Raw genomic sequence first — 57,671 nt, 5'->3', positions numbered from 1 at the left:
TAATAATATCACTATCAGCCTGATTAAATTCCCCTGCCATCATTTTTTTCTTCCAAATATAAAATTTGGTGTCTGTCGCATTAATCCATTTAGGAAATAAATAACCATACCAGTATCTCTCATTGGGGCTCATTTGCTCCAATTCCAGTCTTTTGGCTTCCTCTGATGGTAATGATTGTATTGCTAACCAGACTTTGGCATCTGTAATTACCTCTAACAGGAAAGCGATTACTATCGGCTTAGATGCTAGTGTACCCAGCTTAATATTTCTGATCCAACGATACACATCTCTTAACCTTCTTGTTAGGTTTGGATCTATGCCAGAGGATTGCTCAATCAGCAATTTTAGTTTATCCTTAATTTCTTTGGCTTGCAAGCTATATCCTATTGTCAAATACTAACATTTTTACCAAGACATAACATCCCTTTTGGGCAGTAAAAAAATTTGTTAAAAACATGATGTTAATTTTTCTAAAGTTTTTCTAAAGTTTTTTGACTTTTTTTCACAATTGATTGCTAACAACACTGCTAACAATACTGCAAAAATCAGCGTTTCTTGATTTTCATCTGAGATTGGTCTTCATTGATCATTTTAGTAAATAATCTTTACAATTTACAAAACTTGATCTCATATCTCATAATCTGTAGTCAAAAATAGTTTTTAGTGGTAGGGTGCGTCAGATATCAACAATCTGTTTATTTGCAGTTATGCAGTCTGACGCACCCTACCAATGTGCTAGTTACAAGTTATCGAATTTGACAATTATTTTACTTAATTACCATGTCACAACCCACTATAGAGTCCATTTTACAGGAAAAACGCCTGTTTCATCCTCACAGTGATTTTTCCCAATCTGCCCATATCTCTAGTTTAGAAGACTATCAGCGAATTTACGAGGAAGCTAAGGCAGATCCCCAAGCATTTTGGGCAAAGTTAGCTGAAACTGAGTTAGATTGGTTTGCACCTTGGGATAAGGTTTTAGATTGGCAAGCTCCTTTTGCTAAATGGTTTGTTAATGGCAAGATTAATATTTCTTACAACTGTCTTGATAGACATTTAAATAATTGGCGCAAAAATAAAGCGGCTTTAATTTGGGAAGGAGAACCTGGAGATTCTCGTACTTTGACATACTCCCAACTATATCGAGAAGTTTGTCAATTTGCTAATGTTTTAAAGCAGTTAGGAGTGAAAAAGGGTGATCGGGTAGGTATTTATATGCCGATGATTCCTGAAGCTGCTATTGCTATGTTAGCTTGTGCTAGAATAGGTGCACCCCATAGTGTTGTTTTTGGGGGATTTAGTGCGGAAGCATTGCGCGATCGCCTCAATGATGCAGCAGCTAAGGTAGTAGTTACAGCCGATGGTGGTTGGCGTAAGGATGCCATTGTACCGCTTAAAGAACAAGTAGATAAAGCCTTGGCGGATGATGCTGTACCTTCTGTAACTGATGTACTGGTAGTACAACGCACAAAACAAAAAATTTCTATGTCAGTAGGTCGAGATCATTGGTGGCATGATTTACAGCAAGGCGTATCTGCCCATTGTCCGGCAGAACCAATGGATAGTGAAGATATGTTGTTTGTCCTTTATACTTCCGGTAGTACGGGAAAACCGAAAGGAGTAGTGCATACAACAGGAGGTTATAACTTATACTCTCATATTACTACAAAATGGATTTTTGATCTGAAAGATACGGATGTATATTGGTGTACGGCCGATGTAGGTTGGATTACGGGACATAGTTATATAGTTTATGGACCATTATCCAACGGTGCAACCACTGTCATGTATGAAGGTGCGCCTCGTGCTTCTAATTTGGGTTGTTTTTGGGATGTGATTGAAAAGTATGGAGTAAATATTTTTTATACTGCTCCCACCGCCATCCGCGCTTTTATTAAAATGGGCGAACATCATCCTAAATCAAGAAATCTCTCCTCTTTGCGATTATTGGGGACTGTAGGTGAACCTATCAATCCTGAAGCGTGGATGTGGTATCATAAAATCATTGGTGGTGAACGCTGTCCCATTGTGGATACTTGGTGGCAAACGGAAACTGGTGGTATTATGATTACACCTTTACCTGGTGCGATCGCTACTAAACCGGGATCAGCCACCAAACCATTTCCTGGCATTATTGCGGATGTAGTGGATTTAGAAGGTAACACAGTTCCCGAAAATGAAGGTGGTTATTTAGCCATTCGTCATCCTTGGCCGGGGATGATGCGGACAGTATATGGAGATCCTGAACGCTTCCGTAGAACCTACTGGGAACATATTCCACCACAAAATGGTAACTATACATATTTTGCTGGTGATGGTGCGCGAAAAGATGAAGATGGTTATTTTTGGGTAATGGGACGGGTAGATGATGTGTTAAATGTTTCTGGACATCGTTTAGGAACTATGGAGGTAGAATCTGCTTTGGTATCCCATCCGGCGGTTGCAGAAGCGGCAGTTGTCGGTAAACCTGACGATTTGAAAGGTGAGGAAGTAGTAGCTTTTGTGACATTGGAAGGCAGTTTTCAACCTAGTGAAGAACTTAGTAAAGAGTTGAAAAAGCACGTTGTCAGTGAAATTGGAGCGATCGCTCGTCCAGGAGAAATTAGATTTACTGATGCTTTACCTAAGACTAGATCAGGTAAGATTATGCGGCGGTTATTACGGAATCTGGCAGCAGGTCAGGAGGTATCAGGAGATACTTCGACTTTGGAAGATCGCAGTGTGTTGGATAAGTTACGGGAAGGTGCTTAATAGCTTAATATAATTGGTTAATATAAATGGGGTGGGCTTTCAAGTCCACCTTTCTTATTACTTAAATATGGAATAGCGCATAAGATTTATTAAATTACAGCAGTTTCCGTTATTATGAGGTACAGATATTCATGATAAAACCCTTGTAACACAGGCATCTTGCTGTGTTCCTAGTGTACCTCATGTAGATGGAATGTGCTGTATTATTGGCATGATGATTTAGATTTAGCAGAATCTGAACTTTATGATCATAGTATTCTTGTTAAATGCAATGCTAATCTAAATATAGAAATATAAATGTAGAAGATATAAACATGGAACAACTATGAAATAGGACAAACTCTTAACTTTTATACTTTATACTCCAGAAGATACCATTTTACAAAAACTTATCTGGTATCCCATGACGCAAAAACAATCTTATCAACAATGGCGAGATATTTTAGGTATATTAAAACTACAACAATCAGAACTTGATTTTATCTATCTTCAAAAATGGGCTAATACTTTACAACTTTCCGTATAATTAGAATAAGCATTTAAAGAATCTATTTAACGTAATTTATTAGATTCATAGGGTGAGTTATCGGTAGCGTAACACACCCTACTATATTCTAGTTTCTTTTAGCTGTTGACTTGGCAGCTTTTGCGGCTTTTTTCGCAGCTTTTTCTGCTTCTATTGCTTTTAGTCTTTCCTGTTCTTTCTCTTCTTCTATCTTCTGCAAATAATAGTGATAATCTCCTAAATATACTCGAAAATCACCATCTCTAATTTCTACTATTTTATTCGCAACTTGAGAGATAAAATAACGATCATGGGAAACTACAATGGCTGTACCATCGTAATTTTTCAATGCTTCTTCTAACATTTCTTTGGCAGGAATGTCTAAGTGGTTTGTTGGCTCATCTAGTATAATTAGATTTGCAGGAGTTAGTAACATTTTGGCTAAAGCTAACCGCGCTTTTTCCCCACCACTTAAAGATTTAACTTGCTTAAATACCGTATCTCCTGAAAATAGGAATTTACCTAACAAGGTACGCACTTCTTCGTTTTTCCAGTCTGGTACTTCATCATGAATGGTTTCCATGACAGTTTTGTTTAAATCTAAGGCTTCTGCTTGATTTTGCTCAAAATATCCAGGAATGACGTTATGATCGCCTAGTTTAACCGTTCCTTCGCTGGCTGGTTCAATCCCCATGATAATTTTTAACAATGTGGATTTTCCTGCTCCGTTTGGACCTAAGAAAGCGATTCTATCCCCTCTTTCAATTAATAGGTTTGCAGCTAGGAAGAGTATTTTATCTCCATAGATGTGAGTTAAATCTTTAATTTCTACTACTTCTCTACCACTGCGGGGTGCATCAGGGAAATGGAAGCGTAATGTTCTAACTCCGGCGGTAGGTGCTTCAATTCTTTCAATTTTTTCTAGTTGCTTTTCTCTACTTTTGGCTTGGGTACTGCGAGTTGCACTGGCTCTAAATCTATCTACAAATGCCTGTTGTTTATCTAATTCTTTTTGTTGCCTTTCAAAAGCGTTCATTTGTGCTGCTTCATTTTCGGCTTTTTGTTGCAGATATGCAGAATAGTTACCTAAGTAGGTGGTGGAAACACCGCGTTCAGTTTCTACTATTTGGGTACAAAGACGATCTAAAAATTCTCGGTCATGGGAGACTATGACCATTGGTGTGGTCAGTTTTTTCAGATAGTTCTCTAACCATTCAATGGTTTCTAAGTCTAAGTGGTTGGTAGGTTCGTCCAGTAGTAATAAATCTGGTTCTTGGAGTAATATCTTACCTAAACTCATCCGCATTTGCCAACCACCAGAAAAGGCGCTTACTAAGCGATCGCCGTCTTCTATCTGAAAACCCATTTCTGGTAATATTTTACCAATGCGAGCATCTAAACCATATCCATCCAAGGCTTCAAACTGACGTTGTAATTTATCTAGTTTGTGAATCAGCTTGTCTAATTCCTCTAAACTAGCTGTTTCCATTTCTCGTTGTACTTCAGCCAATGCTAATTGTACTGCATTAGCTTCTTTAAATACCTTCCAAAACTCTTCCGTGACAGTTCTTGTAGGATCTACATCAAACTCTTGGTTTAAATAAGCGATATGAAAACTAGCAGGGCGGATAATTTCTCCTGCGGTGGGTTCAATTTCCCCAGAAATGATCTTTAATTGGGTAGATTTTCCTGCACCGTTAACACCGACTAAACCGATGCGATCGCCACTTTTGACTTCCCAGTTAATATCTTTCAGAACTTCGCCAGTAGGATAAATTTTACTTATATGTTCTAATCTCAGCATGAACTGTCTCGTAGGTAAGGGTTGGGTATTTCATCAAGCATTATCAATACTGTATTTTATCTTAACAAAATTTAACTACAAAGTTGCAAAATTTTATATTTGCATTTGAGGATTTTTGATGGGCGAGTTCACAAGTTCAGGATTTATGTTATATAATGCTGGATACATTTTTAAGCGCAATACGAAAAAACTGATGGTGTATAGTAGGGACAATTCATGAATTGTACCTACAGGGCTTTAGTGATTATGCACATTTAATTACCATAAGGTGTATCTTAAATAAGACTATGGGATCGCTCTTCTTTACTCTTACATCTCCAACAGCGATACTTTCTGTAGTCTTAGTTAACGTATTTACCCCTGAGGAAGCGTAACTTAACTTTTTATACCTATTGTTGCCAGTAGTTTTAACCCATAGAACGCATGAAAGCATATAAATTTATACAAATCAAACTGTTTTATCAGAAAATAGCAATTAAATAGAAATTTAGTATGTATTTATACGATTTTTAAAATCACTAGTAGTTATACTCGTATTTAGGTTCTACCTGGGAATTGATGAAGTGGCAAAAGTCCACTTCATTTTTATGGAAATTGATTCAGAGTAGGTGAAGATTTAGATTTTTGAATAGACATCTCCAATAATTAATTAAAATTATATGTATAGTAGATTAGGTTTCTAGTCAGATTTGTGAATCTAATCATTAACTAATTCATCTCGCCATTTTCCGCGTTTTTCCCGTTGTTCAAGATGTTCTTCTGTTCTTTGAGGCGATCGCTTTAATAACCAACTTTCCCAGAGAATAGGTTTTTGTTGTTCTAAATGATTAATAAATTGCATAATTGATAAATCAGCTTTCAGAGGTGTTTTTAGGTTAAATTGGATATGGGAGAAAAATTGATCATTATTTTTGATTAAGCGATCGCTCATATTTTTTCCTAACAATAATAATATTTTATTGATCATCATTCCTATAATACCCTGGCGTTTTTTCACCATCACTAAACTTTGTCCTTGAGTATTTCCTCCAGCTAACATTCTTGTTGCAAAAATAATATGTAGCTGAAAAGAATTAACCACAAAAGAAACTATAGCAGTTGTTCCATACCAATAACAAACACTATAATTTAAAGAACCTTTGAAAAACTTCCGGCAGAATTTCCACCACAAAGACTTATGATGAACATTAACAAGATCGCTGATATTACTCATATTACTAACATTACTGAAAACAATAGCATTCTCATTAAGTTCTTGTTTCGCCAAAACTAAACTTAATGGTAAATTATAAACACTATGAAAATGCTGAATATCAATAGCATTAATTAATAATACATGAGGATGAGAATTAATATTAAATTGCGAACCAAGAGAATAATGAAAATCTTGATTTTCCCACTCTAAAATAAACGGTAAAGGTTGTTGAGGAGTTTCTCCAGTCCATACCCAAATCATCCCGTATGCTTCCGCAGTTGGCCAAGTTTTAGCTTTAATAGCCATAGGTTCATCTAACGCTGGAACATGAACACAAACCCCCTCATTATCAAATTTCCAACCATGTAAAACACAATTTATTTCATTACCTATGACCTTACCCTTAGCCAAATTAGCACCAAGATGGGGACAATAAGCATCCATCACCACTGCTCGTTTATCTTGACCACGATACACAATTAATTCTTTACCATAAATCGTCACAGATTTAACTTCACCAACCTGTAATAATTTTGCAGGTAATACCCAATACCAGCCTTCAATAAACCAGTCTCTATTATTGAAAATCTTGGGTTTACGAACGGGGTTAAAATTATCTATATTTGCGCTCATTTTTCAGGTTTCGCTAACGGTAAAGCGGTTAATATATACCTATCATACATAGCAGAGGAAAACCGTTATTTGTTACACTTTATTAACAGTTAGTAGCGGGGTGTTTTCAAAGTCGGGGGTAAAGAAGAAAAGAAAGGGTAAGGTGGGATCTAAGCTGATGTGCAACTAACAACTAAACTGTATAAAACCTAAAATTACTGTAGTAAAAGCATCTTGCTTGCATCTATTTAGGAATTCCGCAAGTGTAACACTAAAAAATCCGTTGTAGGGTGCGTCAGATATCAACAATTTGGTTATTTACATGATTTATACTGTCTGACGTGGTTGGTGAGCTTGTCAAACCACACCCTACCAATGTGCAAGTTGCGTAAGTCCTGCTATTATCCAAATTAAAAGCACAATAGCTTAGTACCGCAGAGTAAAATCACTAATCTAAAAGTCGTAACAAAGACAGTATAGGCTTTTTAACGAGTAAAACTTGCTTGTGGAGAGAAAAAATCTCAACTACCACTATCTCAAAGAGTGTTTAAATGTGGTAAGCTGTTGTGCCTTTAACTTGAATAATTAATACAAGCAAGATGCTTGTGCTACTGTAAATTCAGGTTTTTTAATTATACAGTGAGTGCTGCACATTAGCTTAGATGCGGTTTTGAGTATGACAGAGATTTAAACGCGGCAACAGATTTAAAAAAAGTGGTCAGTGAGCTTGTCGAACTGCGGTTAAATTAACCGTGTTAGCCTGTGGACTAGATAGTGCCGACACTTCTAGGATAAAGCAGGAAGAAAAAGCGAACCTTTGTTAGCATTAGTTAGCTTTTTTATACCGGACTTTAAATGAAAAACCTTTATTTCTAAAAAAGTGTAAACTGATTGAAAGTAATCAGTAGTTTTCTTGCCAATTTTGCTTATGAATTTGAGAATCTCGGTATTAAAATTTTCCAGTTACATTTTTTCTGGCTACATCCGCCGGACATTTGTAACCATCTTAGCATTAACAATCTTTATTTTTGGATGCCATCCAGAAATTAGTTTAGCATTACAAAAAAACCAGCAAACAGATCAAAACTCTATTCAACCATACTTAGATAGAGTAATTAATCAACTAACAGAATTTAAACTAGATAACGGCTTAAAATTCATCGTGTTAGAAAGACATCAAGCCCCAGTAGTTTCCTTTATTACTTATGCAGATGTGGGTGGAATTGATGAACCCGATGGAAAAACAGGAGTAGCGCATTTTTTAGAACATTTAGCATTTAAAGGAACAAGACGTATTGGTACAACCAACTATCAACAAGAAAAACCATTACTAGAAAAATTGGAGAAATTAGATCAGCAAATTAGAGACATTAAAAACAGTGGTAATAATGATAGAAAAAGTGAATTAGCTGCACTGGAAACCGAATTTAAAAACCTAGAATATCAAGCCCAAAAACTAGTAAAACAAAATGAAATCGGACAAATAGTAGAACAAGCTGGAGGAACGGGTTTAAATGCTACCACATCATCAGAAGCAACTAATTACTTTTACAGTTTTCCCTCCAATAAATTAGAATTGTGGATGTCTTTAGAGTCAGAAAGATTCTTAGAACCTGTATTTAGAGAATTTTACAAAGAAAGGGATGTAATTTTAGAAGAAAGACGGTTAAGAGTAGATAACTCTCCCATTGGAACAATGATTGAAAAGTTCACAGATACTGCTTTTACAGTACATCCTTACAGAAGGCCAGTAATTGGTTATGATCAAGATATTAGAAACCTTTCACCAACGGATGTAGCCAAATTCTTCAAAGCATATTATACACCCAGTAATTTAACAATTGCCATTGTGGGAGATGTGAATCCCACAGAAGTAAAAAGACTAGCACAAATTTATTTTGGACGTTATCCAGCACAACCAAAACCACAACAAAAATTACCTGTTGAACCACCACAAACAGCACTGAGAGAATTTACCTTAGAATTAGTAAGTCAACCTTGGTATTTAGAAGGTTATCATCGGCCAGCAATTAACCATCCTGATAATGTGATTTATAACATTATTGGTAGTTTATTAAGTGATGGTAGAACATCGAGATTATATAAATCTTTGGTGGAAAAACAACAAGTAGCATTAGCAGCAGAAGGTTATAGTGGTTTTCCTGGAGATAAGAACCCCAATTTAATGCTTTTCTATGTGCTTTCTGCACCTAATAAAACTTTGGATGATGTAGCTAAAGCGTTAAATGTGGAACTGGAAAAAATCAAAAACGAACCTGTATCTTTACAGGAATTAGAAAGAGTGAAAACCCAAGCTAAGGTAGCAGTATTAAAAGCACTTGATTCTAATATGGGTATGGCGGAACAATTGGTAGAATATGAGGTTAAAACAGGTTCTTGGCGCAATTTATTTAAGGAATTAGAACAAATTGCGGCGGTAACTCCCCAAGATGTTCAAAGAGTCGCCCAAGCAACTTTTAGACCAGAAAATCGCACGGTTGGGAAGTTATTATCTAAGAAAGGATAATTGATCATGAACCACAAGATCCCGGACTTCTTTGAGAAGTCCGGGATCTGAAGCTAAAATCAAAGAACTAGAAAATATATGGAAAGTAGAAATAAAAAAGTTTACAATTACACTGTGCTTTCACGAAGTTATGCGGTTTTCAAGGTTCGGACGAGGTGTGTAGATGGCGTGATACTAAAATGAATGGATATTATATCATCTAACTTTAACTTGTCAATAGAAACCTGATTATTTTGTTTAAATTCAGTAATCTCCAGAAAATCAAGTCATAATTATCCCTAGTGCTTAACGAACCTGTTACTCCCCTTCCCTTATAGGTTAGGTTTAATAAAGTCAATAAATAAAATTCAGATCCCGGACTTCTTTAAGAAGTCCGGGATCTTGTTGCTAGGATCTTGATGCTAAAAACGCTATAATAAAATCTTTGTTTATATTGAAAACCTAAAATATGCACACAATGAAATTAAAACCTCAAAAATTTCAATTTTCCCAAGTTCAACAATTAGCCATAATTTTGTTAATTGTGGTATCTTGCTTACTGGTAAACTTCAAGATTTCCCTAGCAGCAACCTCCGCTAAACATTACACAGAACTAAAATTTTCTCCCTTACCAGAAATTAAAATCCCCAAATATGAAAGATATACTTTAAAAAATGGTTTAGTTGTCTATTTAATGGAAGATCACGACTTACCATTAATTAGCGGTACTGCTATGATCAAAACTGGTAGTAGATGGGAAGATAGTAATAAAGTCGGTTTAGCTTCTTTAGTAGGAGAAACATTAAGAACTGGAGGTACTAAAAAACATTCTGCTGATGAATTAAACCAGATGTTAGAACAAAAAGCCGCTTCTGTAGAAACAGGTATTGGTGAAGCTGCGGGTAGTGCTAGTTTTGAAAGTTTAACAGAAGATGTGGATCTTGTATTTGATTTATTTGCAGAAATTGTTCAACAACCTATTTTTTCTCAAGAGAAATTAGACTTTGAAAAAAGTCAAATTAAAGGAAGTATTGCTCGTCGTAATGATAGTCCTAATGGTATCGCTAGTCGAGAATTTAGAAAGTTAATTTATGGTAACAATAGTCCATACTCGCGGACTGTGGAATATGCAACATTAGATCAAATTTCCCGTGATGATGTAATTAAATTCTATCAAGAATATTTCCAGCCTAAAAATATGATTTTAGGCATAGTGGGAGACTTTAATAGTGCTAAAATGCGATCGCTCATCGAATCTAAATTTGGCAATTGGCAACCCCAAACTACCGCTAAAACCAATTTACCACCTTTACCAACAGTTACTCAAGCTAATACCAACGGTGTATTTTTTGTCAACCAACCCCAACTTACCCAAAGTAGCGTATTTTTAGGACATTTAGGCGGTAAATTCGATAGTCCAGACTATCCAGCTTTAGATGTAATGAATGGAGTATTAAATGGTTTTGGTGGACGTTTATTCAATGAATTACGTTCTCGTCAAGGTTTAGCATACACCGTATATGGTTTATGGAGTCCACGATTAGACTATCCAGGAATGTTTATTGCAGGTGGACAAACCAGATCAGATGGTACTGTACAGTTTATAAAATCTCTAAAATCAGAAATCACCCGCATTCAAAATCAGAAGATATCTGAAAAAGAGTTAAATTATGCTAAAGAGTCCACTTTAAACTCCTTTGTATTCAATTTTCAAGATCCCAGTCAAACGTTATCCCGACTAATGCGGTATGAATATTATGGTTATCCATCTGACTTTCTTTTCCGCTACGAAAAAGCCATTAAAAATACTACAATTGCAGATGTTCAGAGGGTAGCCAAGAAGTATTTACAACCTAATAAGCTGGTTACTTTAGTTGTAGGTAATGAAACCGCTATTAAACCACCATTAACTCAACTGACATCTAGCATTACCCCTGTAGATATTACTATTCCCGGAGATAAGTGATCAGGGTGTGGGGTGCAGAGTCCGACTGGGAATGAATTCCCAGTCTCATAGCAAAAGTTATCTAAAGATGACTGAAATAAGCAGAACTTTTTTTAAGCTATTTAGTTTACTTTAGTAAACTTTAGCTATTAGCCCGGAAATTCATTTCTGGGCGGGTGCGGAAGCTAAACAAATAAACCCTCCTGACTCCCAACTTACAACTCCGTACTCCGCACCCTTCTGACTCCTGATAAATTACTGAAAATCTTCCTTAATCTTCAACAATAAACCCTTTTCACAGCATAAGCTAACAAATGGGTTAAATCATCAACACAGGACAACCAAAAATGACTAAATTTCTCGACACTGCCATAGAAGCTATTGTATCCCGCGAAATTCTTGATTCTCGTGGAAGACCTACTATCGAGGCAGAAGTACACCTTGCTAACGGCGCTATCGGTTTAGCACAAGTTCCTAGCGGTGCTTCCACAGGTTCTTTTGAAGCCCATGAACTGCGCGATGGTGATAAAAGCCGTTATGGCGGTAAAGGTGTCCTCAAGGCTGTAGCAAATGCTAATAATGTATTATCACCGAAATTATTAGGTTTAGATGTTCTTGACCAAGAATCATTAGATAAATTAATGATTTCTTTGGATGGTTCACCTAATAAAGCTAATTTAGGCGCGAATGCAATCTTAGGAATTTCTCTCGCTGCTGCTAAAGCTGGTGCTGAATCTTTAGGTATTCCTCTTTATCGTTATTTAGGTGGTCCCTTAGCTAACCTATTGCCTGTACCATTAATGAATGTTATTAACGGTGGAGCGCACGCAGCTAATAATGTGGACTTTCAAGAATTTATGATTGTTCCTATCGGCGCACCTTCTTTTAAAGAAGCGTTACGTTGGGGTGCGGAAGTTTTCGCTACATTGAGTAAAGTTCTAGATGATAAGGGTTTACTCACAGGTGTGGGTGATGAAGGCGGTTTTGCTCCCAATTTAGAATCTAACCAACAGGCTTTAGAATTGTTAGTGGATGCGATTAAACAAGCTGGATATAAACCAGGTGCACAAGTAGCTTTGGCTTTAGATGTGGCTGCTAGTGAATTTTACAAAGATGGCCAATATATCTATGATGGTAAACCCCATACTCCAGTACAATTCATTGACTATTTAGCTCAATTGGTTGATCAATATCCTATTGTATCTATTGAAGATGGTTTACATGAGGAAGATTGGACAAATTGGCAGTTATTAACTCAAAAAATAGGATCTAAAGTTCAATTGGTTGGTGATGATTTATTTGTTACCAATGCAACTCGCTTACAAAAAGGTATTGAGTTAAAAGCGGGTAACTCTATTTTGATCAAATTAAACCAAATTGGTTCTTTAACTGAAACCCTAGAAACCATTGACTTAGCTACTCGTAACGGTTTCCGTTCAGTTATTAGTCATCGTTCTGGAGAAACTGAAGATACCACCATTGCAGATTTAGCCGTTGCAACTCGCGCAGGTCAAATTAAAACAGGTTCTTTATGTCGTAGTGAACGAGTGGCAAAATACAATCGTTTACTAAGAATTGAGGATGAGTTAGGCGATCGCGCCATTTATGCTGGTAAAGTTGGTTTAGGACCAAAATAAGAGGGTGCGAAGTGCGGAGTGCGGAGTGAGAATTTTCTCGCTGCTTCCTGCTCCCTGCTCCGTATCTTCACTGTCATCTGTCACCTATTCTTAACTAGCAACTTGGGTTATTACCTAATTTTTAAGATTTTATTAAATGAAAATGTTGGGTTGTGTTCCATTGCTCCGCAACGCTGACGCGAACAACCCAACCTACTGCTAGGGATAAAATCCCACTTTAGGTAATCCTAACGTTTCATCCCAACCCATCATAATATTTAAACATTGTATAGCTTGTCCAGCTTGTCCTTTAATGAGGTTATCTATTGCGGACATAACTATCACTCTTCTAGTACGAGGATCAACTTCTATCCCTATATAACAGTTGTTGCTACCACAAGCCCACTTTGTTTGGGGATAAACTCCACTTTCACAAACCTTTATCCAAGGTGAGTTACGATAAAAAGCCTTATATATGGTAATTAAATCATCTCGTACTAAACCAGGATCTCTCATAGTAGCGTAAACAGTAGATAAAATACCTCTCACCATCGGAATTAAATGTGGTGTGAATTGTACAGTTACTTCGTGTCCTGCTAATTCACTACAAATTTGTTCTATTTCCGGTGTGTGACGATGACGCGCAACATTATAAGCTGCTAAGGAATTATCGGCTTCTGCTAATAATAAATTTACTTTAGCTTGTCTACCTCCCCCAGAAGTGCCTGATTTAGCGTCAATAATGGCCGTTTCTGGTACAATTAAACCTTGTTTAAGTAAAGGAGATAAAGCTAATAAACTGGCCGTAGGATAACAACCAGGACAACCAATAAGATGAGATTCAGCTATGCGATCGCGGTATAATTCTGGTAGACCGTAAACTGCTTGTTCTGCTATGTCTGTATCAGTTCTGGATGTACCATACCAACTAGTATAAGTTGCTAAATTAGTAAAACGATAGTCTGCGCTTAAATCTAAAACTTTACAACCTTTAGCGATTAATTTAGGTGCTATATCACAAGCTAAACCATTAGGTAAAGATAAAAATACTGCTTCACAGCGACTAGCAATAACATCTGTATCTACAGCTTCTATAGGTAAATCAACTATATCAGTTAAATGAGGATAGAGATCATGAAAAGACTTACCGGCGCTACTTTCACCCCCTAAATAAACAACTTCTACTTTTGGATGATCCATTAAAAGACGTATTAATTGTACACCGCCATAACCCGACGCGCCCACAATTCCCACTGCTAAAGGTTTGACATTACCCATAATTTTAAATCCTTATTAATTTTCGGTATTCATTTTCCGTTATCATTATCAACTATGAATAGAGAAAATTGAAAAATTACTAGGGGTAATTCATGAATTACCCCTACATTACTAATATTAATGATCTTAAAAATCAACGATCTGAGAATATATTAATATTGTTGTAATTAAAATAAAATTAGGTAAAAATCAGATGAAAGCACAGGTATTTAGAGGTGTAAATCAATTATCCTACGAAGAGCTTCCTATTCCTACTCTAGAAGCTGATGAAGTTCTCGTACAAGTGCGCGTAGTTGGGTTATGTCAATCTGATATTAAAAAAATTCGCTATCCTTTATATGAACCTCCCCGTATTTTTGGCCATGAAACTGCGGGAACTATCGCCGCAGTGGGTTCTAATGTGCGAAAATGGCAAGTAGGACAAAGAGTGGCTGTAATGCACCATATCCCATGTATGCGTTGTGCTTACTGTCTCAATGATAATTTTTCTATGTGTGATGTTTATAAAAATATTTCCACTACCGCAGGTTTTAACCCTAGTGGGGGAGGTTTTGCGGAATATGTGAAAGTACCCGGCCATATTGTGCAAAATGGCGGTTTAATCCCTATCCCTAATCATATCACTTTTGAAGAAGCTAGTTTTGTTGAACCAACTAATTGCTGTTTAAAAGCTGTCAAAAAAGCGAATATTGTTCCTGGACAGACGGTATTAGTTACCGGTGCAGGTCCAATTGGGTTAATGTTTATTATGCTGGTAAAATATTTTGGTGCAAAAGCGATCGCTACAGATTTAATTCCCTCGCGTATTGAAAAAGCATTAAATGTAGGAGCAGAGGCGGCCTTTGATGCTCGTGATACCGAATTAACCACAAAAATTCACGCATTAACTGATGGCATGGGTGTTGATGTGACGTTATTAGCAGTACCCAGCGATAAAGCCTTTTTCCAAGCCTTAGATTGTACTCGCAAAGGTGGTAAAATTCTGTTTTTCGCGGAATTTCCTGATGAAGTGGAAATACCCATCAATCCTAATATACTCTACCGTCGAGAAATAGATTTAATGGGCAGTTATAGCTCATCCTATCGTTTACAAAGTCTAGCAGCCGATATTGTATTTAATCGTCGAATAGATGTTAATGCTTTAATTAGCGATCGCTATTCTCTTCAAGATTTATCACAAGCTGTAAATCAAGCGATCGCCCCTACCTCGGAAACTTATAAAATCTTAATATATCCCTAGATTAGATTAAATATAGATATAGATCCCCGACTTCTCAAAGAAGTCGGGGATCTGAATATTAATTTTTGTTAAGAAAACCCATTTTGTAGTTGACGCTACAGTTTTTTTTGTTATTGTATATGTGAAAAGCTGATTAACAATCAATTTTCCATCACCCAGCTAGTACCAAGAAGGTGAGATTATGAATATTCAAGAAAGAATTCGTACATCTATGGTAGTGCAACACCAAGACATAAAAAAGCGCGAGCAGTCAATGTTGATGCGTACAGGTCAAGAATTTGGACTCCACAAAGAAATAGCCCAGTATTGGAGTCCCATACAAGGCAAAATAAATCCCAGCATTCAAAGTATTTACGAGTCTAGTCATGTAGCAATGAGCTAAATAGAGGAGTCAGGAGTCAGGAGTCAGGAGTCAGGAGAAAGAATTGATAATTAATGATTTTACCAATCACCTGTCACCTGTCACCTGTCACCTGTAACCCATAACCTGTCACCTAACTATTAACAGTCGTAATACAGGAAGAACTCATAAGGATGTGGACGTAATTGCATTTGCTTAACTTCGTTGGCAATTTTGTAGTCAATCCAATTTCTAATGAAATCTTCAGTAAATACGCCTGTTTCGGTTAAGAACGCATGATCATTTTCTAGTGCTTCTAAAGCTAATTCTAAAGAACCAGGAGTAGAAGGAATTTTAGATAATTCTTCCGGAGACAATTCATAGATATTCTTATCTAAGGGTTCACCAGGATGGATCTTATTCTTGATGCCATCAATACCAGCGCATAACATAGCCGCAAATGCTAAATATGGGTTAGAAGTAGCATCTGGACAGCGGAACTCTAAACGTTTAGCTTTAGGATTATCGCCAGTAAGCGGAATACGTACGGAAGCAGAGCGGTTTCCTTGAGAATAAGCCAAGTTTACGGGAGCTTCATAACCAGGGACAAGGCGTTTGTAAGAATTAGTTGTAGGATTTGTAATACCTAGCAAAGCAGGAGCGTGTTTGAGAATACCACCAATGTAATATAAGCCCATTTCGCTCATGCCAGCATACTTATCACCAGCAAATAAAGGTTGTCCCTTATTCCAAATGGACTGGTGACAGTGCATACCAGAACCATTATCTCCGAAAATGGGTTTAGGCATGAAGGTGACGGTTTTGCCGTATTTTCTCGCTACGTTTTTGATGACATACTTGTAAGTCATTAACCAGTCAGCAGCTTCAATTAGCTTACCAAAGCGGAAACCTAACTCGCACTGGCCACCAGTAGCAACTTCATGGTGTTGTTTTTCAATAGGTACACCACAAGCGGCCATGGTTAACAACATTTCTGTGCGAATATCTTGGAAAGTATCAGTAGGAGGAACAGGGAAATAACCTTCCTTAAAGCGAGTTTTGTAACCTAAGTTACCTTTTTCTTCCTTTCTACCAGTATTCCAACGTCCTTCCACAGAATCTAAGTGATAATAGCCTTCATTGGCGGTTTGATCATAACGCACATCATCAAAGATGAAAAATTCTGCCTCTGGACCAAAGTAAGCTGTATCCCCTAAACCTGTAGAAGCGAGATAGTCTATAGCTTTTTGGGCAATTACACGAGGACAACGATTATACCATTCACCTGTGCGTGGTTCTTTAATGCTACAAATAATACTTAGAGTAGGTTCTTTCATGAAAGGATCGATCCAAGCAGTGTTAGGATCGAGAACCATAGTCATATCAGACTCTTCAATACCCTTCCAACCGCGAATACTAGAACCGTCAAAAGGTACACCACTAGTAAAAGAGCTTTCATCAATTTGATCATAGTACACTGTCAAATGTTGCCATGTACCGGGTGTATCAATGAACTTCAGATCGATCATCTGAATTTTTTCGTCTCTAATTCTTTTTAAGACATCTTGTGCGGTTGCCATGTTTACTCCTTACCTAGCCGAACTAAACTAACACAATTGGTTAAAGGATATTAACCGTTTAACTTTTTCACCAACTCTAAGCTGTGACACACCATCTGAAATATCCTAAATTCTTAACTTACCATAAGTTTGTAATGATTGTTACGAATTACCTGGATTACAGGTTATATTAACTTTTTTTTCAAACTGTATACAACAAGAAAGTTAATCTCACAGTTGTCAACTTTGGCATAAAATCCTTAAGTAGTGATTATGGATAGTGTTGTGCCGTACTCATTTTATGCAAATAGCACAAAAATTTACTGGTACATAACTATAACCAAATTAATATCAAACCATAAATTGCAACGATTGGGAGAAACAAAGAATGCGTGATGCAGTGACAACTTTAATTAAGAATTATGACATTGCTGGGAAATATTTTGACCGTAATGCCATTGATAGTCTTAAATCCTACTTTGAAAGTGGTACAGATAGAATCCAAGCAGCATCAGTTATTAATGCTAATGCAGCCGCTATTGTTAAACAGTCTGGTTCTCAACTGTTTGATGAACTACCAGAATTGATTCGTCCCGGTGGAAATGCTTATACTACCCGCCGCTATGCTGCTTGTTTACGGGATATGGACTATTATTTGCGTTATGCTACTTATGCCCTCGTTGCTGGTAACATGAATATCTTAGATGAGCGTGTACTTGATGGATTAAGAGAAACCTATAATTCTTTAGGTGTACCTATTGGTTCTACAGTGCGTGGTATCCAGATTATGAAGGATATTGCTAAAGAAAAAATTGCTACTGCTGGTATTAGCAATACTGCTTTTGTTGATGAACCTTTTGACTATATCACTCGTGAAATTAGCGAGAAAAATGTTTAATTGGTCTTAGCGTTTAAGCATCAAAGTTTATATTGTACATAAACACAATACGATTTTATGGAACCAATGTAAGTTATAATCGCACTTTGACTTAATTGACAAGGTGCGTTTACTTTTTTTTAATAAGATGTTGTGTATTGAATTTGGAAATGCGAGTTTGACGGCGAAAAAGGTACTCAAATCCTGTTGTTAACAGGATTTGAGTACCTCCAGAGGAAGAATAACTCAATGTGTAGTCAACTCTGCGAGCAGAGTATGGTACACTAATACCTGAAATTTGCCGCTAATGTCATGAATACAATACAGTCATTGTGATCCCATGTAGCGTTAGTAGTCGACTCCATAGCTACCATCACCATCGCTACTTTATCCCTAAAAGCACTAACAATTACGCTTAATGGACAAAGTTAATAGCGATCCCGTTTGTCTATAACTAGCAACTTGGCTTATTACCAATTACCAATTACCAATTACCAATAATTATGCCAGTTACTACCCAGCAGTTAATTCAGTGGAAACAACAAGGCCGTGCTATCGTGGCCTTGACTGCTTGGGATTTTGCGATCGCTCAACTTTTAGATTTGGCCGGTGTAGACTTTATCCTAGTAGGTGATTCTCTCTCAGTAATTTTAGGCTATGACACTACTTTACCTATCACCTTAGATGAAATGATCCACCATGCTAAGGCTGTCCGTCGTGGTGTGAAAAATGCTTTAATTGTGGTTGACCTACCTTTCCTCAGTTATCAAGAAAGTATTGGCCAAGCTATGCACTCTGCTGGCCGTGTTCTCAAGGAAACAGGAGCGCAAGCGGTAAAATTAGAAGGTGGTTATCCCGCTATGGTGAAAACTATTACTCGTTTGGTACAATCGGGTATTCCCGTTATGGGTCATGTAGGTTTAACTCCTCAGTCTATTCATCAGTTGGGTTTACGTCAACAAGGTAAATCTCAGGAGGATGGCGAACGTATTTTACAAGAAGCGATCGCTCTTGAACAAGCTGGTGTTTTTGCCTTAGTTTTAGAACATATTCCCGCAGAATTAGCTAAACATATTACTCAACAACTCCGTATCCCTACTATCGGTATTGGTGCAGGTTCTCATTGTGATGGTCAAGTATTAGTCACTTCTGACGTTTTGGGTCTTTCTCAACGTCAACCACCTTTTGCTAAAGTTTATACTAATTTACGAGAAACTATTACGGAAGCAGTGGCAAATTATGCTCTGGAAGTACGCGAAGGTAAGTTTCCCCATCGTTAGGGTAAACTATTAAGATAATTTGCGACTTGTGGCATTGCTGAACTCAGGTATGAAATTGAGAAATTCAAAATTTGAAGCTTTGCGTCTAACGCACTTTCGTGATTCTCTTCGCTGATACGCGAAATATACGGGAAATAAATATCATACCCTAATTCAGCAACACCCGACTTGTCACTACTTTACCCACTGAAAAATTTCACTCTTAAAATACATCATTAGCCATGTCTTCATCTTCTAATGTAAATGGCTTAAATGTGATTTTTTGTCCATCAGGTCTTAAAATAACCGCTTCATAGGATACAACGCCAGCATTCTTACTATTAATACATTTAGCTGCTTTATTTGATAAGTCTAAAGTTCTTGTTGATATATAAGGACCCCGATCATTAACCCGTACAATTACTGATTTGCCACTGTTTAAATTAGTAACTTTTAAATAAGTGTTAAAGGGTAAACTGCGATGGGCTACAGTTAACTGATCTTGATCATATATCTCACCATTGGCGGTAATTTTTCCGTCAAACTTTGCTCCGTACCAAGATGCTAAACCTCGGAATTTTGTGGATGAAGGTGTTAATCCATACATTGCTATTTGTCCTTCCACGAGGCTTAATGGTTTAGTATTTAAAGCTACTCGAAGGTTATTAGTCCATTCAATAGCTAAAATATCTCCATTGCGATGAAGTTGATTTGATATTTGTGGTTCAATAGCAAATAATAATCTTGTACCGATTAAGATAGATGGAATATTATTGACTAATCCAGGTTTTATTTCTTCTGTGTATAAGTCGGGGATACCAACTAGTTTTTCTAATTTGTTTTTTAAGTATTTAGCTGTAATGTAATCTGGTATTGTAGCGACAAAGGTATTTTTTACCCAAATTTGATATGTATTTTTATCGTCTTTAACTATTAATACTGGCTGATAATTATAACTATCTGTCCTTTCTATAGGGTTATGAATGACGTTAAAGAAATTTTCCAGCGATCGCTGTATGTTAACAGGTGATACATCTAACTTGACTAACTTTGCTGTGCTGAAATTTACTAAACCCATCAAATGAGTATTTTGGTCATCAGCTTGTGACACTATATTTTGTGGTACATTCTTACATAATCTATTTTCTTGCATCCTCAGTTTTGGTGTTACCTTTGCTGAAGATAGACTGGCATTTTCTGGCGCTATTTGATTTTGATAGTTCAAGTTCCAGAAATTATCAAAGCTGATGGTATTTATCAACCTATGAGTAGTTGTTTGAGGAATGAATAAACCTTGCTTGTTAACCTTAACTAAATTTGTGAAATTAGATTTAAATTCTTTAGGAGATAATTTTACTGTTAAACTTTGTGAAGGTTTATTTTCCTGGCTCAAGAGATGATTATACCAGCATATTATCCATAATTCAGTGAATATCATAGTTGATTTATTCTCTTTGGTAGAAGCATTTTGAAGTTTAATTATCTAGGTTGTATTTTGGACTTTGTTTATATGTGGAATTACCGATAAATTTCCTAGATGAATAGGTTGATAGACACAGAAAAATTGAATTTTCTTGTTTGAGAATTATCATTAGAACTATGATAAATTTTCATGTAATTCTTGGTGATTATTATATCCTATACTAGACTAGTATTTTTGATGAATAAAACTTTTAAATATATTTTGGGGTATTCTCAGGATTTTTATTGCTTTTACTTATAATTGACTGCTGCCGATGATATACTTTGATGCGATGTTTGGCCATAGCTGGATGCAGTTTATATCTATATAGTTCCTAGATGATGACAAATTGTAGCCAATACAACAAAAGTTTATTTAAAAATACTGATAATAATTATGTTCACAATATGTCCACAATAGTTATCTAAGACTCCTATTTGATTTCTAAACACAGAGATCCCCGAATTCTTGGAGAATTCGGGGATCTGAAACCCTCAAGGTTTACAAATCAAATATGATTGCTATCTCATAATCAAACAATATCTGATAGAAAAATTTCCCAAACAAAGGTATTGTTGTGAACGTTACTGCCAAATAATTCAACTTGAGTAACTTTCAGTACAGAAAAAATCATCAAGATTACCAACTGTATTCAATGAAGACCGAGTAAACTTAGTTATAGGAATTCACAACCGTGATCAAACAAATAGCGATAATTGGGTTATTAACCCTATTTTTACTATGTGGTACAATTACTGGTAATGCTTTAGCCGAAACCACAACAGCACCTCCAGCACCAGATACAGGAGATATAGCATTTATGCTAATATCTTCAGCACTAGTGTTATTAATGACACCAGGATTAGCGTTTTTCTATGGTGGTTTTGTCAGATCCAGAAATATCCTTAACACTTTGATGATGAGTTTTGTGTTAATGGCTATTGTGGGAGTAACTTGGATATTATGGGGTTACAGTCTGTCTTTTGCGCCAGGAAACCCGATTATTGGTGGCATACAATGGTTATTTGGTAATGTGGGGGTAGAAACTCAAGGCTATTTACCTCCTATGGACTATGAAACAGCTTTAAAAGCTGCGGATCCTAAATACGCTGAACTCACTTCCTATGCTGGCACAATACCTCATCAAGCATACATGATTTATCAAGCCATGTTTGCTATTATTACTCCAGCGTTAATTTCTGGCGCTATTGCCGAAAGAATGAGTTTTCGCGCTTATTGTCTGTTTGTGCTGCTGTGGTCAACTTTTATTTACACACCTTTAGCACACATGGTATGGGCTAAGGGCGGATTTTTGGGATTATATGGTGGTTTAGGCGCGTTAGATTTTGCCGGTGGTACAGTAGTACATATTAGTTCTGGGATATCTGCTTTGGTAGCAGCGATCGTTCTTGGACCTCGTAAAAACCATCCAGATCGTCTTAGTCCTCCCCATAATGTCCCTTTTATCCTTTTAGGTGCTGGTTTATTATGGTTTGGTTGGTTTGGTTTTAATGCTGGTAGTGCCTTAGCTGCTAATACAGTGGCTACAATAGCTTTCGTAAATACTAATACATCCGCAGCCGCAGGGGCATTAATGTGGTTAATTTTAGAAGCCAGCTTACGGAGTAAACCCACAGCCGTAGGTGCTGCTACGGGGGCAGTGGCAGGTCTAGTAGGTATTACCCCCGCAGCAGGTTTTGTAACACCATTGTCGGCAATTTTGATAGGCCTTATTACATCCTTTGTTTGTTTTTATGCGGTAAGTTTGAAACATAAACTACAAGTGGATGACGCTTTAGATACTTACCCTGTTCATGGAGTAGGAGGTACACTGGGAGCGGTGTTAACTGCTATCTTTGCTGACTTAACAGTGAACTCTGGGGGTAAAAATGGTGTATTAAAGGGCAATTTTAGCGAGTTATTTGTAGAATTAGCAGCGATCGCCATAGCTTATGTTATCGCTGGTGCAGGTACTTGGATAATTCTCAAAGTCATTGACAAAACCATTGGTCTAAGAGTACAAGATCAAGCAGAAGATCAAGGTTTAGATATCAGTGAACATGGAGAAGAGGGTTATAATTCAGAATTTGGCGATCGCATTAACCTATCCTAATAGTTTATGGTTAATGGACAATAGGGAATAGGGAATAGGGAATAGGGAATAGGGAATAGGGAATAGGTAACATACCCAGACAAAGATTAATCATGCAATCAATTTTACTGCATGGTGTAGAACAAGTAACCTGGGAAGGGTTAATTAAGCTAATGTGCAGCACTCACTGTATAATTAAAAAACCTGAAGTTACAGTAGCACAAGCATCTTGCTTGTATTAATTATTCAAGTTAAAAGCACAACAGCTTAACAGTAACTGAAAAGCTAACAATTACTTACAATTACCTACTTATTGAATTGGTGTATGATAGACTGATGTGCAGCACTCACTGTATAACTAAAAAACCTAAAATTACTGTAGTGCAAGCATCTTGCTTGCATCTATTATCCAAATTAAAAGCACAAAAGCTTATTTATTTTGCGCATTAGCGAACCAAAGCACTCGCGTTAGACGCAAAGTTTCAAATTTTGAGTTTTTCAATTTCATACCTGAGTTCAGCAACACCGAATTAGGAATAAATAACTCGATATTATGCATTATTTATTGTCAATTGTCAATTAATTAAAATATCTGCGAAAATAGAATAGTAATTTTAGTAATTTTGAGTGGGCAAATTTCAGATGGATACAAAAGCTTTTAAACGTAGTCTTCAACATTCAGCCAATTATAATCGCAAGGGCTTTGGTCATCAAGCGGAAGTTGCCACACAATTGCAGTCTGAATATCAGAGTAACTTAATTCAGGAAATCCGCGATCGCAATTATACTCTAACTAGAGGCGATGTTACTATCCGATTAGCCCAAGCTTTCGGTTTTTGTTGGGGGGTAGAACGTGCAGTAGCAATGGCCTACGAAACCCGACAACATTTTCCTACACAAAACATTTGGATCACCAATGAAATTATTCACAACCCATCAGTGAATAAAAGAATGCAGGAAATGGGAGTGGAATTTATTCCTGTCATGGACAATAAAAAAGACTTTTCTGTAGTTAATCAAAGTGACGTAGTTATTTTACCAGCCTTCGGTGCAAGCGTTGAAGAAATGCAAATTCTTAACGATAAAGGCTGTCAAATAGTAGATACTACTTGTCCTTGGGTATCGAAAGTATGGAACACGGTAGAAAAGCACAAAAAAGGTGATTATACTTCCATAATTCATGGAAAATACAAACATGAAGAAACTGTAGCTACAAGTTCATTTGCAGGTAAATATTTGATTGTGTTGAACTTAAAAGAAGCGGAATATGTGACTAATTACATTCTTAATGGTGGCAACCGGGAAGAATTTTTAGCAAAATTTTCTAAAGCCTGTTCATCAGGTTTTGATCCAGATCGAGACTTAGAAAGAGTTGGTATTGCTAACCAAACTACCATGTTAAAAGGAGAGACAGAACAAATAGGTAAACTCCTAGAAAAAACCATGATGCAGAAATATGGAACTCTGGAATTAAATCAACATTTTAAAAGTTTTAATACCATCTGTGATGCTACTCAAGAAAGACAAGATGCTATGTTAGAATTAGTAGAAGAAAACCTTGACTTAATGGTAGTAATTGGTGGGTTTAATTCGTCCAATACAACACAGTTACAACAAATAGTCTTTGATCGAGGAATACCTTCCTATCATATTGACAGTGTGGAGAGAATAGCATCAATAGATAAAATTGAACACAGAAAATTAACAGGAGAATTAGTAATTACTGAAAATTGGCTACCTTCAGGAAAAATAAAAGTAGGCATTACATCGGGAGCTTCCACACCTGATAAAGTAGTAGAAGATGTCATTGAGAAAATTTTTGCATTGCAAGCAACACCAGCATTAGTTTAATTATTGTCAACAATAAGATCCCGGACTTTTTAAAAAAGTCCGGGATCTAGATCGTTAAGTTATTACAAATTAATTAAGATTATGAGTTCTTTTAATTCTGATAATTTACGTTCCTATAGTCAAGAAGATGTACAGCAAATTCTAAAATTAGCGATCGCCCGTCAAGCAAATGAAAATAACCAGGAATTTTCCTATCAACAAATTTTAGAAATTGCCAGTGAATTACAAATATCACCAGATGCTATTAAACAAGCGGAAACAGACTGGTTGACTCAACAAACCCAAGTAGAACAACGAAAAGCTTTTGATGTTTATCGTCAAAATAAATTTAAAAAACGTTTGGGTAATTATGTCATTATCAATAGTTTCTTATTAATAGCTGACTTTATAGGAGGTTATAATCTTTCTTGGTCAATTTATATTTTACTATTCTCTGCTTTTGTACTGACTATTGATGGGTGGAATAGTTTTATCAATAAAGGAGAAGACTATGAAATGGCTTTTCAAAGATGGCATCGTCAACATCAAATTAAACAAACCATGAACACATTTATTAGTAGATGGTTTAAAATATGATCATCATAGAAGATCCCCGGCTTCTTCAAGATATCGGGGATCTTGTTTTCTGATAGCCTAAAAACACAACTAGATAGATATTGCCATTTGTCACAATATTTGAGAAAATGAAAGAAATATGAAAAATTAGCAATAGAAGTATAACTGTGAAACTAGAAACTCCCACTATGAACTCCCCTGATCACCCAGATACTGATGCACAATTGGAACAGGTAACAGAAAAAACCACTGATAAGAAACAAATGTCTGCATTTGCGGTTTTTAGCACTACCTTTATTACCATCTTCCTGGCGGAAATTGGTGATAAAACTCAACTGGCCACATTATTGATGAGTGCTGAGTCTCATTCACCTTGGTTAGTATTTATTGGGGCGGCAGCGGCATTAATTACTACTAGTTTACTGGGAGTATTACTAGGAAGTTGGATAGGGAGTAAACTCAGTCCCAAAACCGTAGAAAAGTCGTCAGGAGTCTTACTATTATTGATTTCTATGATGTTAGTGTTAGATGTCATCAAGGGTTATTAAGAATATGCAATGGAATCTTTTAGGACTAAGTTTTATTACTGTGTTTCTTTCGGAACTAGGTGATAAAAGCCAATTAGCAGCGATCGCCTTATCGGGACAAGGACAGTCTCGAAAAGCGGTATTTTTTGGCACAGCAGCAGCATTAGTATTAACTAGTTTTTTGGGTGCATTAGCAGGGGGAGCGGTATCAGAAATACTACCGACAAGAATTTTAAAAGCGATCGCTGCTTTAGGGTTTGCTATTTTAGGTATAAGACTACTATTACCAAGTCAAGAAGAGGAATAAAAGAGTAGGTAGTAGGGAGAAAATTGTTTATCCCTACTCCTCGATCTCCTAAAAACCAATTATTAATTTTCTTACCATTTTGTAAAGTTAATTGATATTTGTGGTCAAAGACACAGAATTTGTTAGAAACTGAAAATACCACAAAGCAATTATTCTTATGAATACTATTTCTAACAACTCTAGTAAACAGTCAACATGGCAAACTGCTATTATCTTGACTCTTGGTTTTTGGATCAGCGCTACAATGATACTAGATTGGGTAATAATGCCTAGTCTTTACTTTGCAGGAATGATGAGCACTGCTAGTTTTTCTAGTGCAGGATATGTGATATTTGGCAATATTAACCATTTAGAACTATTAGCGGCAGCCATAGTATTGACAGCAGTTTTAGCTATTAGTAAAATCAAATCCAATTGGCATTTTAGCACGATAATTTTAGCACTGTTATTATTAACAGTAGCCATCCTGGACACTTATTTATTAACACCAAAAATGTGTGCTATGGGTAGTAATTTTACTCTATATGGCGCTGGTGGTGTTCCTGAACAGATGGGGATATTGCATAGCACCTATTTTGTATTAGAAGCGTTAAAAGTATTAGTCAGTGGTTTTCTCTTAAATTGGGCGTGGAAACAACCAGTTTGTGAATAATTTAATTTGTTAACAATGCCAAAAAATTGCAAATTTAACCCCCCATACCATAGATATGAGGGGATTAATCAAAAATTTAACAGAAATTCACAAAACTCAACAAAACTCAACAAAACTCAACAAAACTCAACAAAACTTAATATCCACCTTCTTCCTCATATTCCACTTGTTTTTCCTTAACTTTCTGAGGAATATTCACAGGTTTGGGGACATCATCCCAAACATCACTATCAATATCATCATCATGATAGTCATCTGAGTAAGTTTTTTTAAAAGGTTTAGGTTGATATTTAGGTATTTCCTGATAACTTTCTCTAACCGTTGCATCACTCCAATTATCTTCTTCATCCTCATTTTCATATTGAAGAGCGCGAGCCTGCATCACCTGACGCTTAGGAGGTTCTTCCTCAATATAATCTTCTGTCCACTCTTCTTCCTGTACCACAGGTTGAGGAGTGCGGACTTTGGGTTTAGGAGGTTCTAGAGGTACTCCACTAGGAAGTTGGTTACTAGGTGCTATGGTACGTGGTGCGGAGTAACCATATTCCTCCTCTCCGTCTCGTTCCCAGGGTGCTTTACCAATTCCTAAGCGTTCTAAAACACCTACTGTTAATTGATTAACTCTTTCTTCCGCGCCTTCAAATACTATTAAACGACTAGGTCCGGTACTAACCACTTCATCTATAGAAATTTCATAAGTGCTTAAAAACTGGTCAGGTATTTGGGGTATTCCCAAGGACGCAATAACTATAGATTGTAGTTTACCAGTTTCCCCATTGAATTTAAAGCCTCTGACTTTACCTAGCACTTCCCCAGTTTCCGTGATGACTTCCCAGTTCATCAGGTTGCTGAGGGTATCTATATCCACATCTTCAATGGCATCTTCATTATCTACTAATATTACATCACCAATTTGATTGATGGTGCTAAGGTACATATAACGCGGAAGACTAGATATAGAAAGGAGACTGTCTCGTAAGGCCAAAGCCACAACTTCTCTTTGATCTATATCAACCCATATTTGACTAACGATACCTAATCGCTTACCGTTGTCACGGGTAATTACTTGGGTGTTTAATATATCGGAACGTCTAACTATTTGTTCGGAGGTCATTATATACGGAGTCCTGATCTCGAATCCGGTTTGTCTATACACTATTGTTAACAGAAAATCAAGAATTTGGTCATCAATTGTTGACACTTACTAATTCGTAATTTCCACACCCGTATATGAAGATGCGGATTTTGTCAATAGTTTACTGTCAATTTTTTTGAACAATTCCTGATTTTTTAAATTTTAACCTAATTTGTGAAATTTGATGAAGGGAGGTAAAAATCAATTTTTTAAGCGATCGCATTAAGTATTCATAGTTCATGTCACTGTCCAATCTAACCCTTACATCTGGCTAGACTCAACGACTTTTGGATGCGGATCAATTGGTTTGATAAGAGTTCTTAATTTAAGTTGTACTTTTGAAGGATCAATAGCACGCGGAAATAACTTTGAAGTTTTCACTGGCTGCTCAAGATGCAAAACAACACGCAACTGTTGCGCTCTCAAAACTTCCGTAGCAAAATGACTTTCTGAGGTATTCGATGCGTGAATCCTGGTAGGTAACATAGCTCTTACCTATCAATCTATTTGTGTTCTAACTGAATACCTAAAACCTGTGTATATGCTCCCCTAGCCTGTGTCACCCCAATAGTACGCTGTGCAGATTCTATCATCGGACGACGCAAACTCACCACAATAAACTGAGCTTGTTCAGCTTGTTGTTTAATCATTCTGGCCAATCTTTCCACATTTGCACCATCCAAAAACATATCCACTTCATCAAAAGCATAAAACGGGGAAGGACGATAACGTTGTAGAGAGAAAATAAAACTTAATGCAGTTAAGGATTTTTCTCCCCCAGACATAGAAGCAAGACGTTGTACAGGTTTTCCTTTGGGGTGTGCGACTAGGTTTAAGCCACTATTAAAAGGATCTTCAGGATTTTCTAGTTGTAAATAACCATCACCATCTGATAGAGTAGCGAAGATACTTTGAAAGTTCTCATTCACAGCATCAAAGGCTTCCTTGAATGCGGTTTGACGTAAAGTGGTGAAATTTTCTATTCTTAATAATAATTCAGTTCTTTCTGCTTCTATAGTTGCTAACTTCTCCTGAAGTTCCTGTAAACGACTTTCGACTTTTTCAAAATCAGTGAGTGCTAACATATTCACAGGTTCCATTGCTTGTAATTTCCGAGTGAGACTTTTTAACTCCTTTTGCAATTCTTCCAAGTTAATTTGTGCAGGTACTTCTGGTAAAGGGTTGGGTAAGTCTACAGCTAAAGTTTGTATTTGAGTTTGTAATGTTGTCAAGTCTTCCCGACGTTGTAACTGGGTTTGTTGCAGTTTCTCAATTTCCCATTGTAATTGTTGTTGACGTAAATTGAGCGATCGCAATTCCATTTCCATAGCATCACGTTTTTTCTTCTCTTCCCCTAAATTCTGTTCAATTTCCTTAATTCTGGTTTGAGTGACGGTAATTTGACTACTAATTTCTGTAATTTGACTATTAACTGTAATTTGCTGCTGATGTAAATTTGCTTCTTCTGTTTCATATTCAATAACTCGCTTTTGTGATTCTAGCAATTTTTCCTGTAAACGCTGTTGCTGATTTTCTAAATTTTGTAATCTTTGTTCTGTCTCTCTCACGAGAGTTTCCTGAGTTTGTAATTCTTGTTCTTGAACTTTAATAGTAGCTTGAACTTCTTGCCATTCATTGGAAGTTTGAGAAGATTCTAATTCTGTCAATGTCAATCTTAATTGTTGTAATTCCTGTTCCTTAATAGGTAATTCCTGATCTAAAATTTGTAAACGAGTTTCTGCTTGAGTGCTTTTTTCCCGGTTTTGTGATAATTGGTTTCTTGTATTATGTAATTGTGTAATTAAACCAGCCACATCTTTTTTTAATTGTTCTAGTTGTAATTGTTGTTCTCGCTTTCCTTGACGCGCTTCCGTTAATTCTAAACCTAGTTGCTTACTACGACTAGATAAATTATTAATAGCTTCAAGACAACGATCCAATATTCTATCAATATCTGCTAATCTACTTTTTAAACTGCTAATTTCTGTGGATTCTGTAGCTTCACCTGTACCAAATCTTAACGCCGAACGTTGAGTATTACTACCCCCAGTCATTGCGCCACTGGTTTCTAACAGTTCTCCATCTAAAGTGACGATACGGTATAATCCTAACTGCTTGCGAGCTTGAGCTAAACTTGCAAAAACTACCGTATTTCCAAAAACATAACTAAATACATCTTTATAGCGGCGATCGCATTCTACTAAATTCACGGCATAATTGACAAAACCATCAGCTAATCTTAAAGTAGCATCTTGAGTAAACTTAGGTGCATGAATTTTATTTAAGGGTAAAAAAGTTGCTCTTCCTGCCTTTTTTTGTTTTAATACTTCAATACCAGCCGATGCTACACTATCATCTTCCACCACAATATGACCTAATCTTGCACCTGCGGCAATTTCTAAGGCTAAATGATAACGTGGTTCAACCTTACCTAAATTTACCACTAAACCACATAAACCAGGTAATCCCGATTGTAGAATAACTTTACTAGCTTGTGTTCCTTGAATTTCCTGTTGTGCTTGAGTTTGTGCTTCTAGTTTATCGAGTTGACGTTGTTTATCACGTTGTTCTTGCAAAAGACGTTTTTGGGTATCTTGTTGAATTTGTAATTCTTGCTCTGTAGCTGCTAAATTGTCTGCTAAATTTTGAATAGGTTTATTAGATTCGTTAAAAGCAGATTCTAATTTTGTTAATTCCTGTTGTTTTTCTATTAACTGTGGTTCTAATTCCGCAATTAATTGATTTTGTTCAGCGATAAGTTGTTGTAATTGAGTATTTCTTTCTCTCAGTTGTGCTTGTTCTGTGCGTTGTGGTTCAACAACTTGTAATAAAGATTCAATTTTTCGACTTAATGAACTCTGTTGTTGTACTAAAGCATCCGAATTAGCAGCGATTTCTGTAGCGACTTGACGGGATTTCTCTAAATCTTGTCGTGCTTGATTTCTTTGTTGTTGGAAATTAGCAAGTTGAGAGTTTTCTAAGGTTTGTGCTTGGGTATTTGTGGATAGCGAAGTTTGATATGTGTGAATATCTTCCTGAATTTGTGATAGACGTTTAGCTGTTTCCTGAAGATGAGTGTCTATTTCTGTTTTTTGACGTTGTAATTGTTTATGTTCTGCATCTTCTACAGCTAGACGAGACTGTACAGCTAACAATTCATCTTCTCCTAAAGATTTGACACGGGAGTTAAGTTGATCAAGATTAATATTTGTCTGTTCAATATTTTGATTAACTGTAGTTAATTCCGTGGCAAAATTAGCAAACGCAACATCTCCACTTTGAATATCCGCAGTGAGTTTTTCTTGTTGATGTTGCAGCGATCGCCATGATAACAGAACTTCCCAGGTTTGCTTTGCTTGAAATTCCTGACGTAACTGACGATATTTTTCTGCTTTAAGTTTTTCTTGATAAAGGCGATCGCGTTGTATAGTTAGCTCACCCTCAACAATGCGACAACTATCTTCCTTCTCCTTAACTTCTGTCAAAGTATCCTTAGCCTGATTGATTTTACGATCGAAAGCGGCCACACCTGCCAACTCATCAATAATTTCTCGACGTTCCTTCGCATTCATAGAGATGATACTCGTCACATCTCCTTGCAATACCACATTATAACCTTCTGGATAAACGCGAAGATTTTCCAACTGTTCATGCAATTCTGATAACGTACAAGAAACACCATTAATATAATAGTTAGAAGTATAACTACCCTGGGAATTAACCCGCAACCTCCGAGTTACACTCCATTCAGACGAACTTGGTTTAATGTTATTTCTCTCCTCCTCAACCTTGTCAATTTCCACCACATCGTGACTCTGTGGCTTTGCGTCTCTGCGTGAGATAAAATCCTCATCCGATAAATCAAAAGTTACCGTCACACTAGCTTCAATAGCAGCGCGGGGTTTAGCGGTTTGATTATTATTAACTAAATCTGGCAATCTTTCTGCCCGCATTCCCTTGGAACTAGACAGTCCCAGACAAAATAATAAAGCATCGAGTATGTTTGATTTTCCAGAACCGTTAGGTCCAGATATGACCGTACAACCCGGTAGTAAAGGGACAGCAGTTGTACCACCGAAGGATTTAAAGTTAGTCAGTTCAACGCGCTTAATATGCACCATTATGCGTTGTGAGGCTCTCTGTTAATGATAGTATATCTGTAAGTGAACTAGTTTACCAATTTTTGCTGATTTTGCAAGTAGTAGGGCTAGGATTTTTTGTAGGTTGATGATGTTAATAATCAAAAATTTTGGTATATATGGGCGCACACTTTCCCACCTATAACATTAGTATAGAACAAGGTTGAGATTTTGTCAAGGGCAGGAAACAGTTATAGGTTATAGTGGGAAAAGGAAATGTAATCAAGATATAAGTTCAAAGCAATTAAGACTGAGGAAAAATATCTCTCAAACCGTCTTTTATTTGTTTCCTTAGTGTCTTCTACGTGGTTTATTTGTGAGTAACTTGTGCTTAAGTCCTACCAGTAATCAATGATGATTGGTAAGGATTTTATACTGAGTTAATGGTGATTTTCTAGCCTGCTACAGTAGAAAATGACTAAGTTGCCTTAAGTGTCTATAATTATATAGCTATTAGCTAAACCTTTAATTTCCATTCCTGATTGATTTTAGTTGTATAAACTGCCATGCTAAAACTATTGTTGGGCGATCCCAACGCTCGTAAACTGAAAAAATACCAACCTTACATTACAGAAATTAATCTGTTAGAGGAAGAAATTTCCGCGCTGTCGGATGAAGGGTTAAAAGGAAAAACCGTTGAGTTTAAACAGCGTTTAGGCAAAGGTGAAAGTCTGGATGATATTTTACCAGAAGCCTTTGCGGTAGTGAGAGAATCAGCCCGGCGTGTGTTAGGATTACGTCACTTTGATGTTCAACTTCAAGGTGGTATAATTCTCCACATTGGCCAAATTGCAGAAATGAAAACTGGTGAGGGTAAAACTTTAGTGGCGACTTTACCCAGTTATTTGAATGCTTTAACAGGTAAAGGTGTTCATGTAATTACTGTGAATGACTACCTAGCTCGTCGGGATGCGGAATGGATGGGACAGGTACATCGTTTCTTAGGTTTAAGCGTGGGTTTAATTCAAGGGACGATGACTGCGCCTGAACGCAAGAGGAACTATGATTGTGATATTACCTATGTGACGAATAGTGAAATAGGTTTTGACTATCTCAGGGATAATATGGCGACTTCTATGGCAGAAGTGGTACAACGTCCTTTTAATTATTGTGTAATTGATGAAGTAGATTCCATTTTAATTGATGAAGCGCGAACTCCGTTAATTATTTCTGGTCAAGTGGAAAGGCCAACGGAAAAATACTTGCAAGCGGCGGAAATTGCGTTGACTTTGAAAAAGGATGAACATTATGAAGTGATGGAAAAGGATCGTAATGTTTTGTTGACAGATGAGGGTTTTGCAGAAGCGGAGAATCTTTTAAATGTAACAGATTTATTTGATCCTGAAGATCCTTGGGCGCATTTTGTGTTTAATGCGATTAAGGCTAAGGAGTTATTCCTTAAAGATGTCAATTATATTGTCCGCAATGATGAAGTTGTGATTGTGGATGAGTTTACTGGACGGGTTTTACCAGGAAGAAGATGGAGCGATGGTTTACATCAAGCAATTGAAGCGAAAGAACGGGTAGAAATTCAACCGGAAACTCAAACTTTAGCAACTATAACTTATCAAAACTTGTTTTTATTGTACCCGAAATTGGGTGGAATGACAGGAACAGCGAAAACAGAGGAAGCAGAGTTAGAGAAAATTTATAAATTGGAAGTGACGGTTATTCCTACTAACCGGAAAACAAAAAGACAAGATTTGTCTGATATGGTGTTTAAAACTGAAGCGGGAAAATGGCGAGCGATCGCTAGAGAATGTGCAGAAATGCACGAAAATGGTAGACCTGTGTTAGTAGGGACAACCAGTGTCGAAAAATCGGAACTTTTAAGCCGATTATTGAATGAAATGGAAATTCCCCATGAATTACTTAATGCTCGGCCAGAAAACGTAGAACGGGAAGCGGAAATTATCGCTCAAGCTGGGCGCAGTGGTGCAGTAACTATTGCTACTAACATGGCCGGTAGAGGTACGGATATTATTTTGGGTGGTAATGCGGAGTATATGGCGCGTTTAAAACTGCGAGAATACTTTATGCCGCGTATTGTTAGCCCGGAGCATGAAGATAGTTTTGGAATACAAAGAGCTTCTGGCCTACCGATAGGAAATAGTAGTGGGCAAGGGTTTGTACCAGGTAAAAAATTGAAAACTTGGAAAGTGTCCTCAGAAATTTTCCCTACAGAGTTAACTAAAAAAACGGAAAAACTGTTAAAAGAAGCGGTAGAAGTAGCTGTCAAGGCCTATGGAGAGCGGAGTTTATCAGAATTAGATGCGGAGGAGAAAATTGCGGTAGCTGCGGAAAAAGCACCTACAGATGATGCTGTGATTGAACAATTACGGGAAGCATACAAATGCATCAAACAGGAGTACGAGGAATATACTAGCTTTGAACATGATGATGTAGTAAGTAGAGGAGGATTGCACGTTATTGGTACAGAGCGTCATGAGTCAAGGCGGATTGATAACCAGTTGCGTGGACGTGCGGGGAGACAAGGCGATCCTGGGACGACGAGATTTTTCCTCAGTTTAGAGGATAACTTGTTAAGGATCTTTGGGGGCGATCGCGTTGCAGGTTTAATGAATGCCTTCCAAGTGGAAGAGGATATGCCCATTGAGTCAGGGATGTTAACCCGTAGCTTAGAGGGTGCTCAGAAAAAGGTGGAGACTTTTTACTATGATACCCGTAAGCAGGTATTTGAGTATGATGAAGTGATGAATAATCAACGTCGAGCTATTTATGCAGAAAGACGGCGTGTATTAGAAGGAGAAGACCTGAAAGAGCAGGTGGTTAAGTACGCTGAAAGAACGATGGATGATATTGTGGATTATTATATTAATCCTGATTTACCCTCGGAAGAGTGGGAGTTAGAAAAGTTAGTAGGGAAGGTTAAAGAGTTTGTCTATTTATTAGAAGATTTGCAATCTAGCCAATTAGAAGATATGACAATGGCAGAGATTAAAGCATTTTTACACGAACAAGGGCGAATTGCGTATGATATTAAGGAAGCGGAAATTGATCAAATACAACCGGGTTTAATGCGGCAGGCAGAAAGGTTCTTTATTTTACAACGCATTGATACCTTATGGCGAGACCATTTACAACAGATGGATGCTTTACGAGATTCAGTTGGGTTACGTGGTTATGGACAGAAAGACCCTTTAATTGAGTATAAGAATGAGGGTTATGAGTTGTTTTTGGATATGATGATTAATATTCGTCGTGATGTAGTTTATTCGTTGTTTATGTTTAGACCGCAAACTCAAGCAAATGTGCAAAGTTCTGAGATGGTTTAAGAGAGTAATATGACGTACAATACGCAGAGGCGCGAGGGAAGCGTTTTCTGCGTTTTTTGTGGAATTAAGTCTTTATTATTAATTGAGTCAAGAACAATTTCCAGAAATGGGATCTTTAGATACAGAATTATAAGCTGATGTGCAGCTAAACAGTAAACTGTGTAACTAAAAAACCTAAAATTACTGTAGTGCAGGCATCTTCCTTGCATCTATTATCCAAATTAAAAGCACAACAGCTTATCCCATTAATTACAAAGCAGTTTTGAAGGAAAATTAAATAGTAAAATGTGGTAGAACAGGCAAGATGCCTGTTTTTCTATCATTGACAAAATTGTAAAATATGTGTAGCAGTAATTTCTGCTTGTTCTAAATGCGGAATATGTCCACAATCTTTAATCCAAATTAGTTTACTATTCAATATCAAACTATGAAATTTATTGGCATCCTTTGTACCTAAAATTTTATCATTATCACCCCATAAAATTAACGTCTGCTGCATAATTTGACTAAATTTTTGTTTCTTAAAAGCTGCATATCCACCACTTTTAGTAAATGCTATTAAAGCCTGTGTCCAATTAGTCATTCCTAGATGTAACTGTCCACAAAGTAAGGCATCTTCAGAAATTAAATTAGGATTTTTATAGGCTGTGCGACAAATGCGATCGCGCACTTTCTCATTCTTTAAAAACTCCGCCGCCCAATAGTCTAAAGGTGGAAAAATCAACTTACTCATAGGAGAATTACCCTTGACTCCTGCACTATCCATCAACACCAATTTTTCCACAATATCAGGATAAGAAATGGCAAAATCTATAGCCGCAGCACCACCCATAGAAGCGCCGACTAAAATTACAGGGCGATTAATTACAGTCTTCCAGAAATGATATAAATGAATTTTAATAGTCGCAGCACTATAACTTATTCCTAACAATCTTTCAGTAAAACCAAAACCTAATAAATCTACTGCCCAAACTGGATGATTTTCAGCCAATAAAGGCAATAAACGACGATATTCTAACACCGAACTATCAAAACCATGAATTAATAAAATCGGTGTATGACTATGAAATTTACCTTGACAGACATAACTAGTAGAAATTGGTTGACTAGATATAGGAGTAGCGATCGCCTGACTAACGATACTTTCAGCCAAAGCGATAGAACTCGGTTCAGTTAATTGCCCAACCGCAGCAGGAAGAAAACTTGGATACATAGTCACTAGTTTACAACAAAGTCTCACCACTACATCATCAAAAAATAAATTTTGGCAAATTTGAAAACTGTTACCAAAGACCCGTACAATAAAAATCACTCATCTTTCATACACAGGAGAATCAAGCTATGCCAATGGCCGTTGGTGCAATTGAAACTCTCAGTTTTCCCACAGTTTTAGCATCAGCAGACGCAATGGTGAAAGCCGCGGCTGTCACCCTTGTATATTATGGCATTGCCGAAAGTGGACGCTTAATAGTAGCCATCAGAGGACAAGTTTCCGAAGTCCAAACAGCCATGACTGCCGGGATCGCCGCCGGAGAACAAGTACCCGGAGGCCAAGTTGTTACCTATTACATCGTTCCTAACCCCCCAGAAAACGTGGAAGCCATCCTTCCCATCCACTTCACGGAAGAATCAGAACCTTTCCGTATTTTCTAAGTAAGTTCACTATGAAAAATTGAGATATAGCCATTGTCAGTATAACCTGTCACTTGCTATTTTCCTTGAGCCAATGAACTACTAGCAACATATAATTTTTATTGATATCAGGAGATAAAAAATGTCACTACAAGCCGTCGGATCATTAGAAACAAAAGGTTTTCCCGCCGTACTCGCAGCCGCCGACGCAATGGTAAAAGCAGGTAGAGTTACCCTCGTTGGTTATATCCGTGTGGGAAGTGCCCGCTTTACAGTCAATATTCGTGGTGACGTTTCCGAAGTTAAAACCGCTATGGCCGCTGGTGTTGAAGCCGCAGAAAAAGTTTATGGTGGTACTCTCGAATCTTGGGTTATTATCCCCCGTCCTCATGAAAACGTCGAAACTGTTTTACCTATTGGTTATACACCCCAAGTACAACAGTTCCGCGACTCTGTGGAAAACCCCATCATTAGATCCTCTAACCCACGTTAAATTTAACGGATTATAACCTACTTATGTAGGGATTTAGCACTATGCTATAACCCTACATCCCTTAACAAAAATTAACAAGTACTATTGATTGAAAACAAAAACGGCTGTATTCCTTACCTATTCCCTGTTACCGCCCTACGTTATTATGAGGTACAGATGTTAATGATAAAACCCTTGTAACAAAGGCATCTTGCTGTGTTCATAGTGTACCTTATGTAGATAGAATATGCTATATTTTCTACTACTACTTAACTGCACAAAACTAGAATGTGATTTTTCTGCTCCTCTCATTTCGTGAAAATTATTATCAGATCACTTGAATCACATCTAAAAAATAACTATAATTCAGTGATCTCTGTCACAGTGTAATTACTATCTCTTCAATAATAATATTTAATTACTGGATGCAAAAGGAGTAAAAAGTAGTAGTAGTTGATATTTAGTTGATACTTAAATTGATAAGTACCTGAGCAAAATTAATTTAAGATTTTTGGAACAAACAAAAATCTCTGTATTCCTTGTCTGTTCCCTGTCCTCTCTCCCAAATATAAAATTTATTTTGCACTACTACTTATTGATAAATAACCCAATTACTAAAATTACAAGAGAAATGATTTGTTTTATACCCAATCTCTAAGAAAAATTCACAAAATAAAACTCACGTAGTTATAAATTGAACAGCTAAACATTTCGTAACCAATCATAGTTAATTTTCTGGCTACAAAAAGTCTGTTTCACTGGAGAAAATTTTACTAACAAATGAAACATATTCAAGAAAAACAAAGTCTCAAAATATCAACAATGATATGTAATTATTCAGGTATCAAAAATCACAAATCAAAAATTTCCCCAATTAATTATTTAACCTGCATAAATTATGCTAATCAAACTCGATAGATAAATAAGAAAACATAGTAATTAACAAGCTAATTCTCAATGGTGGTCGTGATGAAAACTTTGCAAAAGAGTGTTGAGGAGTGTAAACTAGATATGATAGAAACCAGGGCAAGTATAGCTCAATATTGGCAAGAAAGACTGGAGATAGAATCTCCAGAACAACAAGGTCGCAATACCAGAGATAGTATTGTACTATGGTTATTAGGAGAAAATGTAGATCGTTTTGATTTACTAAATCCTAAAGAATTAGAAATTGCTAAACAAGCAATGGAATATCGGTGGCGAATTTTACAAAAACGTTATTTAGGTATTAGCCGAGAAAAAGCTTATAAACAATTAATTAATCGGTTAGCAAGTGTAGTAGCTATTAGAAATAAAGTTCAAGCCTGGATCGCCCTAAGCCGCGATCGCCAACGTACTGTAATTGAGGTATTGCAAGAAGTATTACAAGAATTGTTGCAAAATGACTCATATATACAGCAACAAATGTCTCATATTGCTAAATTAACCAATGATCAGCGATTAAGAGATACATTATTATTTGCCACCATTGAAGAATATAGTTTACGCCCAGTGAGAAATCAACCGATACTCATGTATCGTTTCGTCAACTATTTACGACGCACTCAAAGAGGAGGTTTAACTCAAGTACCTACGAGTGAATTAGTCAAACTAGTTTCTGAAGAAATATTAGGAGAAAATAACGAAACTACTGTAAGTTTAGTAGATAATCAGGCGATCGCTCAATATCACGAAAATCAAGATATTGAAGAACAACAACAAAGTCGTGAACAAGTAGTACAACAATTTCAAGAATACCTACTAGAAAACCAGGGAGAAACATCTGTACAGTGGTTAAAACTATATCTCCAAGGTAAAACCCAAGAAGAAATTGCCAAAACCCTCAACAAACCCGTCAAAGAAGTTTATCGTCTGCGGGAGAAAATTAGCTATCATGCGGTGCGCGTTTTTGCTATTAAAGGAAACTCTGAACTAGTAGATAATTGGTTATCAATTTCTTTAACAGAACACAACTTAGGATTAACACAACAAAAATGGCAACTACTATATGAAAAAATTACTCCACTAGGACAACAAATTCTCAACCTTCGTAAAGCTGGAAACTCCATAGAGTCCATAGCTCAAGAGCTAAACATGAAAACTCATCAAGTTCTATCTGAATGGACAAAAGTTTATCTTGTCGCTCAAGCATTAAGGGCAAAATAAGCTGATGTATAGCACTCACTATATAACCAAAAAACATGAAATTACATTTGTGCAAGTATCTTTCTTGCATCCATGACCCAAATTAAAAGCACAACAGCTTTATCCCATTACTGATCAATAAATAATTAAACAAAAAGTAAAGTTGGATGCTAAATACTGTTTTTGTAGGTTGAGTTAAGTAATAGGGAAACCTAACATAATTTATTTGTTAGGTTTCCTTGCGTCAACCCAACCTACGAAATCTTTATTATTATTGATGTATTCAATCAAACTTATTGATAAAATTTTTTATTAAAATAAAAAGAGGATCAGCCTGCTTTACTGGCTAATCCCGTCTGCCGATCCTTTAAGAGAGGAGAACACTGAAACCTAGTATAGCCTTGATTGAGAATATCTGTCAACTACTAATGAAAGTTTTTATCAATAATTTTCGTAAAAGCGAAGATTGAACAATTGCCGATAAAGATATTTTAGTAGTTTATAGCTAACTTTAATGCATTTAGTTTAAATAACAAAAGTATAGTCATGCATAGTTACATATTAATATCTTTGGCAGGAAAATATCATTAATTTTTGAATTTTTGTCGTCATCTGTGATGCACGATGTGAATGTGATATATGATAATCATTTGATATCAAAAAATCTAGCAGTCCGTTTGTGGTTATGACGCAAAAATTTCTGGTTTATGTACCTCCCCATCCTCTTATTAAACATTGGTTAGCGGTAGCGCGTGATGTGTCTACTCCTTGGGTATTGTTCCGCAGTGCTATCACGGAGTTAGGAAGATGGCTTACTTATGAAGCGGCTAGGGAGTGGTTGCCAACTCAAGAAATTGTAGTAAAAAGCCCTTTGGCTGATTGTGTTGGTACAATGATAGATGCTGAAGTACCTGTGGCAGTTGTACCAATTTTGCGGGCTGGTTTAGGACTGTTAGATGGAGCGCAGACGCTTTTGCCTTTGGCAAAGGTTTATCATTTAGGTTTAGTGCGAAATGAGGAAACTTTACAGGCTTCTTGTTATTTGAATAAGCTACCAGAAAAATTTGCACCAGAAACACGAGTTTTGATTACTGATCCCATGTTGGCCACCGGTGGATCTATAATGACTGCTATGGAAGAACTAACTCAAAGAGGTGTTGATCCAGCTTTAACACGCATTGTGTGTGTGGTTGCTGCTCCTCCAGCATTACAAAAATTGGCTGCTGCTTATCCTGGTTTGACGGTTTATGCTGCAACTATTGATGAGATTGTCAATGATCAAGGGTATATTGTACCAGGGTTAGGTGATGCTGGCGATCGCATTTTTGGCACATAGGAGTCACAAGAGTGCGAAGAAAGAAATTTACCCATGCTTCCGACTCCCGACTCCCAACTCCGCTAATACTCTAGGATTTGATTTAATACAACTATTGTAAATTGTTAAAAGGTGATAAAAATATGAGTCAGCAAGATGGTTTCCTTGGTGGTTTTTTGCTAGGAACATTGATTGGGGGTGTAGTTGGTGGTATTGTGGGTGCAGTAATGGCTAATAGGTTAGATAATCAATTAGACGAAGATGTAGAATTAACAGACATAGAGGGAAAAAGAAAAAAGAAACAGTTCAGAGCTACTCAGCAAGACACTGTAGAGATAGAATCTACTAAGCGATCACTAGAAGATAAAATTGCTCAACTGAATGCCACTATTGATGATGTCAGACGACAATTGAGTAATGTAAATGCTAACTCTTCTAGTCAGGTGAAAGAAAGTTCTTTTATAGAAGACTAAATTCCTGATATTTTCTCACATAGCATCATGGAAGCTAAGTTAAAATCAATCATGAACCTATACTTGACAAATTCACAGGAAATACAACCTCTATGAATTTACTGATCACAACTTTATCTACTTTTGTTGCTCTTTACAGCTACTTGCTAATTATTCGGGTTTTATTAACATGGTTTCCCACTATAAACTGGTATAATCAGCCATTTTCTGCTTTAAGTCAAATATGCGATCCTTACCTCAACCTATTTCGCTCTATTATTCCTGCTGTGGGTGGTATGGATTTTTCGCCTATACTTGCATTTATAGCATTGAATATTATTGGTGACGTTTTAAACGGTTTAGCCCGTGCCACTATGTTCGGCGTTTAAGTCAGAAGTCAGTGGGGGTTTAGCAGTGCTAAACCCAAAACTTCGCACCCTGCACCCTGCACCCCCGACTCCCGACTCCCTACCTCCGTACTACTCCAGTAAAACCTGCGGCTTTAAATTGCTTGAGTTGCAATGGTAACGGTTGGTTAGCAGGTACAGAAATTCTCAACTCAAAATTACTGATACCTGGAGGTACTTCTGCTATTGAACCTAAGCGAGTACGGTTTTGCAATACTGGATCATTATTAGCGTCATAAATTCTACCAAAAATGTCCGCATCATACACAGTTTTATAAGTATCGTTTTTGGCTTTTCCTGTGACAATAAAGCAATTTGCAGCAGATGAACCATTACTGGTAACTGCTCCTGTGGATAATTCTGTGGGACAATCTTTATAGGACACATCAAGAATTTTAATCTGTGTTAATGCTGTGGCTGGAGGACTCCAGAAAAATGATAGGTAGCTGATTATACTAGCTAAACACAAAAGTCTACCCAGCAATTTGATTGATTTTAGATGCATGAGTATTTACAAGTATTTAAAGAAGTTAAAAAAGGTTAATATTGATTACTATGGCAGGGAAGATACCTGCACTACCATCCACAATGGATTAGATTAGGTGGTATAGTGAGCGTTAATTTTCACATAATCATAACTCAAATCACAACCCCAAGCTTTACCACTACTATTACCGCTACCAATATTTACAGATATTTTTACAGTATCATCTTGCAAATATGCACCTTCAGCTGCTTGTTTTAAATATGTACTAGCCGCCGCCTTATCAAAGTTTACGGGTTGCCCATTTTGAAATAGAAGGAAGTCTCCTAGTTTAATACTTAAATCATCTTGCTCAAAAGGTACTCCGGCGCGTCCTGCTGCTCCTGCTATGCGTCCCCAGTTGGGATCACGTCCGAATATGGCTGATTTAACTAGGGATGAACCCGCTATAGTTTTAGCTATTTGTCGCGCTGCTACTTCCGTATGTGCGCCTATAACTTCTACCTCTATTAAACAAGTTGCACCTTCTCCATCGCGGGCGATCGCCTTTGCTAAATATTGACATACTTCTGTTAACATTCCTTCTAGTTTATCTCCTTCTATACCCATTTCTGTAATTGCTGGGGTACGAGATTGACCATTTGTTAAAGCGATTAAACTATCATTTGTACTAGTATCACCATCTACTGTGATGGAATTAAAAGTTTTATTAGCTGATCTAGTTAACATTTGTTGCCATAAATGGGGTGAAACAGCCGCATCACAGGTAACGAAGGCTAACATGGTGGCCATATTAGGATGTATCATACCAGAACCTTTGGCAATACCACCAATTCTCACAGGGCGATCGCCGATAGTAGTTTCTAAAGCTATACTTTTAGTAACTAAATCTGTGGTAATTATCGCTGATGATGCAGCTTCTGAACCAGTTTCCGAAAGTACGGCCACTAATTTAGGTATTCCACCTCGCAGCGCATCCATTTTAATTCTCTGTCCAATAACTCCTGTAGAAGCAAGTAAAATAGACTCCGGGTTAATACCTAATTCTCTAGCCAATAAGTCTGCACTTTCTTGAGCATCCTTAATACCTTGTTCACCAGTTGCAGCGTTAGCTTGTCCCGAATTACAGAGTATAGCCCTAGCACTAGGTTTAACTTGCAATATTTGTCTACAATAATCTACACAAGCGGCTCTAACATGACTGGTAGTAAATACACCAGCAGCGATCGCATCCACATCTGATACTATTAAAGCTAAATCAGGTAAACCAGAAGCCTTCAAACCAGCAGTAATACCTGCGGCTTTATATCCTTTAGGTGCAGTAACACCACCACTAATTTTGCGCCATTCTCCCATAAATCTTGCTCACTATTAGATAGTATTTTTCTCTCTATTGTGAGTTTATCTGTTGATGGTAATTTTCAGCTAGAAAAATGCCAAATTAGTCTTTAACAGTAATAGGACTTACGCAAGTGTCACAGTAAAAAATCTGTTGAGTGGGTGCGTCAGATATCAACAATTTGGTTATTTACATGATTTATACTATCTGACGTGGTTGGTGAGCTTGTCGAACCGCACCCTACCAATGTGCCAGTTGCGTAAGTCCTGAGTAAAGTTACTGGACTATAGCTATTTTCAGTAAAAGAGAGCTACCTAAATAGCTCTCCAATATCATCAGGGTGCATCTACTCTGCATAATATAACATTATAGGTATCAGGGGTATCACCCTTTTTTGATAAAGTTTTCATGAAGCTACCATAGGTGTTTCATAAAAATTTCCTAAAAATACCGGTAATTCCCGCCATAAGATTAATTTTCCTGTAACTTCATGTCAATTTCGCTAAAAAACTATAATTTAACATCACCAACTCCATTTATCAAACCCTTCCTCTGTGTAGCTCTGCGTCTCTGCGTGAGAAAAAACCTTATTTTTGAGGTTTACTGAGTGGGCGAATTTGGTATGATAGTGATATTAAATATAATAGAGTGTAAGCAAGATTTTTTAAAAAGGCCTATATTCCCATTGTAAAAATATCATTTTGCGAGGGAAAAGTCAAGGTTTACAAAACTCAAAAACAAAACTTTTTTCAGATTTCAGATAACTGTAAATAAACTTTGCGACTTTAGCACTTAGGGACTTGGCGCGAAACACAGATAATACAGTAATCATATCACATCCAAAAAAAAGAAGGAAAGTCAACAAATTAACTTTCCTCAAATATCAAGTTGCGTCTTGAAATCAGATTATACCACTTTGGGGATGAGGGGTATCACCATTTATTCATTTAATTTTTGTTCTACCAGTTGGTTGGTTAACTTTGGTTCTGCGCGTTTGTTGGTTTTTTTCAAAACTTGTCCTACAAAAAACCCTTTGAGATTAGTATTACCATTGCGGTATTTTTCGACTTGTTGAGCATTAGCAGCAATAATTTCATCTATGATTGGCCCTAAAATGCTAGGATCAGAAATCAATTCTTGGCCAGCAAATGCTTCCTCTGGAGAAACACCATTTAATAAATCAACGAGTTTTTCCTTAGCTTGAGCGTTACTAATTTTACCATTTTCAATGCGAGTAATCACATCAGCTAAATTTGTAGGACTCAGTTTAATTTCGGATATGGTAAGTTTTTGTTTATTCAGGTAAGCTGCGATATCTTGAGTGATCCAATTAGCCGCAGATTTAGGATTTGCACCGGCAGCGATCGCCTTTTCAAAATATTCTGATACTGGTTTATCTTCAGTTAACACCCCTGTATCATAAGCAGAAAGTCCCAACTCACTTTCATAGCGATGACGTTTTTCTGCTGGTAATTCTGGTAACTCATCCTTCCAAGTAGACAATTGTTCTGGAGAAACTTGTATCGGTCCTAAATCTGGTTCAGGGAAGTAGCGATAGTCACTTGACCCTTCCTTGACTCGCATACTACTAGTGCGTTGTGAACCTTCCTCCCACAGACGAGTTTCTTGGATAATACGTTCACCAGCCTCAATAGCTGCAATTTGACGCTCTATTTCATAATCAATAGCTTTTTGAATCGCACTAAAGGAGTTCATGTTTTTAATTTCTACCTTAACCCCAAACTCCTTTTGTCCCAAAGGACGGACAGATATATTTACATCACAACGCAGTGATCCTTCTTGCATATTACCATCACTTACGCCTAGATATCTGACAATTCGTCGTAATTCTTGTACATAAGCAGCAGCTTCTTCTCCTGTGCGTAAATCAGGTTCAGATACAATTTCTACCAAAGGAACACCAGCACGGTTATAGTCTACGAGAGAATAGCTAGAACCAGATAGGCGATCGCTCCCAGCGTGTACTAACTTACCAGCATCTTCTTCCATGTGTAAACGAGTAATACCAATGCGCTTACGAATAGGATCACCATCTGCTGCTACCAACTCAATTTCTAAATAACCATGTTCAGCAATGGGAAGATCATACTGAGAAATTTGGTAATTTTTAGGTAAATCAGGATAAAAATATTGTTTACGGTCAAATTTACTATATTTAGCGATTTGACAATTTAAAGCTAAACCAGTTTTTACAGCATATTCCAGAACCTTAGCATTTAATACAGGTAAAACTCCAGGTAAACCCATACAAACTGGATCAATATTAGTATTAGGTTCAGCACCAAAAGCTGTAGAACTATTGGAAAATATTTTTGTGTTTGTACTTAGTTGACAATGAGTTTCTAAGCCTATAATTGCTTCGTATTCAGTTTTTACAGGTATTGCAGTGGTCATACTTTTTAGCTTGGGTTTATCACAGGTAATTTTAGGTTAATTTTCACGGTTTAGGGAAAAATATCCCCAAACATTAATTATCTCATATAATCCTTACAACCTATTGCTTCTTCTGTATTTGCAATATAAGGATTTACAGTACATTTCAAGCGATAATTATTGGTAAAAAATTGGCAATTATGACAGGGTATTTCGCGCATTTTTTGAGCAGTTTTCACTGTATATCTTGTGGCATTGATAATGTTAACAAATACCAGAATAGTTACAGTCCAAGCTGTCAAAAAACATATCGGGATCAGTAATTGTTGTATCCCATGAATTAAGTAATAAATAGGGTTTAACACAGACACTTCAAATTCGTGGTAATTAAGTTAGACTATAACTTATGCTGCATAATTCTTGCGTTAATATTTGTAACAACAACTCAAGAAAGTTTGTTTATAGATTTTTATAACGGGACTGACGGGGCTCGAACCCGCAACTTCCGCCGTGACAGGGCGGTGCTCTAACCAATTGAACTACAGTCCCTTAGTTTACGCTTGTTTTGTGCGTACTGTTTTTGTCGTTCTTGACTTTCCCTATTATTAACCAGATTTTTTTATTTGTCAAGGGTTTTGAGAAAAAATTTTTCATCTCGTTTTTGGAGATGAGCGATCGCTCTCAGATTATAAGTAAACCTAAGTATACCAGCGTATTTAGTCATTAATATTTCTTGGGTTTTATTTAACTTGAGTTTTGTTTTAATCGCCAAAAGCGTTATTGTACCTGAACACGCTCATTTTTTTCCGGCCTTGCTGAATTAGAGTATGAAATGGAAAAGTTACAAAAATGAAAATCTTACTCTTGCGTACATGGAGTACCTCTGCTTGAAACTTTCATCATACCCTTAATCAGCAACGCCCCGATCATGACATTGCATAATGGCGGTATGAATTTTGTTTCGCGTATCAGCCAAGTGAAGTACTTCCAGTGTGTTAGATGCAAAGTTTCAAATTTTCAATTTCTCAATTTCATACCTGATTTAATCAATGCTTAGATAAGCTAATGTGCAGCACTCACTGTATAATTAAAAAACCTGAAGTTACAGTAGCACAAGCATCTTGCTTGTATTAATTATTCAATTTAAAGGCACAACAGATTAACTCATGTAAAGACGTTTTATAAAACGTCTCTACAACTCTTGTAGGGACAATTCATGAATTGTCCCCACGATAATTTTTACTCCTATCTCCTATCTCTATTACTGAGAATTACCCAGACCTAAGCGACGTAATAATCTAGTCCAAGGAGATTCTATTTGGAGTTTAAAGCCTAGAATTTGGGTTTTTTGTAGTCTATTGAAGTTATTGTCACTGATAAGAATTAATGATCGCTGTCCATCAGCTAATTTAGCACCCAGAGTTAAGCCTTCAATATTATCTAATGATACATCTAAGCTGCGTAGATCTAGTATCAGTTTTTTTTCTACAGGTTTAATATTTATCCTATCATCAGTGACAACACTATCTAGGTTCTGAATGTTACTCGCTTTGTCTAGCGATACCTCAAATAACAGTATTGTAAATCCTAAACCTGTAAAACTGCGTTCAATACTGAGAAAATGTCCCTGATTATCCAGCGCTACCAAGTCTGGTAAACCACTAGCAAATTTTCCCGTAGGATTAAATAAACTAGTTACGGGTTCTGTTTGATACAAAAATTCCCCTGTTGGTTGCTGAGTCACTAGGTTATATTGCAAAATTCGGCAAGATGTCCCTATCCCCTCTTTTGCGGCTGTTCCATCCTGAATTAAGGCGTTTTCTGTGGCTGTATATAAGTATTCTTGGTTGGGAGTAATGGTCAAACTTTCAAAACCTAAGTTATTACGTATACCTTGCTTTTTATTAGTATCTGGTAAAAATCGTTTTTCTACGTTTAAAGAGTTTCTAATTTTACCTGAAACTAAATCAAATTCGCTAATAAAAGGGTTAACTGATTTTTCTACATCACCTTCAGAAGATACAAAAATAGTATCTCGATTTGTTAAAGCTATGCCTTCTGTGTCTGTTGTACCAGGAGCAAATATTTGATTATCTTGATTGAGAAGATTTGTAACTCCCACAACTTTCACATTTTTATCGTTAAGTTTTTCTGCACTGAGGTCTATGGTAAGTGTATAAAAACGAGTAGGTGCTTTTGACCCTCTATCATCGGAAATGCTATAATAAACACGATTTTTCTCATCATAGGTAATTCCTGATAATCCCCCAATTTCAGTATTTTGAAATAACGAACCTGTGGGAATAATCGCTTCTCCTAAGAATTTTATATCTGTCACTATCACTGCACTAGAAGCTATATTTGTCCATACAACATAAATAATAACAGTAAAAATACTGATACAAAACATTACTAATAATCGTTTATATTTCATCAGTTTCAGCATAGGAAATAAATTGACAATTGATAATTGATAAAGCAGTCATCAGCTATCAATATTAATATATCAATATTAATCTATCAATATTAATCTATTAAAAAATTAACTAACCAATCCTTAACAATGCGAGTAGCGCGACAGTCATCCTCATTATAACGTTGAATTAGTTCCAAGGTAGTGCGATCGCCCAATGCTAACCATTGATCATACCAATAAATACATTTGGCTCCGCTGATTTCTGGATCACGCCATTCAAATCCCAACCACCGAGCTATGCTTTTTAAAGCATAACTTTCTATAGGTAAAGTCACATTTTCCGTTAAGTATTCATAAATATCAATAAAGCGACTTACTACAGCTTGAATTTGTGAATATGGTGTACGATAAAGTTTGCCTAATTTCTTGACTGTATCCACTTCATAAGCGCAAAAATGATAAATTGGTGCTTGGGGATATTGTGCTACTAATTCTAAAAATTGTTGCCAAATTAGTCCTTCTTGCGCCGGATTTTCTGCTAACAATGAATAAAACTGTTCACTGTTATTTTCTCGATTAACTACTAATACTCCTAATAAATAATTTAAGTTTAAATCTGGTTGAGCTTCAATATCAAAATAAAGTTCGATATTAGCTGTATAAGCAATATCAGGTATAGGTAAAGAATGAGGTAAAACTATAGGTTTATTATTACATACTGACTGTGCTTGTAAAACTAATTTGGGAGCGATATAACCATCAAATCCTGCAAGCTGTTCTAAAGTGCTAGGATGGGTTTTAGCCAATGTTTCCAAGGTATCAATATTCAGATTTTGTAATTGCTGATAACGAATTGGAGTTACTCCTGGTAATAAAGAAAGATGTTGTTCATTTTGAGCGATCGCATAACAATAACTACACCAAGGACAAAGATGACATTTTTGGCGAGAAATAAAAATTTCCGGTTCATTTTTCAACTCTATAATTGCGATATATTCTCTTAAAATATTCAACATTAAAGCAGTCCACCTATCCAGATCCACTATATAAGTTTTCTCTTTATTTCTTAATATTAAACCTCCATAATTAACACTAACATTTTGTAATATTCCTAATACTTGAGCATGAAAAGCTAAAATTACCTGATATTCTTGTTTAGGACGTTTACCCAACTCAATATTAACTGGCATATATTGCCAATTACCAAAAGTAGAAAATCCCGGTTGTTTAATCAGTAAATCCGGACGACTTAACAAAGTAAACTGATCATTGTAACTAGTTAACAATACTCCACGATGAATATAATTTACACCTTGTTGCATCAATTCCCAAGTTGCTGCTGCTGCTGCTGGCCAATTTCCTGAAGGATATTCAGGCTGATGATACGCAAATTTTGACACCACACACTGGTGGTGAATAATTTTGTCTTGTTGTATCTTTAATTGTAAATCGTTAACGATTTCTCGCTGAGTATAGTCACCGTAAATATCTAAAAAAGGGCGACGTTGACAGCGTTGATATTGCAAGAGATGTTGAGCATTGATTAGCATTCTCTTAACCTAACAATAAATTAGGAAATCTGGAAGTGATTTACATATCTAAATTAATCATAGTAAAAAATACCAGAGAAAATATCTCTAACTTTTGTCAGCAGTCCAGGATCTTTATGCAACCTAATTAAGAGTTGATTGTTTTAAGCAAGAACTTTAATTCTTGTTCTTGCTTTTCCTGTAACACCACAAAAACGTTGGTATCAAGACTAGCAATAATTTCTTTTCTTTGTTGTGTTAAAGATAAATACGGTAACAACTGTGATTAGCACAAGTGATGATTAAGAGTGATTATTTTTTCCACCCCATAAACCACCAATTCCGGACTGTTCAATAGCAATTGTTAGCTTTTGGACTACTTTTAATTAACCCCATCACCAACTAGACAGAGGTGGAACTTGTAACAAAGTTTCACTAAGTCTATCGTGAAGATGACCATTAGTAGCTAAAATTCTTCCTGATGCAATATTGACAGGTTCGCCATTATATGCAGTCACTTTTCCGCCAGCTTCCTCAACCAGAATAATACCTGCAATCACATCCCAAGGAGAAATACCGCGTTCCCAATAACCATCAACACGCCCACAAGATACATAAGCCAAGTCTAACGCAGCCGCGCCACCACGTCTTACACCTTGAGTTAAATGCGTCAAATGACAAAATTCTGCATAATTATTATCACTAGTTTCTCTTCTATCATACGCAAAACCAGTTACTAATAAACTTTTAGATAATTCATTAGTTTGGGAAACCTGAATAGCCCGCCTGTTACGAGTAGCACCTAAACCCGCTGCTGCTTGAAATAACTCATCATGAAAAGGATCATAAATCACTCCTACTTGCGGCACACCATTAATTAACAAACCTATAGACACAGCAAAACAGGGATATTGATGGGCGTAATTAGTTGTACCATCGAGAGGATCAATAGCCCAAAGATATTCATTTTCCTGATTTCCCAATTGTCCCGACTCTTCAGCTAAAATAGAATGATCTGGAAAATGACGACTTAAAACATCTAAAATTACCTGTTCTGAAGCTTTATCAGCAGCAGTGACTAAATCTCCTGGCCGTCCTTTTTCTGTAACAGCATCTTCTAATTTACCTAAATAATCTTGCAGAACCACCCCGGCAGCCAAAGCTGCCTCTGTAGCAATATCCAGAAAAATTTGTAAATTTACCATAATTCTATCATAATCTGTGTAATTGAACCGTAAAAACTAACGATAGAGACGACGAAATTCTCCTGGCGTAATACGCATCGGTCTATCAATATTCCAAATACCTTTACCCATAATTCTCGCCCATTGTTGGGCATATTCTAAACGCTGATCATATTTATGATTAGGCGATCGCCCCACAAATAAACCATAACCCTCTTTGATCATCTCTTCATTGACTAACTTTTTATCTTCCCATAAATAGGCTAACATTCGATTATTTTTATCTTCCTTAGCCAAATCAAACTCTAAAATAACTTCTTTATTACCGTCCCCTAGCAAACTTTCCAGAAATTTCTTACTATCCTCCCCCCAAGGTTTTTGACTCAAATCTGGAGCATCTAAACCAATTAAACGTACCTGAGATATTATATTAGGACTTTCTGGTGTTCCCAAAATTTCCACCGTTTGCCCACTAACTACCCTTGATATTTTTACCGCGCCAGAAACCATAGCAGAATTTTGCGGATTTTGGCAACTAACTAAGCCTAATAACCCAGTTATAACCATTAATTTTAGCAAAAAAACGCGCAGATGGAATAACTTACACACCATCTGCACCATTAAATTACACCCTAACGCTAAAAACAATTCAGAAATTTTAGTCTTCATCTAAGGGTAAACCCGCTTTAATCTTTCCTTTGCCAAAATATTGTCCAAATTGAAGCTCGTATACTTCATCCTCATCTTGTGTTTCTACTTCTAAGTCAGAACGCGCATAACTTACACATAATAAAGCGTAACCTTGCTTGCGTAAATCAGGAGAGAGTCCAATAGCTTCTGGTTGATACACTTCCCCTGATAGTACCCTGACTGCACAAGTTGTACAAGCCCCATTGCGACAAGAAAATGGTAATTCTATACCATGATGTTCAGAAGTATGGAGAATATAACGATCTTCTGGAACTTGTAAGGTATATGATGTGCCTGTTTGGCGGTTATGAACTCTAATTGTGTGGGTTTGAACCATCTTAATTTTTATCTAGGGTGGCAGTATTCCTATTATAAAAATTTCTTTGCCAAAATATTTGCTTTTTTTTGAATCTTATTGTATGATGAGTAAATGTCACACCTGGAGAGGTGGCCGAGTGGTTTAAGGCGCAGACCTGGAAAGTCTGTTATGCAGAAATGTATACGAGGGTTCGAATCCCTCCTTCTCCGTTTATATCTCAGGAGTTAGAAATAGTCTCATAATACAAATTTCTAATTCTCTAAAATTTCCCACCAATAAGAAAATTTGGACGAGCCCCTCTGTTTTATTTACCACTGGTTGGGCGTTAATGTTATTAGCCGCTTGTTATGAAATGATAGAAGTGAGGTTAATACAACGCTGGAGTAAAATTTCTCACGAGATATCCTCAAAGAAAATACCATGAAAAATATTCATGGTATTACAGGTGGTGAAATTCGTCACGTAAACTTTGTTCGGTCGTCGTTCATCTGTTCATCAGTCTGAGTTGTCGAGTTGGATCTTTGTCAGTCCCTCCCATTTTGCCTCGATACCAACCCATATTACGAGTGTAACTACCCAGCAAGTTTTGGGCAATTAACTGCTCTGATTCTACTTGATCATCCACTTCGGCATAAGGTGACACATAAAGAGCATCCACAGGACAGTACAGTTCGCATAGAAAACAAGTCTGACAATCTGACTTGCGAGCAATCACGGCCAGTCCGTCGCTTCCAGAATCAAAGACATCCCGTGGACATACGTTCACACATATATCACAGCCAACACAGCGATCACCATCAACAATTTCAATCATTATGCTACCTCTACCTCTTGCCACTGCTTTTCTGCGGCGATAACTGCAACATCATCAATACCAAAAGTCAACAATCGTCGTGTTTGTGTATCATCTGTGGTTGTGAAATCTGTGCGTCGGTGCATTCCTCTAGTTTCCTTCCGTGCATCCGCACTAGCCCATATCCAGCGAGCTGTGGCTGTCATTGCTGCGGCTTCCCGTGCACGTAAAGCATTGCGACCTTCACCTACTAGATAATCGCGGACATCCGCCCATACTGCATCTAAACGTTGACGGGACAATGCTATCCTGACTCCAGAACGAAAGAAATTCACATCAAGGGGCAAGGTTTCAGCCTGAACGCCACTAATTACTTCTGAGATTAGCCCCTCTCTTTTGGGTTGTTTACCAGGGCGCAAACCCGCTTCACCTAAACCATGAACTAAGCGTGTCTCTGCTTTGTCACCGAGAGAGGCTGCAAAACGTGCGGCTGCCCGTCCACTCCAAGTGCCACTGGCGATCGCCCAAGACGCATTAGGACTTCCTCCCCCTGACACAGCCCCGACAATATTTTCACGAGAGGCTGCATCGCCGGCTGCATAAAGTCCTGGTACTGTTGTGGCGCAATCATCGTTGATGATTTCCAGTCCACCTACCCCACGAACAGTACCTTCTGAGCGTAGGGTAACTGGAAAACGCTCTTTGAATGGATCTAATCCAATTCTGTCAAATGGTAAAAAACAATTAGGCTGACCTTGACGCAACCAATTATGTTCCACAGAGTTACCACGATTCATCAGTGCGTAGACTTTTTGGCCATCAATTAGTTGGCGGGCGATGCGTACGGAGCGGTCTTCCCCTGTTTCTGGTAAAGGAGAACCATCTTCTAGATAAAAACTGGCAAAGGAGAATGTTAGCCCTTTAGTCACGGAAGTATGAGCGGGTGATAAGCCATATTGGGAGGAAAACTCCATCCCAGATAGTCTTACACCTGCCTCCGCTGCCATTAGATAACCATCGCCAGTATTACCATCGCAACCTAGGGCGTGAGACAGAAAAGCACATCCGCCAGTTGCCAGCACCACAGCGCCCGCCCTAACTTCCCAGAGATTCCCACTGCGGGGATGAATACCTGCTGCACCTGCGATCGCTCCATTTGATGCAAGTAGTTCCAGTGCGGGATGATGGTCAAGAATGCGTACTCCAGCAGCGATCGCCCTCCGTCGCATGAAACCCATGTAATCCGGTCCGCGTAAGTTAGCACGGTAGGAATTTCCCAAATCATCTAAAGGAAAGGGATAGCCACTATCACCTAAGTTATCTAAACCTCTTCGCGCCTGCTCAATTACACGCTGCAACCAACGGCTATCTGCAAGTCCTGTTGAGCGTAACAACCGACGCTCAATTTCCCCATCACGTTTTTCACCTTTCGGAAGATACCAAGCCCCAGTATTAGATGGGGCTGTTGCTCCTGAAGTACCGCAATACCCTTTATCCGCTAACACAACCCGAACTCCTTGTTCTGCTGCTGAAAGTGCTGCCCAAGTACCTGCTGGACCTCCACCCAACACTAAAACGTCAGCAAGAATAACACTCTTTTCAGCCGACATCTGAAAAATTTTTGTATTCATAAACTCACATTTATGTTCATTTTTTTTGAGAATGCTGTATGAGTCTTTAACAGTTTTAAAAGTTGGAAGCTAATCCCATTTAAATTTTAGACTGGGATTTCATTAAACTATTGTGGGATCGTCATCTTCCCTGTTTGAGTATTCAAATATAAAAACCATAGATCTGAATAAAAATATTTCACACTAGGATTTTTATAATATGTGAAAATATGCAGATTTTCACCTTTAAACAGGCTAAAATTGGCCTTTTCAAAAGTCCCGTATCTTGATTAGTTGTGGGATATTTTTTCATTTGTGCCTTTGGTAATTCCCAAATATCTGGTTTTACCTGTTCCTGTTCTATTAATATTTGAATCTGTGTTGGTAACTGTGTTTGCTGTCTTTGCGACCAGGGTTCTCCATCTGACAATTCTTGTTCAATTAACCCATAAAACATTATATTCACCTTTTTAAAAGTAAGGCAAGACAATATTTCCTGCCAGTATTCCGCAAGTACAAAAATCAGGGGTGTAACTTATCCTTATTCAAAGGCGGGAAGCTAACTTCTGAAAGCTAACTACTTTGATAAAAATAAAACTACAGTAAATCTATCAAGAAATAGTAGATATGATTAACCTATCACAGATTTCCACAAAAATCAAGTCATAAAAGTATGAGTAAATGTAAATTTATCAGAACTTAGCCAACTGGCACATTAGTATGGTGCGTCAGGTATCAAGAATTTATTGACATGATTTATGCTGTCTGAAATGGTTGGTGAGCTTGTCGAACTACACCCTACCTACCACAGATTTTTGGTGTGACATTTGTGTAAGTCCTATTTATATATCAAGACTAAAAACCAACCCTGGCAATAGGAGAATCTTACAGCAGATTTTAACTTCGTCAAGTTTCTCTTGCATCGGTAGGATTAAATCATAGATTTAGTTAAGCATATATTTTCTGGTCAAACCACTTGACATTTATTTACAGTCATGTGATACTTGTTGAATAATCTCCGGTAACTCGGTCAATAAACAGTAGTATTATTTTATTCCAGTTCATCAATAAATTACTCATCATTTGGGCAAAAAAATTAAACTTAAATTACCAATCTCTGATTAGTAATTTTCTTTTCAAATTCACAAAAAAAGAAAATCTATGATTGCTACAGTCAAACCTCAAGATCAGAACATACTTCGTCGTTTTAAGTTGCTCTTAGTACCTGGCTTATTAACCTTAGTAACTTCTTTAACATTAGTAAGTTGCAAGGCCGAAAATCAAGAAGTACTAACCCAATCTCTGACAAGCAAAATATCAGGTACTAACATACCCAGAGTATTTAAAGTATCAGATACCAAAATAGATGAAGTATTAGATCCAGAAATATCTGAAATATCTAAAGTATCAGCTACCAAAATAGCTCAAGCTTCAAAAACGCCTGGTATCAAAACCAATGTTATTCGTGTAGGGTATCAACAAGCTGGGGATTTGGTGAGAATCACAAAGGTTTTAGAAAAACGTCTAAATCCCTTGGGTGTGAAGGTGGAATGGGCCCAATTTGCCCAAGGTCCGCAATTAATGGAAGCTATGAATGTTGGTAGAATAGATATAGGTTCTGTGGGGGAAACTCCGCCTATTTTTGCCCAAGCTGCTGGTGCTCAAATTGTTTATATTGTTGGTTCACGACAAACTAAAGAGAGTGGGAAAGGAAGTGCAATTGTAGTACCACCGAATTCTCCCATTAAAAGTGTCAAAGATATTAAAGGAAAAACCGTAGTTTTCCAAAAAGCTTCTGCATCACACTATTTTATCCTGAGAGCTTTAGAAGAAGTAGGTTTGAAATATAGTGATATTAAAGTTCAAAGTCTACCTAATGTAGAAGCTGCCAGTGCTTTTCTTCAAGGAAAAATTCCTGTTTGGGTAACAGGAGATCCCCATCTAGCGCGGGCTGAAAAAGAAGGTAAGGCGCGCATTCTTAGGAATGCCAAAGGGATTAATTCTCCTGGTGGATACTATGTTGGCATTAAACAATTTGCCATTGATAATCCTAAATTATTGCGGATAGTTATTGAGGAAATTGATAAAATTCAGAAATGGGCGCAAGCACATCCCAAAGAAACCGCCGCCTTGGTTGCACAGTATCAAAAATTACCTCCTGATGTGATGGATTTAGTAATTAGCCGACGCACCTACGGGTTGAGAGCCATTTCACCAGCATTAATTAAGGATCAACAGCGAGTTGCAGATTATTTCTATAAAAATGGTCTTCTTCCCAAACCTATCAAGGTTCAGGAAGCAATGTTGACACCTCAACAATATGCAGAAATTAATCCGCCCACAATTAGTCAGAAATAACATTTTCAGTCTAATTAATTTCCATAGTATGCGATCGCTTTTTTGTTGGATGGGCATTTTGCCTGTCCAAATTCTGAAAATTTACTAATAAAAAATTTGCACAAAATTCATTCTTTCGCTGCATAATCTAAAAGAAAAAGATGTTCAATACTAATTAAATTAGTAATCACAGAAGTATCACTAATAATCACAATCTTCCCAACTCCTGCAAATTTTGTAAATCAATCTCAAAATCCTCTAAATCATAACGATATAAAGGTATTTTCCGCGCCTTCAATAAATTCCGAAAAGCATTAGACTCCATTTGTGCAATTTTAGCTGCTCAAAAGTTAATCGCCCTGACTCAAATAAATGTAATGCAATCTCCTGTAAAAATTCCGGATCAATATTGACATTATTTTGACAAAAAAACACCCTCCATCACTGGAGGGTGTTCTTTTATTTATTTAACTAAGTTTATTAAACCCAGTAGAATCTTAACCGTTGATAGCAGGAGCAGTCAAGGCTACAGGAGCAACTTCACCAGCAGCTAAGTCTAAGGGGAAGTTGTGAGCATTACGCTCGTGCATTACTTCCATACCTAAGTTAGCGCGGTTAATAATGTCAGCCCATGTATTGATTACACGACCTTGAGAGTCAATGATAGATT

The 57,671-nt window shown here is 37.0% G+C and carries 47 protein-coding genes, 2 tRNA genes and 2 pseudogenes (1 of these 51 running past the window's edge); 26 read left to right on the top strand and 25 right to left on the bottom strand.

What is annotated here, in order from left to right; all coding sequences use genetic code 11:
- Positions 1-376 carry the 5' portion of a hypothetical protein gene (locus tag H6F32_RS07370; protein ID WP_190368685.1) on the bottom strand. The gene continues 317 nt to the left of window position 1, outside the view, so 376 of the gene's 693 nt are visible here — the first part of the coding sequence; the start codon lies at positions 374-376; its stop codon lies off the left edge, out of view.
- Positions 377-781: 405 nt separating this feature from the next.
- Between H6F32_RS07370 and acs the strand changes: the two genes are divergently transcribed.
- The gene (acs, locus tag H6F32_RS07365; RefSeq protein ID WP_190368684.1) at positions 782-2,752 is read left to right on the top strand and encodes an acetate--CoA ligase; all 1,971 of its coding nucleotides are present in this window, start codon (positions 782-784) and stop codon (positions 2,750-2,752) included.
- A 403-nt stretch (positions 2,753-3,155) separates the two neighbouring features.
- Positions 3,156-3,278 (top strand): hypothetical protein, encoded by a 123-nt coding sequence (locus tag H6F32_RS20895; protein WP_277875058.1) that lies wholly within the window; start codon positions 3,156-3,158, stop codon positions 3,276-3,278.
- Positions 3,279-3,366: 88 nt separating this feature from the next.
- Here H6F32_RS20895 and H6F32_RS07360 read toward each other — a convergent pair whose 3' ends face one another.
- Entirely contained in the window at positions 3,367-5,061 is a 1,695-nt protein-coding gene (locus H6F32_RS07360; RefSeq protein ID WP_190368683.1) for an ABC-F family ATP-binding cassette domain-containing protein, read from the bottom strand.
- 697 nt (positions 5,062-5,758) lie between these two features.
- Positions 5,759-6,889 carry an aromatic ring-hydroxylating dioxygenase subunit alpha gene (locus H6F32_RS07355; protein ID WP_190368682.1) on the bottom strand — a complete coding sequence of 377 codons (1,131 nt, stop codon included), beginning with the start codon at positions 6,887-6,889 and terminating at the stop codon, positions 5,759-5,761.
- Positions 6,890-7,796: 907 nt separating this feature from the next.
- Here H6F32_RS07355 and H6F32_RS07350 point away from each other — a divergent pair.
- The 3 genes from H6F32_RS07350 to eno all read left to right on the top strand — a co-directional run bounded on the left by H6F32_RS07350 (position 7,797) and on the right by eno (position 12,956).
- Positions 7,797-9,395 carry a pitrilysin family protein gene (locus tag H6F32_RS07350; RefSeq protein ID WP_190368681.1) on the top strand — a complete coding sequence of 533 codons (1,599 nt, stop codon included), beginning with the start codon at positions 7,797-7,799 and terminating at the stop codon, positions 9,393-9,395.
- A gap of 457 nt (positions 9,396-9,852) precedes the next feature.
- Positions 9,853-11,340 (top strand): M16 family metallopeptidase, encoded by a 1,488-nt coding sequence (locus H6F32_RS07345; protein ID WP_395939584.1) that lies wholly within the window; start codon positions 9,853-9,855, stop codon positions 11,338-11,340.
- Positions 11,341-11,666: 326 nt separating this feature from the next.
- Entirely contained in the window at positions 11,667-12,956 is a 1,290-nt protein-coding gene (eno, locus tag H6F32_RS07340) for a phosphopyruvate hydratase (RefSeq protein WP_190368679.1), read from the top strand.
- Between the two features lie 198 nt (positions 12,957-13,154).
- Here the strand turns inward: eno and argC are convergent, their stop codons facing one another.
- The gene (gene argC / locus H6F32_RS07335; RefSeq protein ID WP_190368678.1) at positions 13,155-14,213 is read right to left on the bottom strand and encodes an N-acetyl-gamma-glutamyl-phosphate reductase; all 1,059 of its coding nucleotides are present in this window, start codon (positions 14,211-14,213) and stop codon (positions 13,155-13,157) included.
- A 193-nt stretch (positions 14,214-14,406) separates the two neighbouring features.
- Between argC and H6F32_RS07330 the strand changes: the two genes are divergently transcribed.
- Both H6F32_RS07330 and H6F32_RS07325 read left to right on the top strand, forming a co-directional pair.
- Positions 14,407-15,453 (top strand): zinc-dependent dehydrogenase, encoded by a 1,047-nt coding sequence (locus H6F32_RS07330; protein ID WP_190368677.1) that lies wholly within the window; start codon positions 14,407-14,409, stop codon positions 15,451-15,453.
- Between the two features lie 181 nt (positions 15,454-15,634).
- On the top strand, positions 15,635-15,835 hold the full coding sequence (locus H6F32_RS07325; protein WP_190368676.1) for a hypothetical protein: 201 nt from the start codon (positions 15,635-15,637) through the stop codon (positions 15,833-15,835).
- A 119-nt stretch (positions 15,836-15,954) separates the two neighbouring features.
- On the opposite strand, the gene glnA is transcribed toward H6F32_RS07325, so the two are convergent.
- Complete coding sequence (gene glnA / locus H6F32_RS07320; RefSeq protein ID WP_190368675.1) at positions 15,955-17,373, bottom strand: type I glutamate--ammonia ligase; 1,419 nt, start codon at positions 17,371-17,373, stop codon at positions 15,955-15,957.
- A gap of 367 nt (positions 17,374-17,740) precedes the next feature.
- Between glnA and apcB the strand changes: the two genes are divergently transcribed.
- Positions 17,741-18,250: an allophycocyanin subunit beta gene (gene apcB / locus H6F32_RS07315; protein ID WP_190368674.1), complete on the top strand. Its 510-nt coding sequence runs from the start codon at positions 17,741-17,743 to the stop codon at positions 18,248-18,250.
- A 482-nt stretch (positions 18,251-18,732) separates the two neighbouring features.
- The gene (gene panB, locus H6F32_RS07310; RefSeq protein WP_190368673.1) at positions 18,733-19,509 is read left to right on the top strand and encodes a 3-methyl-2-oxobutanoate hydroxymethyltransferase; all 777 of its coding nucleotides are present in this window, start codon (positions 18,733-18,735) and stop codon (positions 19,507-19,509) included.
- A gap of 202 nt (positions 19,510-19,711) precedes the next feature.
- Here the strand turns inward: panB and H6F32_RS20890 are convergent, their stop codons facing one another.
- A complete protein-coding gene (locus H6F32_RS20890) occupies positions 19,712-20,926 on the bottom strand; it encodes a septal ring lytic transglycosylase RlpA family protein (protein ID WP_190368672.1) in 1,215 nt (404 codons plus the stop codon).
- Positions 20,927-21,647: 721 nt separating this feature from the next.
- Here H6F32_RS20890 and H6F32_RS07300 point away from each other — a divergent pair.
- The 7 genes from H6F32_RS07300 to H6F32_RS07275 all read left to right on the top strand — a co-directional run bounded on the left by H6F32_RS07300 (position 21,648) and on the right by H6F32_RS07275 (position 26,934).
- Entirely contained in the window at positions 21,648-23,063 is a 1,416-nt protein-coding gene (locus H6F32_RS07300; RefSeq protein ID WP_395939583.1) for an ammonium transporter, read from the top strand.
- Positions 23,064-23,155: 92 nt separating this feature from the next.
- Positions 23,156-23,284 (top strand): hypothetical protein, encoded by a 129-nt coding sequence (locus tag H6F32_RS20885; protein WP_277875057.1) that lies wholly within the window; start codon positions 23,156-23,158, stop codon positions 23,282-23,284.
- Between the two features lie 400 nt (positions 23,285-23,684).
- On the top strand, positions 23,685-24,893 hold the full coding sequence (locus tag H6F32_RS07295) for a 4-hydroxy-3-methylbut-2-enyl diphosphate reductase (RefSeq protein WP_190368670.1): 1,209 nt from the start codon (positions 23,685-23,687) through the stop codon (positions 24,891-24,893).
- 81 nt (positions 24,894-24,974) lie between these two features.
- Complete coding sequence (locus H6F32_RS07290; protein WP_190368669.1) at positions 24,975-25,469, top strand: 2TM domain-containing protein; 495 nt, start codon at positions 24,975-24,977, stop codon at positions 25,467-25,469.
- A 167-nt stretch (positions 25,470-25,636) separates the two neighbouring features.
- Positions 25,637-25,996 carry a TMEM165/GDT1 family protein gene (locus H6F32_RS07285; protein WP_190368668.1) on the top strand — a complete coding sequence of 120 codons (360 nt, stop codon included), beginning with the start codon at positions 25,637-25,639 and terminating at the stop codon, positions 25,994-25,996.
- 4 nt (positions 25,997-26,000) lie between these two features.
- The gene (locus H6F32_RS07280) at positions 26,001-26,282 is read left to right on the top strand and encodes a TMEM165/GDT1 family protein (protein WP_190368667.1); all 282 of its coding nucleotides are present in this window, start codon (positions 26,001-26,003) and stop codon (positions 26,280-26,282) included.
- A 157-nt stretch (positions 26,283-26,439) separates the two neighbouring features.
- A complete protein-coding gene (locus H6F32_RS07275) occupies positions 26,440-26,934 on the top strand; it encodes a hypothetical protein (protein WP_190368666.1) in 495 nt (164 codons plus the stop codon).
- Positions 26,935-27,070: 136 nt separating this feature from the next.
- Here the strand turns inward: H6F32_RS07275 and H6F32_RS07270 are convergent, their stop codons facing one another.
- Both H6F32_RS07270 and smc read right to left on the bottom strand, forming a co-directional pair.
- Positions 27,071-28,048, bottom strand: coding sequence for a PRC-barrel domain-containing protein (locus H6F32_RS07270; protein WP_190368665.1), 978 nt, complete (start codon positions 28,046-28,048; stop codon positions 27,071-27,073).
- 524 nt (positions 28,049-28,572) lie between these two features.
- Positions 28,573-32,190, bottom strand: a complete 3,618-nt coding sequence (gene smc / locus H6F32_RS07265) for a chromosome segregation protein SMC (RefSeq protein WP_190368664.1) — start codon at positions 32,188-32,190, stop codon at positions 28,573-28,575.
- Positions 32,191-32,714: 524 nt separating this feature from the next.
- On the opposite strand from smc, the gene secA reads away from it, so the two are divergent.
- A complete protein-coding gene (gene secA, locus H6F32_RS07260) occupies positions 32,715-35,504 on the top strand; it encodes a preprotein translocase subunit SecA (protein WP_190368663.1) in 2,790 nt (929 codons plus the stop codon).
- 319 nt (positions 35,505-35,823) lie between these two features.
- Here secA and H6F32_RS07255 read toward each other — a convergent pair whose 3' ends face one another.
- Positions 35,824-36,717, bottom strand: coding sequence for an alpha/beta fold hydrolase (locus H6F32_RS07255; protein ID WP_190368662.1), 894 nt, complete (start codon positions 36,715-36,717; stop codon positions 35,824-35,826).
- Between the two features lie 128 nt (positions 36,718-36,845).
- Between H6F32_RS07255 and H6F32_RS07250 the strand changes: the two genes are divergently transcribed.
- The 6 genes from H6F32_RS07250 (at position 36,846) to H6F32_RS07225 (ending at position 41,888) form a co-directional block, all read left to right on the top strand.
- The gene (locus H6F32_RS07250; RefSeq protein ID WP_190368661.1) at positions 36,846-37,157 is read left to right on the top strand and encodes a carbon dioxide-concentrating mechanism protein CcmK; all 312 of its coding nucleotides are present in this window, start codon (positions 36,846-36,848) and stop codon (positions 37,155-37,157) included.
- Between the two features lie 121 nt (positions 37,158-37,278).
- On the top strand, positions 37,279-37,629 hold the full coding sequence (locus H6F32_RS07245; protein ID WP_190368660.1) for a carbon dioxide-concentrating mechanism protein CcmK: 351 nt from the start codon (positions 37,279-37,281) through the stop codon (positions 37,627-37,629).
- A gap of 936 nt (positions 37,630-38,565) precedes the next feature.
- Entirely contained in the window at positions 38,566-39,753 is a 1,188-nt protein-coding gene (locus tag H6F32_RS07240; RefSeq protein ID WP_190368659.1) for a HetZ-related protein 2, read from the top strand.
- Between the two features lie 664 nt (positions 39,754-40,417).
- Positions 40,418-41,068: a uracil phosphoribosyltransferase gene (gene upp / locus H6F32_RS07235; RefSeq protein ID WP_190368658.1), complete on the top strand. Its 651-nt coding sequence runs from the start codon at positions 40,418-40,420 to the stop codon at positions 41,066-41,068.
- A gap of 122 nt (positions 41,069-41,190) precedes the next feature.
- Positions 41,191-41,520 carry a hypothetical protein gene (locus H6F32_RS07230; protein ID WP_190368657.1) on the top strand — a complete coding sequence of 110 codons (330 nt, stop codon included), beginning with the start codon at positions 41,191-41,193 and terminating at the stop codon, positions 41,518-41,520.
- A 92-nt stretch (positions 41,521-41,612) separates the two neighbouring features.
- The gene (locus H6F32_RS07225) at positions 41,613-41,888 is read left to right on the top strand and encodes a YggT family protein (protein ID WP_190368656.1); all 276 of its coding nucleotides are present in this window, start codon (positions 41,613-41,615) and stop codon (positions 41,886-41,888) included.
- 79 nt (positions 41,889-41,967) lie between these two features.
- Here H6F32_RS07225 and H6F32_RS07220 read toward each other — a convergent pair whose 3' ends face one another.
- From H6F32_RS07220 to H6F32_RS07175, 11 genes are all read right to left on the bottom strand, one after another.
- Positions 41,968-42,411 carry a biotin carboxylase gene (locus H6F32_RS07220; protein ID WP_190368655.1) on the bottom strand — a complete coding sequence of 148 codons (444 nt, stop codon included), beginning with the start codon at positions 42,409-42,411 and terminating at the stop codon, positions 41,968-41,970.
- A gap of 93 nt (positions 42,412-42,504) precedes the next feature.
- Positions 42,505-43,746: a bifunctional ornithine acetyltransferase/N-acetylglutamate synthase gene (argJ, locus tag H6F32_RS07215; RefSeq protein ID WP_190368654.1), complete on the bottom strand. Its 1,242-nt coding sequence runs from the start codon at positions 43,744-43,746 to the stop codon at positions 42,505-42,507.
- Between the two features lie 922 nt (positions 43,747-44,668).
- Complete coding sequence (gene gatB / locus H6F32_RS07210; RefSeq protein ID WP_190368653.1) at positions 44,669-46,144, bottom strand: Asp-tRNA(Asn)/Glu-tRNA(Gln) amidotransferase subunit GatB; 1,476 nt, start codon at positions 46,142-46,144, stop codon at positions 44,669-44,671.
- A gap of 77 nt (positions 46,145-46,221) precedes the next feature.
- Positions 46,222-46,488 carry a hypothetical protein gene (locus H6F32_RS20480; protein ID WP_313926616.1) on the bottom strand — a complete coding sequence of 89 codons (267 nt, stop codon included), beginning with the start codon at positions 46,486-46,488 and terminating at the stop codon, positions 46,222-46,224.
- 110 nt (positions 46,489-46,598) lie between these two features.
- A tRNA-Asp gene (locus H6F32_RS07205) sits at positions 46,599-46,672 on the bottom strand.
- 70 nt (positions 46,673-46,742) lie between these two features.
- Positions 46,743-46,895 (bottom strand): helix-turn-helix domain-containing protein, encoded by a 153-nt coding sequence (locus H6F32_RS20475; RefSeq protein WP_242031077.1) that lies wholly within the window; start codon positions 46,893-46,895, stop codon positions 46,743-46,745.
- A gap of 489 nt (positions 46,896-47,384) precedes the next feature.
- Entirely contained in the window at positions 47,385-48,557 is a 1,173-nt protein-coding gene (locus H6F32_RS07195) for an esterase-like activity of phytase family protein (protein ID WP_242031076.1), read from the bottom strand.
- A 92-nt stretch (positions 48,558-48,649) separates the two neighbouring features.
- Positions 48,650-50,089: a TM0106 family RecB-like putative nuclease gene (locus H6F32_RS07190; protein WP_190368651.1), complete on the bottom strand. Its 1,440-nt coding sequence runs from the start codon at positions 50,087-50,089 to the stop codon at positions 48,650-48,652.
- A 374-nt stretch (positions 50,090-50,463) separates the two neighbouring features.
- The gene (locus tag H6F32_RS07185; RefSeq protein WP_190368650.1) at positions 50,464-51,273 is read right to left on the bottom strand and encodes an inositol monophosphatase family protein; all 810 of its coding nucleotides are present in this window, start codon (positions 51,271-51,273) and stop codon (positions 50,464-50,466) included.
- A 36-nt stretch (positions 51,274-51,309) separates the two neighbouring features.
- The gene (locus H6F32_RS07180) at positions 51,310-51,819 is read right to left on the bottom strand and encodes a thermonuclease family protein (RefSeq protein ID WP_313926552.1); all 510 of its coding nucleotides are present in this window, start codon (positions 51,817-51,819) and stop codon (positions 51,310-51,312) included.
- 91 nt (positions 51,820-51,910) lie between these two features.
- Positions 51,911-52,279: a 2Fe-2S iron-sulfur cluster-binding protein gene (locus tag H6F32_RS07175; protein WP_190368649.1), complete on the bottom strand. Its 369-nt coding sequence runs from the start codon at positions 52,277-52,279 to the stop codon at positions 51,911-51,913.
- A 104-nt stretch (positions 52,280-52,383) separates the two neighbouring features.
- Between H6F32_RS07175 and H6F32_RS07170 the strand changes: the two genes are divergently transcribed.
- Positions 52,384-52,470, top strand: a tRNA-Ser gene (locus H6F32_RS07170).
- Positions 52,471-52,526: 56 nt separating this feature from the next.
- Positions 52,527-52,649 (top strand): annotated as a pseudogene (locus H6F32_RS20470) (DUF5009 domain-containing protein); the annotation flags it as partial.
- A 96-nt stretch (positions 52,650-52,745) separates the two neighbouring features.
- Here the strand turns inward: H6F32_RS20470 and H6F32_RS07165 are convergent.
- The 3 genes from H6F32_RS07165 to H6F32_RS07155 form a co-directional block, all read right to left on the bottom strand.
- Positions 52,746-53,099: a ferredoxin family protein gene (locus H6F32_RS07165; protein ID WP_313926550.1), complete on the bottom strand. Its 354-nt coding sequence runs from the start codon at positions 53,097-53,099 to the stop codon at positions 52,746-52,748.
- Positions 53,075-54,685: an FAD-dependent oxidoreductase gene (locus H6F32_RS07160; protein ID WP_190368648.1), complete on the bottom strand. Its 1,611-nt coding sequence runs from the start codon at positions 54,683-54,685 to the stop codon at positions 53,075-53,077. The genes H6F32_RS07165 and H6F32_RS07160 overlap by 25 nt, the downstream gene beginning before the upstream one ends.
- A 178-nt stretch (positions 54,686-54,863) precedes the next feature.
- The gene (locus H6F32_RS07155; RefSeq protein ID WP_190368647.1) at positions 54,864-55,121 is read right to left on the bottom strand and encodes a hypothetical protein; all 258 of its coding nucleotides are present in this window, start codon (positions 55,119-55,121) and stop codon (positions 54,864-54,866) included.
- Between the two features lie 704 nt (positions 55,122-55,825).
- On the opposite strand from H6F32_RS07155, the gene H6F32_RS07150 reads away from it, so the two are divergent.
- The gene (locus H6F32_RS07150; protein WP_242031075.1) at positions 55,826-57,022 is read left to right on the top strand and encodes an aliphatic sulfonate ABC transporter substrate-binding protein; all 1,197 of its coding nucleotides are present in this window, start codon (positions 55,826-55,828) and stop codon (positions 57,020-57,022) included.
- 187 nt (positions 57,023-57,209) lie between these two features.
- Here H6F32_RS07150 and H6F32_RS20465 read toward each other — a convergent pair whose 3' ends face one another.
- The gene (locus H6F32_RS20465) at positions 57,210-57,326 is read right to left on the bottom strand and encodes a hypothetical protein (protein ID WP_242031074.1); all 117 of its coding nucleotides are present in this window, start codon (positions 57,324-57,326) and stop codon (positions 57,210-57,212) included.
- A gap of 172 nt (positions 57,327-57,498) precedes the next feature.
- A pseudogene (locus H6F32_RS07140) lies at positions 57,499-57,671 on the bottom strand (photosystem II q(b) protein); the annotation flags it as partial.

This window comes from Anabaena sp. FACHB-1237, from assembly GCF_014696225.1.
Taxonomy (GTDB): domain Bacteria; phylum Cyanobacteriota; class Cyanobacteriia; order Cyanobacteriales; family Nostocaceae; genus FACHB-1237.
The sequence above is the reverse complement of the archived record's forward strand: the minus strand, read 5'-3'. Positions and strand labels throughout refer to the sequence as shown.

Excerpts from the sequence above, each read along its gene's own strand:
- H6F32_RS07180 (WP_313926552.1), bottom strand. The coding sequence starts at position 51,819 with ATGGTTATAACTGGGTTATTAGGCTTAGTTAGTTGCCAAAATCCGCAA.
- H6F32_RS07280 (WP_190368667.1), top strand. The coding sequence starts at position 26,001 with ATGCAATGGAATCTTTTAGGACTAAGTTTTATTACTGTGTTTCTTTCG.
- H6F32_RS07325 (WP_190368676.1), top strand. The coding sequence starts at position 15,635 with ATGAATATTCAAGAAAGAATTCGTACATCTATGGTAGTGCAACACCAA.
- H6F32_RS07360 (WP_190368683.1), bottom strand. The coding sequence starts at position 5,061 with ATGCTGAGATTAGAACATATAAGTAAAATTTATCCTACTGGCGAAGTT.
- H6F32_RS07345 (WP_395939584.1), top strand. The coding sequence starts at position 9,853 with ATGAAATTAAAACCTCAAAAATTTCAATTTTCCCAAGTTCAACAATTA.
- H6F32_RS07150 (WP_242031075.1), top strand. The coding sequence starts at position 55,826 with ATGATTGCTACAGTCAAACCTCAAGATCAGAACATACTTCGTCGTTTT.
- acs (WP_190368684.1), top strand. The coding sequence starts at position 782 with ATGTCACAACCCACTATAGAGTCCATTTTACAGGAAAAACGCCTGTTT.
- H6F32_RS07250 (WP_190368661.1), top strand. The coding sequence starts at position 36,846 with ATGCCAATGGCCGTTGGTGCAATTGAAACTCTCAGTTTTCCCACAGTT.
- H6F32_RS07245 (WP_190368660.1), top strand. The coding sequence starts at position 37,279 with ATGTCACTACAAGCCGTCGGATCATTAGAAACAAAAGGTTTTCCCGCC.
- H6F32_RS07350 (WP_190368681.1), top strand. The coding sequence starts at position 7,797 with ATGAATTTGAGAATCTCGGTATTAAAATTTTCCAGTTACATTTTTTCT.
- H6F32_RS07240 (WP_190368659.1), top strand. The coding sequence starts at position 38,566 with ATGGTGGTCGTGATGAAAACTTTGCAAAAGAGTGTTGAGGAGTGTAAA.
- argJ (WP_190368654.1), bottom strand. The coding sequence starts at position 43,746 with ATGGGAGAATGGCGCAAAATTAGTGGTGGTGTTACTGCACCTAAAGGA.
- glnA (WP_190368675.1), bottom strand. The coding sequence starts at position 17,373 with ATGGCAACCGCACAAGATGTCTTAAAAAGAATTAGAGACGAAAAAATT.
- gatB (WP_190368653.1), bottom strand. The coding sequence starts at position 46,144 with ATGACCACTGCAATACCTGTAAAAACTGAATACGAAGCAATTATAGGC.
- H6F32_RS07220 (WP_190368655.1), bottom strand. The coding sequence starts at position 42,411 with ATGCATCTAAAATCAATCAAATTGCTGGGTAGACTTTTGTGTTTAGCT.
- H6F32_RS07330 (WP_190368677.1), top strand. The coding sequence starts at position 14,407 with ATGAAAGCACAGGTATTTAGAGGTGTAAATCAATTATCCTACGAAGAG.
- argC (WP_190368678.1), bottom strand. The coding sequence starts at position 14,213 with ATGGGTAATGTCAAACCTTTAGCAGTGGGAATTGTGGGCGCGTCGGGT.
- H6F32_RS07290 (WP_190368669.1), top strand. The coding sequence starts at position 24,975 with ATGAGTTCTTTTAATTCTGATAATTTACGTTCCTATAGTCAAGAAGAT.
- smc (WP_190368664.1), bottom strand. The coding sequence starts at position 32,190 with ATGGTGCATATTAAGCGCGTTGAACTGACTAACTTTAAATCCTTCGGT.
- eno (WP_190368679.1), top strand. The coding sequence starts at position 11,667 with ATGACTAAATTTCTCGACACTGCCATAGAAGCTATTGTATCCCGCGAA.
- H6F32_RS20885 (WP_277875057.1), top strand. The coding sequence starts at position 23,156 with ATGCAATCAATTTTACTGCATGGTGTAGAACAAGTAACCTGGGAAGGG.
- H6F32_RS07230 (WP_190368657.1), top strand. The coding sequence starts at position 41,191 with ATGAGTCAGCAAGATGGTTTCCTTGGTGGTTTTTTGCTAGGAACATTG.
- H6F32_RS07270 (WP_190368665.1), bottom strand. The coding sequence starts at position 28,048 with ATGACCTCCGAACAAATAGTTAGACGTTCCGATATATTAAACACCCAA.
- H6F32_RS07185 (WP_190368650.1), bottom strand. The coding sequence starts at position 51,273 with ATGGTAAATTTACAAATTTTTCTGGATATTGCTACAGAGGCAGCTTTG.
- H6F32_RS07155 (WP_190368647.1), bottom strand. The coding sequence starts at position 55,121 with ATGTTTTATGGGTTAATTGAACAAGAATTGTCAGATGGAGAACCCTGG.
- H6F32_RS07175 (WP_190368649.1), bottom strand. The coding sequence starts at position 52,279 with ATGGTTCAAACCCACACAATTAGAGTTCATAACCGCCAAACAGGCACA.
- H6F32_RS07275 (WP_190368666.1), top strand. The coding sequence starts at position 26,440 with ATGAATACTATTTCTAACAACTCTAGTAAACAGTCAACATGGCAAACT.
- H6F32_RS07285 (WP_190368668.1), top strand. The coding sequence starts at position 25,637 with ATGAACTCCCCTGATCACCCAGATACTGATGCACAATTGGAACAGGTA.
- H6F32_RS07195 (WP_242031076.1), bottom strand. The coding sequence starts at position 48,557 with ATGAAATATAAACGATTATTAGTAATGTTTTGTATCAGTATTTTTACT.
- H6F32_RS07255 (WP_190368662.1), bottom strand. The coding sequence starts at position 36,717 with ATGTATCCAAGTTTTCTTCCTGCTGCGGTTGGGCAATTAACTGAACCG.
- H6F32_RS07225 (WP_190368656.1), top strand. The coding sequence starts at position 41,613 with ATGAATTTACTGATCACAACTTTATCTACTTTTGTTGCTCTTTACAGC.
- secA (WP_190368663.1), top strand. The coding sequence starts at position 32,715 with ATGCTAAAACTATTGTTGGGCGATCCCAACGCTCGTAAACTGAAAAAA.
- H6F32_RS07295 (WP_190368670.1), top strand. The coding sequence starts at position 23,685 with ATGGATACAAAAGCTTTTAAACGTAGTCTTCAACATTCAGCCAATTAT.
- H6F32_RS07160 (WP_190368648.1), bottom strand. The coding sequence starts at position 54,685 with ATGAATACAAAAATTTTTCAGATGTCGGCTGAAAAGAGTGTTATTCTT.
- apcB (WP_190368674.1), top strand. The coding sequence starts at position 17,741 with ATGCGTGATGCAGTGACAACTTTAATTAAGAATTATGACATTGCTGGG.
- H6F32_RS20890 (WP_190368672.1), bottom strand. The coding sequence starts at position 20,926 with ATGATATTCACTGAATTATGGATAATATGCTGGTATAATCATCTCTTG.
- H6F32_RS07190 (WP_190368651.1), bottom strand. The coding sequence starts at position 50,089 with ATGCTAATCAATGCTCAACATCTCTTGCAATATCAACGCTGTCAACGT.
- panB (WP_190368673.1), top strand. The coding sequence starts at position 18,733 with ATGCCAGTTACTACCCAGCAGTTAATTCAGTGGAAACAACAAGGCCGT.
- H6F32_RS20465 (WP_242031074.1), bottom strand. The coding sequence starts at position 57,326 with ATGGAGTCTAATGCTTTTCGGAATTTATTGAAGGCGCGGAAAATACCT.
- upp (WP_190368658.1), top strand. The coding sequence starts at position 40,418 with ATGACGCAAAAATTTCTGGTTTATGTACCTCCCCATCCTCTTATTAAA.
- H6F32_RS07355 (WP_190368682.1), bottom strand. The coding sequence starts at position 6,889 with ATGAGCGCAAATATAGATAATTTTAACCCCGTTCGTAAACCCAAGATT.
- H6F32_RS20895 (WP_277875058.1), top strand. The coding sequence starts at position 3,156 with ATGACGCAAAAACAATCTTATCAACAATGGCGAGATATTTTAGGTATA.